At 65.2% G+C, this 57671-nt stretch carries 35 protein-coding genes and 1 pseudogene (2 of these 36 cut by a window edge); 23 read left to right on the forward strand and 13 right to left on the reverse strand.

The window, feature by feature from the left end:
- The 4 genes from EQ874_RS04610 to EQ874_RS04625 all read left to right on the forward strand — a co-directional run.
- Positions 1–765: the 3' portion of an alpha/beta fold hydrolase gene (locus tag EQ874_RS04610; protein WP_129975826.1), read on the forward strand. Its footprint begins 96 nt before the window's first position; 765 of the gene's 861 nt are visible here — the last part of the coding sequence; its start codon lies beyond the left edge, outside the window; the stop codon is at positions 763–765.
- On the forward strand, positions 762–2291 hold the full coding sequence (locus EQ874_RS04615) for an NAD(P)/FAD-dependent oxidoreductase (RefSeq protein ID WP_037222037.1): 1530 nt from the start codon (positions 762–764) through the stop codon (positions 2289–2291). Before EQ874_RS04610 ends, EQ874_RS04615 begins: the two co-directional genes overlap by 4 nt.
- A gap of 85 nt (positions 2292–2376) precedes the next feature.
- Positions 2377–3348, forward strand: coding sequence for a choloylglycine hydrolase (gene bsh / locus EQ874_RS04620; protein ID WP_064065201.1), 972 nt, complete (start codon positions 2377–2379; stop codon positions 3346–3348).
- Between the two features lie 79 nt (positions 3349–3427).
- Positions 3428–3865, forward strand: coding sequence for an SRPBCC family protein (locus EQ874_RS04625; protein ID WP_016932019.1), 438 nt, complete (start codon positions 3428–3430; stop codon positions 3863–3865).
- Here EQ874_RS04625 and EQ874_RS04630 read toward each other — a convergent pair.
- Together EQ874_RS04630 and EQ874_RS04635 are read right to left on the reverse strand one after the other, a co-directional pair.
- Positions 3856–4974 (reverse strand): HAMP domain-containing sensor histidine kinase, encoded by a 1119-nt coding sequence (locus tag EQ874_RS04630; RefSeq protein WP_129975828.1) that lies wholly within the window; start codon positions 4972–4974, stop codon positions 3856–3858. The genes EQ874_RS04625 and EQ874_RS04630 overlap by 10 nt on opposite strands.
- The gene (locus EQ874_RS04635; protein ID WP_232284661.1) at positions 4971–5666 is read right to left on the reverse strand and encodes a response regulator transcription factor; all 696 of its coding nucleotides are present in this window, start codon (positions 5664–5666) and stop codon (positions 4971–4973) included. The genes EQ874_RS04630 and EQ874_RS04635 overlap by 4 nt, the downstream gene beginning before the upstream one ends.
- Before the next feature lie 181 nt (positions 5667–5847).
- Here EQ874_RS04635 and EQ874_RS04640 point away from each other — a divergent pair, with 181 nt between their 5' ends.
- Positions 5848–6489 carry a DUF305 domain-containing protein gene (locus EQ874_RS04640; RefSeq protein WP_165369196.1) on the forward strand — a complete coding sequence of 214 codons (642 nt, stop codon included), beginning with the start codon at positions 5848–5850 and terminating at the stop codon, positions 6487–6489.
- Here EQ874_RS04640 and EQ874_RS22840 read toward each other — a convergent pair.
- Complete coding sequence (locus EQ874_RS22840; RefSeq protein ID WP_165369167.1) at positions 6468–6635, reverse strand: hypothetical protein; 168 nt, start codon at positions 6633–6635, stop codon at positions 6468–6470. The genes EQ874_RS04640 and EQ874_RS22840 overlap by 22 nt on opposite strands.
- A 337-nt stretch (positions 6636–6972) precedes the next feature.
- Between EQ874_RS22840 and EQ874_RS04650 the strand changes: the two genes are divergently transcribed.
- The 3 genes from EQ874_RS04650 to EQ874_RS04655 all read left to right on the forward strand — a co-directional run bounded on the left by EQ874_RS04650 (position 6973) and on the right by EQ874_RS04655 (position 9845).
- On the forward strand, positions 6973–8412 hold the full coding sequence (locus EQ874_RS04650) for a sugar transferase (protein ID WP_129975834.1): 1440 nt from the start codon (positions 6973–6975) through the stop codon (positions 8410–8412).
- A gap of 246 nt (positions 8413–8658) precedes the next feature.
- The gene (locus EQ874_RS22845; protein ID WP_165369197.1) at positions 8659–8817 is read left to right on the forward strand and encodes a hypothetical protein; all 159 of its coding nucleotides are present in this window, start codon (positions 8659–8661) and stop codon (positions 8815–8817) included.
- Between the two features lie 107 nt (positions 8818–8924).
- Positions 8925–9845: an SDR family oxidoreductase gene (locus EQ874_RS04655; RefSeq protein ID WP_016932013.1), complete on the forward strand. Its 921-nt coding sequence runs from the start codon at positions 8925–8927 to the stop codon at positions 9843–9845.
- Positions 9846–10535: 690 nt separating this feature from the next.
- Here EQ874_RS04655 and EQ874_RS23105 read toward each other — a convergent pair.
- The 4 genes from EQ874_RS23105 to EQ874_RS04680 all read right to left on the reverse strand — a co-directional run bounded on the left by EQ874_RS23105 (position 10536) and on the right by EQ874_RS04680 (position 14332).
- Positions 10536–10913 (reverse strand): hypothetical protein, encoded by a 378-nt coding sequence (locus EQ874_RS23105; RefSeq protein WP_242496640.1) that lies wholly within the window; start codon positions 10911–10913, stop codon positions 10536–10538.
- A gap of 270 nt (positions 10914–11183) precedes the next feature.
- Positions 11184–11990, reverse strand: coding sequence for an aspartate dehydrogenase domain-containing protein (locus EQ874_RS04670; protein WP_242496641.1), 807 nt, complete (start codon positions 11988–11990; stop codon positions 11184–11186).
- Positions 11991–12170: 180 nt separating this feature from the next.
- The gene (locus EQ874_RS23035) at positions 12171–13043 is read right to left on the reverse strand and encodes a helix-turn-helix domain-containing protein (protein WP_207213475.1); all 873 of its coding nucleotides are present in this window, start codon (positions 13041–13043) and stop codon (positions 12171–12173) included.
- Positions 13044–13408: 365 nt separating this feature from the next.
- Positions 13409–14332 (reverse strand): UTP--glucose-1-phosphate uridylyltransferase, encoded by a 924-nt coding sequence (locus EQ874_RS04680; RefSeq protein ID WP_129976016.1) that lies wholly within the window; start codon positions 14330–14332, stop codon positions 13409–13411.
- A 582-nt stretch (positions 14333–14914) separates the two neighbouring features.
- Here EQ874_RS04680 and EQ874_RS04685 point away from each other — a divergent pair.
- The 9 genes from EQ874_RS04685 (at position 14915) to EQ874_RS04725 (ending at position 25859) form a co-directional block, all read left to right on the forward strand.
- Entirely contained in the window at positions 14915–16381 is a 1467-nt protein-coding gene (locus EQ874_RS04685) for a sugar transferase (RefSeq protein WP_165369206.1), read from the forward strand.
- 146 nt (positions 16382–16527) lie between these two features.
- Positions 16528–17310, forward strand: coding sequence for a WecB/TagA/CpsF family glycosyltransferase (locus EQ874_RS04690; protein WP_129975838.1), 783 nt, complete (start codon positions 16528–16530; stop codon positions 17308–17310).
- A gap of 373 nt (positions 17311–17683) precedes the next feature.
- Positions 17684–18652, forward strand: a complete 969-nt coding sequence (locus EQ874_RS04695) for a glycosyltransferase family 4 protein (RefSeq protein ID WP_242496655.1) — start codon at positions 17684–17686, stop codon at positions 18650–18652.
- Positions 18649–19758 (forward strand): polysaccharide pyruvyl transferase family protein, encoded by a 1110-nt coding sequence (locus EQ874_RS04700; RefSeq protein ID WP_165369198.1) that lies wholly within the window; start codon positions 18649–18651, stop codon positions 19756–19758. The genes EQ874_RS04695 and EQ874_RS04700 overlap by 4 nt, the downstream gene beginning before the upstream one ends.
- Positions 19755–21014: a hypothetical protein gene (locus EQ874_RS04705; protein ID WP_129975844.1), complete on the forward strand. Its 1260-nt coding sequence runs from the start codon at positions 19755–19757 to the stop codon at positions 21012–21014. The genes EQ874_RS04700 and EQ874_RS04705 overlap by 4 nt, the downstream gene beginning before the upstream one ends.
- Positions 21011–22177, forward strand: coding sequence for a polysaccharide pyruvyl transferase family protein (locus EQ874_RS04710; RefSeq protein ID WP_129975846.1), 1167 nt, complete (start codon positions 21011–21013; stop codon positions 22175–22177). The genes EQ874_RS04705 and EQ874_RS04710 overlap by 4 nt, the downstream gene beginning before the upstream one ends.
- A complete protein-coding gene (locus tag EQ874_RS04715) occupies positions 22161–23693 on the forward strand; it encodes a lipopolysaccharide biosynthesis protein (protein ID WP_129975848.1) in 1533 nt (510 codons plus the stop codon). The genes EQ874_RS04710 and EQ874_RS04715 overlap by 17 nt, the downstream gene beginning before the upstream one ends.
- A complete protein-coding gene (locus tag EQ874_RS04720; protein WP_129975850.1) occupies positions 23662–24678 on the forward strand; it encodes a nitroreductase family protein in 1017 nt (338 codons plus the stop codon). The genes EQ874_RS04715 and EQ874_RS04720 overlap by 32 nt, the downstream gene beginning before the upstream one ends.
- Positions 24679–24695: 17 nt before the next feature.
- Positions 24696–25859, forward strand: coding sequence for an acyltransferase (locus tag EQ874_RS04725; RefSeq protein WP_129975852.1), 1164 nt, complete (start codon positions 24696–24698; stop codon positions 25857–25859).
- 444 nt (positions 25860–26303) lie between these two features.
- On the opposite strand, the gene EQ874_RS04730 is transcribed toward EQ874_RS04725, so the two are convergent.
- Together EQ874_RS04730 and EQ874_RS04735 are read right to left on the reverse strand one after the other, a co-directional pair.
- Positions 26304–27650, reverse strand: coding sequence for a UDP-glucose/GDP-mannose dehydrogenase family protein (locus tag EQ874_RS04730; RefSeq protein ID WP_129976020.1), 1347 nt, complete (start codon positions 27648–27650; stop codon positions 26304–26306).
- A gap of 208 nt (positions 27651–27858) precedes the next feature.
- Positions 27859–29691 carry a DUF4012 domain-containing protein gene (locus tag EQ874_RS04735; protein ID WP_129975853.1) on the reverse strand — a complete coding sequence of 611 codons (1833 nt, stop codon included), beginning with the start codon at positions 29689–29691 and terminating at the stop codon, positions 27859–27861.
- 281 nt (positions 29692–29972) lie between these two features.
- Here EQ874_RS04735 and EQ874_RS04740 point away from each other — a divergent pair, with 281 nt between their 5' ends.
- Both EQ874_RS04740 and EQ874_RS04745 read left to right on the forward strand, forming a co-directional pair.
- A complete protein-coding gene (locus EQ874_RS04740) occupies positions 29973–48671 on the forward strand; it encodes a non-ribosomal peptide synthetase (RefSeq protein WP_242496642.1) in 18699 nt (6232 codons plus the stop codon).
- Entirely contained in the window at positions 48671–50473 is a 1803-nt protein-coding gene (locus EQ874_RS04745; RefSeq protein ID WP_129975855.1) for a polysaccharide biosynthesis tyrosine autokinase, read from the forward strand. The genes EQ874_RS04740 and EQ874_RS04745 overlap by 1 nt, the downstream gene beginning before the upstream one ends.
- Here EQ874_RS04745 and EQ874_RS04750 read toward each other — a convergent pair.
- A complete protein-coding gene (locus tag EQ874_RS04750) occupies positions 50444–50959 on the reverse strand; it encodes a protein tyrosine phosphatase (RefSeq protein WP_064064738.1) in 516 nt (171 codons plus the stop codon). The two genes, EQ874_RS04745 and EQ874_RS04750, sit on opposite strands and share 30 nt — an antisense overlap.
- 255 nt (positions 50960–51214) lie before the next feature.
- On the opposite strand from EQ874_RS04750, the gene EQ874_RS04755 reads away from it, so the two are divergent.
- Positions 51215–52528, forward strand: coding sequence for an Hsp70 family protein (locus EQ874_RS04755; protein ID WP_129976024.1), 1314 nt, complete (start codon positions 51215–51217; stop codon positions 52526–52528).
- Positions 52529–52546: 18 nt separating this feature from the next.
- On the opposite strand, the gene EQ874_RS04760 is transcribed toward EQ874_RS04755, so the two are convergent.
- Both EQ874_RS04760 and EQ874_RS04765 read right to left on the reverse strand, forming a co-directional pair.
- Complete coding sequence (locus tag EQ874_RS04760; RefSeq protein WP_129975857.1) at positions 52547–53836, reverse strand: YibE/F family protein; 1290 nt, start codon at positions 53834–53836, stop codon at positions 52547–52549.
- A 330-nt stretch (positions 53837–54166) separates the two neighbouring features.
- A complete protein-coding gene (locus EQ874_RS04765) occupies positions 54167–55423 on the reverse strand; it encodes a pyridoxal phosphate-dependent aminotransferase (RefSeq protein ID WP_016932457.1) in 1257 nt (418 codons plus the stop codon).
- 166 nt (positions 55424–55589) lie between these two features.
- On the opposite strand from EQ874_RS04765, the gene EQ874_RS04770 reads away from it, so the two are divergent.
- The 3 genes from EQ874_RS04770 to EQ874_RS04780 all read left to right on the forward strand — a co-directional run bounded on the left by EQ874_RS04770 (position 55590) and on the right by EQ874_RS04780 (position 57583).
- Positions 55590–55793 carry a cold-shock protein gene (locus EQ874_RS04770; RefSeq protein WP_006553044.1) on the forward strand — a complete coding sequence of 68 codons (204 nt, stop codon included), beginning with the start codon at positions 55590–55592 and terminating at the stop codon, positions 55791–55793.
- Between the two features lie 212 nt (positions 55794–56005).
- Positions 56006–57190 (forward strand): alkane 1-monooxygenase, encoded by a 1185-nt coding sequence (locus tag EQ874_RS04775; protein WP_064064732.1) that lies wholly within the window; start codon positions 56006–56008, stop codon positions 57188–57190.
- An 87-nt stretch (positions 57191–57277) separates the two neighbouring features.
- Entirely contained in the window at positions 57278–57583 is a 306-nt protein-coding gene (locus tag EQ874_RS04780; protein WP_129975859.1) for a type IV toxin-antitoxin system AbiEi family antitoxin domain-containing protein, read from the forward strand.
- Positions 57584–57620: 37 nt separating this feature from the next.
- On the opposite strand, the pseudogene EQ874_RS23110 reads toward EQ874_RS04780, so the two are convergent.
- Positions 57621–57671 (reverse strand): annotated as a pseudogene (locus EQ874_RS23110) (IS256 family transposase) (its annotated part continues 144 nt past the right edge of the window); the annotation flags it as partial.

Consider the following 57671-nt stretch of genomic DNA (forward strand, 5'->3'; position numbering starts at 1 on the left):
GTGCTGCTCCTCCACGGTTCCGGCGCCGGCGTTTCGGCATGGGCCAACTGGCGGGGACTGATCCCCGCCCTCGCAGAGCAGCATCGAGTAATCGCTCCCGACCTTGTCGGCTTCGGATACACCACCCTTCCCGATCCGGTCCGGTTCGAGATCTTCGATACCTGGATCGATCAGATCCTCGCTCTCCTCGACGGACTCGAGATCCCGAAGGTGCACGTGGTCGGCAACTCGTTCGGTGGTGGCCTCGCGTTGCACCTCGCAGTTCGGCACCCGCAACGTCTCGGCCGAATCGTACTGATGGGAGCCGGTGGCGTGCAGTTCGACTTCACGCCCGAACTCGATGCGCTCTGGGGGTACACACCCTCGGTCGAGAACATGAAGAAGATCATGGACATCATGGCCTACGACCGGTCTCTGGTCACCGACGAACTGGCCGAACTGCGGTACCGGGCGACCATCCGGCCGGGCGCACAGGAAGCCTTCGAACAGGTCTTCCCCGCACCTCGGCAGCGGTGGCTGGACGCGCAGATCGTTCCCGACGAGGACCTGGCTGCCATCGAGCACGAGGTACTCATCCTGCACGGACGAGAGGACCGCGTGGTGCCGGTCGCCGCGTCGCAGAAGATGTTCGGCCTGATTCCCAACTCGCAGTTGCACGTCTTCGGTAAGTGCGGTCACTGGACTCAGATCGAGCACGCCGCGCGCTTCCGGCAATTGGTGAGTGCGTTCTTCGCCGAGGACGCCGCGGAGGCGAACAAGGCATGACCGCACGGGGACGAAGCGTTGCAGTGGTGGGTGCGGGTATAGCCGGCCTGTGTTCGGCGAAATTGCTGTCGGAGTTCGGTTTCGACGTCCACATCTATGATCGGACACCCGACGTCGGTGGGGTGTGGAGTGTGACGCGCCGGTATCCCGGTGTCACTACGCAGAACAACAAGGGCACGTATGCGTTCTCGGACTTCCCGATGCCGGACGAGTACCCCGAGTGGCCTACCGGTGAGCAGGTCCAGCGATACCTCGAAGGCTATGTCGAACATTTCGGACTTCGGCGTCTGTTGCGGTTGAACACCGAAGTGGTCTCGGCGGATCAGGATCCGGTGTCCGAGCGGTGGAGGGTCACCGGTCGGCACCTCGACTCGCATGAGCTCACAGTGGGGGAGTACGACTTCCTCGTGGTGGCCAACGGTATCTTCTGTGATCCGTTCGTCCCGCCCTACGAAGGCAAGGGCGAGTACGAGGCAGCGGGCGGCCGGCTCTGTGCAGCATCGGATTTCCATGATCTCGCCGATGCGGAGAATCGTGACGTGCTGGTGGTCGGGTACGGCAAATCATCCTGCGACGTAGCCGAGGCGCTGAGCGAGGTCGCGGCGTCCACTACGGTCGTGGCTCGCGAGGTCACATGGAAAATGCCGCGCAAGCTGGCAAACGTGCTCAACTACAAGTACATCCTGCTCACTCGTCTCAGCGAGGGGCTGTTCGAGCACATCGAGCAGCGAGGATTCGGGCGGTTTCTGGTCGGGCGGGGCAAGTTCGTCCGGAACGGTCTGCTCGGCGCTGTCGAAAAGGTCGCCCGTCGGCAACTACGGCTCGATCGGACCGGATTGGTGCCGGAGGGATCGTTCGAGCGGATCGTGCGTCACGCGGTCAGCCTCGCTACCGAGGGTTTCTACGAGAAGGTCGAGGCCGGCACGATCTCGGTGCGACGGGGCCGATCCATCGTGGTTCTGAGAGAGAAGGACGGTCGGCCGGTCGCCGAACTCGACGATGGAACGGTGCTGCCGGCGGACGTGGTCGTCTGCGCCACCGGGTTCGTACAGCGAGTGCCGTTCCTCTCGGCAGAGGTGCAGGCACGCCTGTTCGATGATGACGGCAACTTCCTGCTCTACCGTCAGATCCTGCCCGACGACGTGGCCAACCTGTACTTCGTCGGCTATGGGTCGTCGCTGTTCAGTCCGCTCAGCGCCGAGGCCGCGGCGTTGTGGAGTGTCAATCACATGCTGGGCGGGGATATTCCGCCCGTGGAGGAGCGCCGCGAGTTCGTCCGCTCACGACTGGACTGGATGATCGAGCGCACCGAGGGTAAGCAGGCTCGTGGCACGAATATCATTCCCTTCTCGCTCCGGCACGTGGACGAGGTTCTCGACGAGATCGACCTGAATGTCGGCCCCGGTACCCGCCTGCTGCAATGGCTACTGCCTGCCCGCCCGTCCTCGTACCGGCATGCCGCCCAGGAATTGAAGCGGCGGCACTCGGTGAGCGGCAAGAATGAGGTAGTCTCGGCGGAGCGTTGATCGTTCTCGTATGAGTACCGGCCGAAGCGCCATGAGTCCACGGATATGCCGATATCGTGGGACGAAACAGTTCGGAGGTAGCCGCATGTGCACAGCCGCCAACTACACCGCCAAGGACCACTACTTCGGCCGGAATCTCGACCTCGAGTACTCCTACCGGGAAGCGGTGACGGTCACGCCACGAAACTTCCCGTTCGAGTTCCGCAGGGTGCCGTCGCTGAAGTCGCATCACGCCATGATCGGCATGGCGACCGTCGCCGACGGTTATCCGCTCTACTACGACGCGACCAACGACGAAGGTCTGAGCATGGCGGGCCTGAATTTCCCCGACAATGCCGATTACAAGCCGCCGTCCGAGGACGGCACCAACGTCGCGTCGTTCGAGTTCATTCCGTGGGTCCTCGGGCAGTTCGAGACCGTCGCGCAGGTACGGGACGCACTTGCGGATGTGCGGATCGTCGACACCGCCTTCAGCGAGGAATTCCCGCCGTCGCCGCTGCACTGGATCATCTCCGACAGGAACGAGTCCGTCACGGTCGAAGCTGTCGCGGAGGGCCTGAAAGTCCACGAGAATCCGATCCAGGTCCTCACCAACAACCCGACCTTCGATATCCAGCTGTTCAACATCAACAATTTCATGAACTTGTCGGTCGATCCGCCCGAGCCGCACTTCTCGAAGGAAATACCGTTCGACGTGTACAGCCGCGGCCTCGGCGCCGTCGGGCTGCCGGGCGACCTGTCCTCGATGTCACGCTTCGTCAAAGCCGCCTTCACCAAGGTGAACTCGATCTCGGGCGATTCCGAATCCGAAGCGATCAGCCAGTTCTTCCACATTCTCGGATCCGTCGAGCAGCAGCGAGGATGTGTCCGGCTCGGCGACAAGTACGAGATCACCATCTACTCGTCGTGCTGCAATACGGACAAGGGCATCTACTACTACCGCACATACGAGAACAGCCAGATCACCGGTGTGGACATGCACAAGGAGGATCTCGACGGAAGCGAACTCGCGTCCTATCCGCTGTTGAAGGAACAGAAGATCCTCATGCAGAACTGATCGCCGCACGTTTGACGGCGGCACACAGGGTCAATTCCTCGGTGTATTGCGTCATCCACGCCTATGAGGAGGACCCGACATGGCGGCCACCGTCTCCGACCGATTCGACATCGACGCCGCGCCCGAACAGGTGATGCGCGCGCTCGAAGATGTCGAGCGCATCCCGGAATGGTCCTCGGCCCACAAGAGTGTCGAGGTGCTCACCCGGGATGCCGACGGCCGCCCACATCGGGTTCGCATGACCTTGTCGCTGTTCGGTTTCTCCGACACCCAGACCATCGAGCACGACTGGACCGAACGGTCGACGTCGTGGACTCTCCTCGACAGCGCGATGCAGCGCAGCCAGGACGGTGAGTACGCCCTCGAACAGATTGCGCGTGGAACCCGGGTGCACGTCACCATGTCGCTCGAACCGAAGGTTCCGGTTCCCGGTTTCGTGCTGAAGCGAGGGCAGAAGCATGCGGTCGACGCGGTCCGGAAGGGTCTGACCGAGTTCGTGCTGGCCAACTACGTCTGATCTGCCGTCGGCAATTCGAGGGTGAACCGCGCTCCTCGGCCCGGTCCTTCGCTGTGCACGCGGATGCGACCGTCATGGGCTTCGACGAGCGCCCGCGCGATCGTCAGCCCGATGCCGGTGCCCCCGTGGTTCCGGTCGCGTGCGGTGTCGGCACGATAGAACCTGTCGAAGAGATGGTCGAGGTGATCGGACGAGATTCCGCTGCCCGTGTCCGTCACGGTGATCTCTGTCCGCGCGCGATCGAGCATGCGCGTGGCGACGGTGACGGTGCCACCTTCCGGGGTGTGCCGCAGAGCGTTGTCCAGCAGGTTCGCCAGTACCTGCCCGAGGCGTTCCGGATCGACCGTCACCGGCGCGGATTCTGCGATGTCGACGTGCAGCGCCACCTGTTTGCCGTCGTACTGTTCGCGCACCGCGTCGACTGCCGTGGTGACGAGGGCGCCGGTGGTGGTGGGTACCGGCGTGATGCGCGTGAGGTGTTCCTCGGCGCGGGACACAGCGGTGATGTCCTGCGCCAGCCGGTCCAATCGGAGGGTCGCCGCACGCAGGATCTGCCGCGTGTCGTCGTCGAAGGTTCGGACGCCGTCCTCGAGTGCCTCGAAATACGAGTCGAGTGTGGCGATAGGGGTCCGCATCTCGTGACCGAGATCGGCCAGCATCCTGCGCCGGGTGGTTTCGGTCGCTTCCAGTCGCCGTGCGAGTTCGTTGAAACTCGCCGCCACTTGGTCGAATTCGCTGCCGAGTCCCGGAGCGGCGACACGGGTGTCGTACCGGCCTCCGGCGATCTGCGCAGTGGAGGTGGTCACCGACGTGAGCGAACGCTGGATGCGGCGTGCGATGTACCAGCTCACTGCTGACGCCAGGAGCACTGCGAGGGCGACTGCCAGACCCCACGCCAGAACGATCGACCAGGTGAATGCCTCTTCGACGTGCGCCGCCTGACTCGAATTGTGGTCGATGCCGGCCTGGCCGAGATGGTCGTGGAAGATTCCGGGGGCGAGGGCGGAGGCCACGAGCCACGCACTGACGGCGCATCCGACGACGACAGCGATGAAAGCGACGAACAGGCGGGTGCCGAAGCTCATGCCGGTGGGGGAGGATGCCGTCATCGCCCTGTGCCCATCCGGTAGCCGACGCCCCGCACGGTGCGCACGAAGCGTCCCTGGGTCGCGTCGTCGCCGAGTTTGCGGCGCAGATGGCCGATGTGCACGTCCACGAGGTGTTCGTCGCCGACCCAGTTCTGCCCCCATACGGCCGCGATGAGCTGTGCCCGGGTGAACACGACACCGGGGTCCTGGGACAGGGCGGCGAGGATGTCGAACTCGGTGCGGGTGAGCGCTACCGGTGTGTCGCCCACGGCGACCTCCCGTCCGTCGACGTCGATGGACAGAGCGCCGAACGTCCGGGGCGGTCGGCCCGCGGAGTCCGTCACCGGCCCTGCCGTCCGGGGACGGCGCAGCATCGCCTGGATGCGGGCCATGAGTTCGCGCGGGCTGAACGGTTTCGTGAGGTAGTCGTCGGCTCCGACGGACAGTCCGATCAAGGTGTCGATCTCGTCGGTGCGGGCGGTGAGCATCACGACATAGGCGTCGGAGAAGGTGCGCAATTGCCGGCACACCTCGATGCCGTCGAGCCCGGGGAGGCCGAGGTCGAGCACGAGGATGTCGGGATCGATCCGGCGGGCGAGCGTCACTGCCTCGGATCCGTCGCCGGTGATCGTCACGTCGAAACCGTCGCGTTCGAGATACGAACCGACGAGGTTCGCCAACGACTCCTCGTCTTCGACGACCATGGCCCGCATCCGGGCGGTCGAGCCGGGGGCGGGTGCGGATCCGCCGGAGGTTCCCGTCGGGCGAACAGAGGAAGGCATGGGATCCATCATCGTCACCCGCCGTGGTGCTGACGACATGCCCGAACTTCTTGAGCAAATCTTCATACGATCTCCACCCGAACCCGGGATCGCACACGCGAGGGTGGATGCCATGAACAAGCAGGCTCTGGCCGCCGGTGCGATCGCGCTGGCGGTGGCATTCACGACGTCGGCGTGCAGTGGTTCCGGTAGTGACGAGGGAACGACCAGCGCTTCGCCTGCCGCGACGTCCGGTGAGAACACCGCGCCGTTCGATCAGGAAGACGTGATGTTCTCGCGGATGATGATCCCGCACCACGCGCAGGCCGTCGAGATGAGTGACATGCTGCTCGCCAAGGATGGGATCCCGGAGCCGGTGAGGGCACTGGCCGAGCAGATCAAGGCCGAGCAGCAACCCGAGATCGAGCAGTTCGAGGCGTGGCTCGACGAGTGGGGCATGACGCCCATGCACCGGGAGGACACTCCCCGGATGGACAGAGGCGACATGCTCGGCATGCCGCACATGGACGAGATGCCGCACATGGACGGGATGATGAGCGAGCAGGACATGCAGGCACTGTCCGATGCTCAGGGCGTGGCCGCCGCCCGTATGTACCTGGAGCAGATGATCGTCCACCACGAGGGTGCGATCGAGATGGCGCAGGACGAGATCGAGGACGGGCGGTATTCCGGCACGGTCGAGCTGGCTCGCACCATCGCCGACACCCAGCAGAAGGAAATCGATACGATGCGTCAGCTGTTGACCACTCTGTAGCCGATCTGCGCTTGCGGTTCGTCCCGCCGGCGAGTGAGGAGCCGTCGATGTCCCAGCAGGTGCACGAACACACCCACGAACACGCCGGCCGCGATCGACATGCGGGCACGGCGCGCACGGGGAAATGTTCCGGCGACGGCGTCCACGATGCTCCTGCCCTGGTGCGCGCCGATGTCGGCATCGCGATCGGGGCGGGTACGGATGTGGCGATAAAACTTCCCCTTTGTTGTCGCGCGTAAGAAACAAATCTGTGCGATGATCTCAATCGCATAACGTATCGGCGCCGCTACGGAGGATGCGGTTTCGATATACGGGGTTGTCGACCTTCGAGTGCAGGGAGGTACTCGGGTGTCGACGCGTCTCGGGGAGGAGACACACAATGAGGGTTCTTCCGTCATGACCACGGTTCGTCAGGCGAATGGCGATGCTGTACAAGATATTTCGGCTACCCACGCCGGTGCCGCCGCGCCGGCCGGCAGTCGGATGTCCACGCGATGGGACTGGCAGAAGTCCTACGTCGACACGCTGTTCGTCACCGACAGTCTGGTTATCGCGCTGGCAGTCGCCCTCGCGCACGTGATGCGGTTCGGGCAGGATTCGATGGTCACCATGGACGGCGTCGGAACGCTGAGTTACACCCTCATTTCCGTCGCGTTCGGCGTCGCGTGGATCGCTTTCCTGGCTCTTTTCCGCACGCGGTCGAGGCGGGTGATCGGCGCCGGCTTCGAGGAATATCAGCGCGTCGTCTCGGCGACGCTCTATCTCTTCGGTCTGGTCGCCATCGTCGCGCTCATCTTCCGGATGGAGCTCGCGCGTGGCTATCTCGCCATCGCTCTGCCCGCCGGTCTCGCGGGCCTGCTGTTCTGCCGGTGGGTCTGGCGACGGGTGGTCGCACGTCGGCGGCGGAAGGGTGAATTCACGACGTCGGTGCTCGTGGTGGGTGGCGCTCGCGCAGTTCGTCACATGGCCAGCACATTTCAGCGTCGCAGCGGCGAGGGTTATCGCGTGGTGGGTGTGTGCGTGCCGCGTTATTCCGGTGTGCCGGGCGAGAGCATCGATGTGGACGGACGGCAGATCCCGATCCACGGCGACGAGAGCACCGTCGTCGAAGCGTTGCGCGCCTCGGGTGCCGACACCGTCGCGGTGACCGCCACCGAGACGCTCGGCCACGAAGGCATCCGCGACCTGCTGTGGCAGCTCGAACCCGAGCGCGCCGATCTGGTGGTGGCGACCGGTGTCGTCGACGTGGCCGGCCCGCGCATCGAGATGCGTCCGGTTGCCGGGTTGCCGCTGATCCATGTGGAGAAGCCGAGCTATCACGGTGCCAAGCGCAGCGGGAAGCGTCTGTTCGACCTCGCGTTCTCGCTCGCCGCTCTGCTGTGCCTGGCTCCGGTGTTCGCGATCGTGGCGCTGCTGATCAAGCTCGAGGACGGCGGCCCGATCTTCTACAAGTCCGAGCGCATCGGGCTCGACGGAACCCCGTTCGGAATGATCAAGTTCCGGTCCATGGTGCAGAACGCCGACAAGATGGTCGACGCCTTGCTCGATCAGAACGAGGGCGCCGGACTGCTGTTCAAGATGAGGGAGGACCCGCGCGTCACTCGCATGGGCCGGGTCCTGCGTCGGTTCAGCCTCGACGAGTTGCCGCAGTTCCTCAACGTCGTGCGCGGGGAGATGAGCGTGGTGGGTCCGCGTCCGCCGCTGCGTCGCGAGGTGGAGAGCTACGACGGCCGGGTCAAGCGTCGCCTGCTGGTGCGTCCGGGCGTGACGGGTCTCTGGCAGGTCAGCGGCCGATCGGATCTGTCGTGGGACGAGTCGGTGCGTCTGGATCTGTCGTACGTGGAGAACTGGTCGATGGTCTCCGACGTGCTGATCATCGCGAAGACCGTGAAGGCTGTCGTCGCCAGCGAAGGTGCGTACTGACTCTCAGGGGACGTAACCCTGGAATCAAGATCAACAACACGCTAGTGTCACATACTGTCGTCGTCCCCTGCACGGCGACGTCGAGCCCCGCCGGAAGGTTATTCGCATGCCCTTCCGGCGGGGTCTCTGCTCTTCGCGGCCCCTTTCGAGGTCGAAGCACAGGAGTGACCCGCCCGACAGGGTGAAGTTCGGGGTGAAGTCTGCCCATCGATGTAACGCAACCACGAGTTGGACAGTTGTCCAAGTGTGCATTGGATCCTGTATGTACTGCTCGGCTGGGCCGGCGTGTCGGTTACCGCCGCGATGATCTTCGGCCGGATCATCCGCGTGCGCGACGAACGTGAGGCCCCTACCGACGCAGACGCATCTTCACCACGCGTCCCTGTCGGGGTGGACAAGCGCTGATCGCCCTCGGTGAGTGCCGGGGCGTTTGCGGTCGGGTCGCCTCGGGAAGCCACTGTGCAACGAGCTCTCGAGCACTTCGATCCATCATCGATTCACAGGCGGTACTCATGGCCGAGCAAGACGTGCACACCACCAAGACCGATCAACTGAAGTTTCAGGATCCGACTACTCGCTACCCGTCCATCTCACCTCCGAAGCAGGATCAGCCCGAGCCGGGACTCGACGCCGACATGGTGCCCAAGGCCGACATCGGCGAATTCTCGTACCGGGGCACGGGCCGCCTCGAAGGTCGCAAGGCGCTGATCACCGGGGGCGACTCCGGCATCGGCGCTGCCACTGCCATCGCGTTCGCGCGCGAGGGCGCCGACGTCGCGATCTCGTACCTGCCGGACGAAGAACCCGACGCCAAGAATGTCGCACGCATCATCACCGAGAGCGGTCGCAAGGCGGTCACTCTTCCCGGGGATCTGACGGATGCCTCGTTCTGCTCCGACGTCGTGAACCAGGCGGTCGAGCAGCTCGGCGGACTGGACATCCTCGTCAACAACGCGGGCAAGCAGATCGCGGTAGAGGGGCTCGACGACCTGCCCGACGATCAGCTCGAGCAGACCTTCCAGGTCAACATCCTCGCGATGTTCCGCACCACCCGTGCGGCGTTGAAGCATCTGCAGCCGGGCTCGACGATCATCAACACCACCTCGATCGTGGCGTACCAGCCGTCGCCGGCGTTGATCGACTACTCGTCGACGAAGGCCGCGATCAACAACTTCACGAAGAACATGGCGACCCAGCTGGCGGAGAAGGGTATCCGTGTGAACGCGGTTGCGCCCGGGCCGATCTGGACGCCGTTGCAGCCGTCGGACGGCCAGCCGAAGGAAGAACTGCCCGAGTTCGGGCAGAACACCCCGCTCGGACGTGCGGGACAGCCGACCGAACTGGCACCGGCCTATGTGTTCCTGGCGTCACCGGAATCGAGCTACGTGGTGGGTTCGACGATCCACGTCAACGGTGGGATGCCGTCGCCGTAAACGAGCACTTCACTTGCAACACGCTGGTCGTAGTCTCCGACCCTGCGGTCATCGCGAACGTCGTCGAGGACGACATCGTCACGATGTACGTGGAGGTGCAGGGAAGTTACTCCTATGACACCCAGAGCGGCGGGAACACCACTGTGGCGAAGGTTGCCGTTCGCATGGTTGAGCTCGTCGGCTAGGACCGTCCGCCAGAAGACGGACCGGGCCGGCTGGATCCTTCGAATGAATGACGCGAGCCCCGTGTAATCCGAACAGTGTCATGCGAACGGGTGAATCTGCAGGTGACTTCCTTACCCGGCAGTAACAAACCGGGGACTTCATACGTTGTTCGATATGTGAACTGGGTTTTCTGGCTGATCGTCGGGTGGCTAGCCGTATCGGTGGCCGTCGCGATCGTCTTCGGCCGTGTCATCCGCGCCCGCGACAAACGCGAGATCCCGCCGTCGCTCCACCAGGACGACGAGCAGTGGCGGGACGCCGGCTGAGCCTGCCCCGCCCAGAGCGGGCAGCAGCAACTCTGACGGGGCCCGGATCGCCTGTGGTACGAGCAGTCGATGGAATCGGGCTACGTGAAGGCTCGACGGCCCACCTCAACGGCGGACGCCGTCGCCCAGGGTTGAGCCGCAACAAACGAATCGTGCGCGTCGGTGATGACTACCGACGCGCACGACTCGTTCTGGAACGTCAGACCGCGCTGCGTACAGCCCCTCCGTAAGTGCGTCCCCTGGCTGCCGAGATCGGCACGACCGAAGCAACGTCGGAGGAGGCTTCCGCCAGCGCTGCAAGGATCTGCTCGGGGCCGGCGCATGTGCTTGCGCACGTGACCCCTCGAGCCCGGAGCTTCTGAAGGGTGAGTGCTTCGGCGGTAGTGCAGTAGCCGTCGAGGATGTCCTCGGTGAGGATCGCGTAATCCACTTCGCCTTCGAAGGCAGTGATGGTCTCGATGCCTGCGAGATCGAGGCTCTCCTGCAGTTCTCTCCACCGGTCGAGTGCGACGGCATCGGAGGGAGTGCCGAGGAAAAGTACCCGCGCCGGTCGGTCGGAAGGCGATGATGTCGTCACAGGCTGCTCCAGGGTGCGAGTAGGTCAGGTGAAACCGAATAGCCACTCCCGGTAGGGAGTTACACCTTCACCTGCGAAATGTGTTGTTTCACACTGTGTACAGCACTGGTTCATCTGCCGCTACCTGGAGAACCATCAGGAAACACGAATGTGACAGAAGCCGTTACGGTTCGGACCACCCGGTGAGGACTTTGGTCCCGAAATTCTTCGTCAAACACGCGAAAGCGACAATGTCCTTCAGGTGAAGGCATCGGGCCACTTCGGAGCGCGCTACTTTCTCCGAGGAGTCCCCAGCACGACCGCACCTGACCCGATTCCCCGCGACAGGGCCGCAAGAACCTCGACCACCGACCAGGCAGTGATCGCGGAGGTGCGCCCGTCCGACGCCGGGTCGATCGAGTTCTCGAACATCAACTCGTATCGGCCGAGCGGTGACTCCCACTTCACTATGTGACGTGTGCTGGTGGCATCCGGGTCGGCAATGACCACCACCTCGACCCGATCGAGCCCGAGCGTCGCGAACGCGAGAGCCACCGACGAGTTCGAAGTTCGAGGGAAGGTCAGTGCTGCTTCTCTGGCGGATCCTCGGAACACCTCACGTTCCGCGTCCAGACCTTCTTCGATGCCGAGAGCACTGGGTCGTTTGATCGTGGTGTGAGTCAGGCGGGCGTCGCGTGTGCCTGCTCGTGCCGCCGAGGCCAGAATGTCGAAGCCACCGATCGCGCCCGTCGGGAGCAGCACACGTCCTGGCCCCGCCCCGAACGATTCCACATCGAAGCCGCGCTCGGCGAAGACACCGCATGAGCAGACGACGATGTCCTTACCGCGTTGCACCGCGTCGGGCAGCAGGGTGCGGGCTGCGTCGACGGTGGCTGCTTCCACCACGATGTCGGCGGTGTCGAACGCAGCGTCGGTTTCCTCTGTACTGCTTCGTGAGGTGAGCACGGCCGCGAGGCTCACACCCGGCACCGTGTCGTCGCGCAGAGCGTCGATCACGGTCTGTCCGATCGTGCCGGCTCCGACGACGCACACTGCGATCGGTCGACGCTCGATTCCTTCGGGTGCCAGTTGCCTCACATCCTCTGCGGTATACCGCCGCTCGTATTCGTGACTACGGGCTCATGGTACCGAGGGAAGAGGTCCACGATGTCCGACTCACGACGTCACCGTGTCTCGCGGGACACCGTCCGATGATCGGAATATGTTGCTATCACGTCGAATAGGGAGGCAGCGCGTTGTCGACGGCGGCGAGTGCGTTCACGCAGCCAACGGCATCGCTTCTCGGAACGGAGCGGGCATCCTGTGCGATGTCACCTGACGGCACGGGCACCGTACCGCGCGCCCGAGCTCGTCGTCGGGTAGCCAGCCGTACTCATCGCACCCACCGCACCGCGGTGGGAGTTTCGGTCGGGGTGGTTGCAGTGACTGCCAGACCGGGATCCACGCCGCCGCGGAACGAGCTGGATCCCATGGTCGATGACGTTCGAGCGCGGCACGGACAAGAGCCTCTACTCCATGGGTGTCGATGGATTGTTCGACGAGTGCGCGCTTCGCGGCTGACAGAAAATCGAACCGGGCAGTGAGGCCGGCCCGGCGGCACGCCGTGGCCAGTTGATCGAGGGAAGGGGGCTGCTGCTCTTCGGGTTCGACGGCGCCGGTGCGTTTCGACGCGTGGGGGAGTGCGGCAGGTTCATCTTTTGGTTCAAGGACGGTTCGGGTGACCGGGATGTCGCCCCGCTCGGTCGTTCCTGTCACCCCGTGGCGCTTCGTCTTGTCACCTCGTTCGGAGCTGCGGGGTGACGACGTGTCACCCCGCTTCATCGACAAGTTGTAGAGGACGGGCCGGCGGTCTTCGCGAGAAATTGTCGCTGCAATCCGTTCTTGATCACCCCGGGAAATGAGGCCGAGGGTTGCGAGCGCCTTCAAACAACGCTGCACTTGGCGTTCGCTGATGCGGGCGTACCCGGCGAGCGTCCGCACGGATGGATATGTGTCCGCGCCGTGACGGGACGCGTGATTGGCCAAGCCGAGCAGGACCACCGTCAGTGCTGGTGCCGAGGGCATCCCGGGCGGAGTTGGGGACGGAATTTCGGCGCGTTCGAGCGCCCAGGTGATCGCTTCGATGCTCACGATGTCACCTGCGCATAGGTATGCTGACGCATGTTCGACTCCTTCATAGTCGGACATCCGGCCCGTCGCGATGCCAGTCGCGGCGGGCCATCTGTTTTCAGTTTTCGCACACGCATTCGAGCGCGTGGTTGATCATCTTGGCACCCACGCGGAGGGTCGTCAACGCCTATAGGGGTTCCCAAGTAGCACGAGCCCCGCTGGTAGGGGGGAGGAGCCAGCGGGGCTCAGGTGCTGCCAATTCCCGGGGAGGGGAAGGGGCATGTTGCAGGGAGGCAACACACTTGAGAATTTAACCAGAATCGGTGCCATACGGCACAGCGAAACAAGGACCTAAGTCCCATCGATGTGATTCGATCGCACTTCGCTCAGTCGGCGTTAGAGGCGCCAAGATCAAGCCGCTCGTGGAGCCACTTGCGGAGCCCGTCGCCGTATTCGTCACTGTCGAGTGCCGCGTCGACGGCTGCACGGAGATATCCACCAGGGTTGCCCAGGTCATGGCGGGTCCCGCGATGCACGACGACGTGGACCGGGTGACCTTCTTCGATCAGCAGCGCAATCGCGTCGGTCAATTGAAGTTCTCCGCCGGCGCCCGGCTTGATCCGGCGAAGGGCGTCGAAGATCTCACGATCGAGGAGGTAACGACCGGCGGCAGCAAGCGTGGAGGGAGCGTCGGCAAGAGCGGGCTTCTCCACCATGCCGCGAACTCGCAGAACATCCGGATTTGCGACGTCGGGTACTTCCTCGACCTCGAATACGCCGTACGAGCTCACCTGGCTCTTCGGAACGTCGATGGCGCACAGCACGCTTCCTCCACGCTTGGCGCGGACACGAGCCATCGTTTCCAGGATGCCGCTCGGTCGCACGAGGTCGTCCGGGAGAAGAACGGCGATCGCATCTTCGTCAGGCTCCAGAGCGGCTTCGGCGCAGCCGACAGCGTGCCCCAGACCGAGCGGCTTCTCCTGGACAACCGATCCGACCGTGAGCAGATTCGGTGCGCGGCGTACCTTCTCGAGCAGCTCGAGCTTGCCCTTCGCCTCGAGGTGCTTCTCGAGGTCGAAGTCGTCGACGAAATGCGCGACCACTCCGTCCTTTCCGGGAGCCGTCACGATGAGAAGTCGTTGAGCTCCCGACTGGGCGGCTTCCGTCGCGACGAGTTCGATGCCCGGGGTGTCGACCACCGGCAACAGCTCCTTCGGCACAGTCTTTGTGGCCGGCAGGAATCTGGTGCCCATCCCTGCCGCCGGTACCACTGCTGTGCGGAAAGCTTTGCGCACTCCTACTTCTTGCATGGTTCTACCCTCGCCTCCCCTGTCGAGCGCATGACCGCGCCGGAATACCCGCGAATGCACGATCAAAACGTTGAACAATGGTGAGATACATCTCACCTTCAATATTCCGACCGTCAATCCCGCATCACGTGGGGGTCGGTAAGCGCAGTCTAGGGGCCGCCCTGCGGGTTCGCGAATCGGAGAGTGCACCGAAAGTGCAAGATAGCAGGGAGGATTGCCTTCGCCGGGACCTGTAAACGCGGATCGCATCGCCAAATGTAACCGTGCGGCACATTCAAAGAGAAGGTTCCATCTGGACGACTGTTCAAGCTGCCAGATCTCGTAAGTAACGTTACAGTCTCAACGAGCGTTTTCGCATAGGAGCGACACGCATACAACTGGAAGAACTGCGCCCGGCTGGGCACGCAACGGGCAGGTCACGCGACCGGGGAGGGTACGCGGATCGGGTCCGGCGTTGCTTGTTCGTGCGAGCAGTAGGTGTCTCGGGGAGGAGACAACGATGTGGGTGGTTGGGCTATGACCGCCGTCGGGGAGGCGAGTCACGGCGTACCCGATGCCCTCGTGGGGGACTACGCCAATTCCATTCGTGGACAGCGTCAACCGCCGGGTTCGGCGAACCGTAGAAACTGGCAGCAGTCCTACATCAGCCGATTGATCTGGTCCGACGTGATTGTCGTTGTGCTGGCCGTCGTTGTGGCACACACCCTCCGATTCGGGCAGGGCGACCTATCGACAACAGAGCCGGTCTCCGAACTCAGTTACGCGCTGATCTCGGCGGGTCTCGTTGGTCTCTGGCTGATCACTCTCTCCTTGTTCCGTACTCGGTCACGGCGTGTCATCGGCGCAGGTCATAGCGAGTATCAACGTGTCGTATCGAGTACCGCTCGACTATTCGGGTTCATCGCGATCATCGCACTCGTGTTCCGCCTGGAACTGGCACGTGGATATTTGGCCATTGCCCTGCCGGTGGGTCTCGTCGGTTTGTTGCTCACGCGGTGGTTGTGGCGGAAGGTGATCGCGCGCAAGCGGGCTCGGGGTGAGTTCCAGACGTCGGTGCTGGTGGTCGGTGGTGCGCGGGCGGTGCGGCATATGACGCGCACCTTCTCCCGTAAGGACGGGGAGGGTTACCGCGTGGTCGGGGTGTGCGTGCCGCGGTATTCGGGGGCGCCGGGTGAGGTGATCGATGTCGACGGCCGGGAGATCACCGTCTACGGCGACGAGCATTCGGTGGTCGACGCATTGAAGTTGTCGGGGGCGGACACGGTGGTGGTCACCGCGACGGAGACTCTGGGCAGCGAGGGTCTGCACGATCTGGTCTGGCAGCTCGAACCGCTCGAGACGGATCTGGTGGTCGCGACGGGCGTGGTCGATGTGGCGGGTCCGCGGATCGAGATGCGTCCGGTGGCCGGTCTGCCGCTGATCCATGTGGAGAAGCCGAGTTATCACGGGGCGAAGCGGTCGGGGAAGCGGATTTTCGATCTCGCGTTCGCGAGTGCGGCGTTGGTGGTGTTGGCGCCGGTGTTCGCGGTGGTCGCGTTGTTGATCAAGCTCGAGGATCGGGGTCCGGTCTTCTACCGGGCCGAGCGGATCGGTCTCGATGGTGAGCCGTTCGGGATGGTGAAGTTCCGGTCGATGGTCACCGACGCCGACAGGTTGGTCGACACTCTGCTGGCGCAGAACGAGGGTGCCGGACCGCTGTTCAAGATGAAGGACGATCCGCGGGTCACGCGTGTGGGGAAGGTGATGCGGCGGTTCAGTATCGACGAGTTGCCGCAGTTCCTCAACGTCATTCGTGGGGAGATGAGTGTGGTGGGTCCGCGTCCGCCGTTGCGGCGTGAGGTGGAGGCCTACGACGGCCGGGTCCAGCGGCGGCTACTTGTGCGTCCGGGGGTGACGGGTCTGTGGCAGGTGTCGGGTCGGTCGGATCTGTCGTGGGACGAGTCGGTGCGGCTGGATCTGTCGTATGTGGAGAACTGGTCGATGGTCTCGGATGTGTTGATCATCGGTAAGACCGTCAAGGCGGTGCTCGCCAGCGACGGCGCCTACTGACAACCACGTGTTAGTTGCCGGGATGGCGTTCGGCGAATCCTTGCTGAGAGATTCGCGGAGAGCAAGCTGCGTACTAGCCAACTCGGAAATCGAGCACAAGCCGGACCCAACGTCCGCGCGCCATCGATTCGTTCAAGGCATAGATCGTGAAAGGGCAGGAAATGCTGCGGAGTGTAACCGATTCAGTCTTCATACGCATTCGAGGCGAGCAGATGTCGTTTGCGCGCAAGACACTGCAGGAAGTTGTCGAGGAGATCACTCAGAGCGACTCCGATAGATGGCGAATTGTCATCACCCCGAACCTGCATCACATCTACTTGATGCGGCAGGACAAGTCCCTTGTCGATCTCTATACGTCGGCTGACCTGCTTCTTCCTGATGGCTGGCCAGTGGCTTGGATGCTTTCCCGAGCGTCGGGAACGGATGTCGGCCGCATCGCCGGATCGGATCTGTTGGAGCTCGTTCTTGACACTCACGGAGCGGGCAGGCCGCTTGTACTGGTCGGCGGAGAGGATCGCGATGCCCTGACAGCTGTGGCGGAGAGGGCGCGCCGCTCGTCCTGGAAGGTTTACGAGGAACCGGCACCGCGATCTGAAGTTGATGACCCCGACTCGAGAAAGGCATTAGTTGCGCGCGTGGCTTCGAACGGCACCGGTGGACTCGTTGTCCTCGGCTTGGGCGCACCGAAGCAGGAGCGTATCGCACATGAGATTCGCGAAGAAGACGGTTCCGGGCAGATCCTTTGCCTCGGAATGGCAATCAACTTCAGCGCCGGCAGATACCGGCGGTCTCCGCTATGGATGCAGCGGGCCGGCCTGGAATGGGTCCACCGAATCGCTACTGAACCGCGTCGACTGCTGCCTCGATACGCGCGCGATGCCATGGCATTCGTCCCAACCTTCGTTGAGAATGGAGGGTTGAAAAGGTGAAATGCTCTGCTCCAGGTTCTATCACTCATCAGCGACATTTCGTCCCATCGCTTCTACCGAACGGTGTTGACATTCCTGGACTTGTTGCCCACTGGACGTCTGAAAGCGTCGCTGAGTGGCAGAGTGCTGCGTAATGACCGATCACGAAGGTTCTCTCACTGCAATGGATTCACTGGATTCGCCGGAGGTGGGACGCAATCGCAAGATCGTTCTGCAGGTCGGTCCCGCCCCAGGTACCTCCGGGGGTATCGCAGCAGTAATAGAAGAAACGCTGAAGTTCGAGTCGCCTTTTTTTGAACAACAGGCCTGCCCGTCCTGGGATCCGAACAGCAGGTTCGCGTCCTTCTCGACTGCGGCTCGGGCCGCCATCAAGATGTGCGGAAGTGTTAATAGGTGGACAATCGCTCACGTTCATCTGAGTGAGTACGGCAGCTTCATACGAGAGGGCTTTCTGCTCCTTCTCGCCAAGGCTTTGCGGAAACCCACGGTTGTAACACTCCACGGTGCGGACCTCACAAAGCACGTCGCTAAGTATCCGTCACTTACAACGTTTGTCCTGAATCGGGCCGATCTTGTTCTATGCCTGGGTAAGAACCACGCGGAGGTAGTAAGCGCGGTTGCCCGAACGTCGACGCAAGTCATTGCCAACCCGCTTAGTTCTGACGCGTTCCACTGCTGTGCCGGCACAACGCCTCAGCGAGAGGCGTCCCCGACGTTCTTGTTCGCGGGGGAGGTCGGGACGAGAAAAGGACACGATCGGTTGATCGACGCTTGGCCTGCTGTCCATGCCCGGTTTCCGGATGCAAACCTGCTTATTGCTGGCCCGTTGGCAGCCGGATATTCGGTAACTCCCCAATCGGGTGTCTCTTATCTCGGCAATCTGACCAGAGCGAGATTACGGGAGAAGATTGCGACGGCTACAGCCGTTGTACTCCCAAGTCGCGCCGAGGTCCTTCCTATGGCGCTGATCGAATCTCATGCTCAAGGGACTCCTACCGTCTATACCAAGGTCGGTGAATGGCAGGTCTTTGACGGTGCGCCGGCGATGCGGCTGGTTGATACCGATGCAAAGACCGAAGAGGAGATCGCGGCCTCGTTGGCCGAGGCGATGATCGACTGTGCGTCCGATCGCCACGATTACAGCACTGAGTTGACCGCTTGGGCGAGAAGAACATTTTCCACCGAAGTGGTGACTGCACAGTTGGACGAAGCGTACGACCGTGTTGTGAATAAGCGAGCCGGTGGAGTCCGCAGTTCAACTCTTTGGCGGAGAGCCAAAACTACAGAAGTTCCGGTAACTCCTTTGCGGAACGGGACCACCCAGGCAACGGAGGGCCAGTGAAAAAAGTCGGTATCTTGACGCGTCACGTCTATCCAAACTACGGATCGTTACTCCAGTCTCGGGCGCTCGAAACTGCCCTGGTGTCTCTGGGTGCTGCACCCCGCATCATCGACTATTTTCCTACAACCGATCGTCCGCTCAGGCTGGCAGGATCACGCCTCAAAGATTCACGAGTAAGGGACTCCGTCGTAAAAAGCGCTGCTTACTTGGTGATCCAGACCCCGAACATGGCAACGATGAGCTTGCGATTCCGTAAGTTCCAGCGCCAGTACTTGACGCTCACGCGTACCTGTGCAGATGGCGAGAGCGTTCTGGATGTTGCCGACGATCTAGATCTTGTGATTACGGGGAGTGATCAGGTTTGGAACTCGATCCATGGGCGACTGGATCCTGTTTATTTCTTGGACGGGCAGAAGCCTGACAAGAAGCACAGCTATGCAGCGAGTTTCGGATCAAGTGCGCCGTCCGCAGCGGACGTTGAGCGCGTGGCTGCATGGCTTGAGGACTTCGAGTCTGTATCCGTTCGTGAACCCACCGCGCAAAGCGCCCTTGAAGAGATGGGAATCTCTTCCCGCGTTGATGTAGATCCGGTGCTCCTACATGGGAGAGAATACTGGACTGAATTCTCGCGTTCGTACCCTTCTGCAAGCGATCGATACATCCTTGTGTATCAGCTCCACAATACTCCGGGATTTACGGAGAGGCTGGCCGCGGTTCAACGCCGACACAATCTCCCAGTGCGTCGGGTTACGCCCGATGCCAAGATGCTAGTAGAGCATCGCGCATCAGAGTATCTGGTGGATCCGGCGAAGTTCGTCGCTCTTTTTCGAGACGCTTCATATGTCGTAACAGACTCTTTTCACGGGACGGCATTCTCGTTAGCGTTTGGAAGGCCGGTCTATGCACTTCTTCCGCAGAGTAACTCGACGCGAAATGAAGATCTTCTCGCATCCGTTGGCTTAACTCGGTTGGCGTCGTCGCTGGACGAACCGCCGGTGGAAGACCCGCACTACGACGCCGATGAGGTGGCGGAGAAGTTGCATACGCGAGCCGCCGCTTCGTGGTCACATCTTCGATCACTACTGGGGACGGAGGAGCGTCCGTGAGTCAGGTACTCAAGTTGCATACGTTCCAGCCTCCGCGCTCCAGCTCTATGCAATTCGTCGACTACGCTCAGTTGACATTCTTTATCGCATACGCATTTAGTTATACCTTCTATATGGCGGAGATTATTCCGAGAGCCGCGTACTATGCATGCCTCGCGGCGCTCGTTGCATTTGCGGCATTGAGGAACATCGGGCTGATCCTGAAGTTACGCCCGGGCAGTAGGCTCATCTTCGGCAGATCAGCTGTTGCGCTCGCGATCGCATCTGGTGTTCTTGTCCTGCTGTCGATTATCAATGAAGTGGTCGTACATGGCGACTTTACATACACCAGTTTCGGTGCTGTAGGATTCATCCTGGTGCCAGCAGTAATTGCACTGTGCATTGCTAATACAGTTTCGCTCCGTATGGCCGACGTGTACGTGACGATTCTCCTGGCACGGTACGTAATCTATATTCTCACCTCGGGCGATTTCAGTTTGGCTGCGCTGAGCGCAATTAGTTGGTCGAGTTCTACGTCGCCGTTTGAATCGTCGTTCTCGCACGATATGCTGGTACTTGTAATGTACTTCGTTGTCAGGCAACAGTCGGTGCGTAGCGGAGTTGCGACATTTTTCACTATGATTTCGTTGAAACGTGCCGCTTTTGTGTCCGCCCCGTTGTTCCTGATATTTCGCCGATGGATTCGAAAGCCTATACTTCCGAAGCGCAGCTCTCTAATCGTGCTGCTACTTGCCGGCGTCGTAAGTCCCTTCGTCGTGCAGGCCACCTATTCCTCCGGGTTTTCGCGGCTTTTTTACAATTACTTCGGTGTGAGCTTCGATGACTTCGCCAGCGGGCGCGTCTCTATCTACCGTTTGGCCGTTCACTGTGCTGATACGTCCCAGGCCTTTGGATCACTGAATGAATGTTTAGGCAACGTCGCCTATCGAGTTGGCGGGACAACCTGGAATTCGCTCCTACATAATGACACTTTACGCGTGTACATGGAGGTTGGAATTATTGGGGTTGCAGTGTATCTCGGTGCTCTCGTTTTTGTGGGGAGGACGAGTCGACCTGCTTTTATTCTAATAACCTACACCTTCTTCGTGCTGATCACGTCGAGGCTGATCACACATATGAGCTACTGGATTGTGCTTTTCATCGTAATCGCTTTACTGGATCTGCATTACTCCACCACACGTTCGCATGGTTCGGATGAGGGTGGTTCAAAAATTGGTGCCGTGCAAAGCCGAAGAATTGATAAGGACTCGAAGTGAGTATTAATTCTCAGAGAATCGGAATTCTGACTCTCACGCAATCGGAGAACTACGGCACTGTTCTACAGGCCTATGCGACCCATCAACTATTCAATACGGCAGGTGGGGAGGGCGAGTACTCCCTAGTTCCGACAGACGTCGCGCATGTCAGGAGACGGCGCTTCGCTTCGGTGCTCAATCCCAAGAACCCCAGCTTTGGCCTCACCCGAGTTCAGAACTTCGCAGCCATGCGCCGATTTGTGTCGCCATATACCCACAGTACTGCCGGAAAGCGGTGGATTGACATAAACGACCGGAATGATGCTGTCGATTATCTCAACGCCCATTTCGATGGCTTTATAACAGGATCAGATGAGGTCTGGAATCTCGCATTCGTTGGCGACAAGAGTATCTATTACGCGCCTGAATTCCTCGGTCGTGTTCGAGCAAGTTTCGCGACGTCGGCTAACCGCCTCGATATCTCGAAATTATCGAAGGATACCCGGGAGATTCTTCGACGTTCACTTTCCTCGTACGCCTACATCTCCGTGCGTGATGCAAACACATCTTCCTTCGTTCGCGAGTTGCTCGAGGATTCTGCAGATATCGACGAGATCGTGGATCCTACGTTGATCCATGGTTTACCGGAGTTCGTCGTGCCCTACTCTGCGAGCGCTCAATTCGGACGAAAGAAAGTCTTGCTGATGGTGCGTGATCGCAAAATCGGTGAAGTCTTGATTTCGCATCTGCGCGATTCGGCGAATATAGACACAGTGTTTATCCGATATCCCGGCGCCCGATTCCTACAATTGGATCCCATTCAATTTGCGGGCGTCTTCGGTCAGTACGATTGCGTGGTTACGGACTTCTTCCATGGAACGTGTATGAGCACACTGAGCCAGGTGCCATTCGTCAGTTTTGACAGCGAGCCCCTCTATTCGAAGTACGAGAGCAAGATCAAGAATCTCCTAACCAAGCTTGGTCTGGAGGAGCGCTATGTCAACTTGGCAGAGTCGGGCGATCCCGGTAAATACCGCACGTTGCTCGCAAAAGTAGAACGGGCGATCGCAGAGCCGCCAGCGTGGACTGCGCAGTCTGCTGTAGAACGCGAACGACAACATGCCCTGACGGTCTTGGACCGAATCAAGCAAGCAGTCGGAGAAGGTCTTGCGGAAGTCGGGTAACTCTGCGGGAGTAGCTGGGCGCTCCCTCGTATATGCCGTCGCTTCCATCCTGCAAAAACTCTCCTCGCTAATCCTACTTCCGGTTTACACAAGGCTGCTGACACCGGAGGAGTACGGATACTTCAATCTGATCGTCACTCTCCTGCTGCTCGGCGGTGCAATTGCATCGCTGGGTATGGAATACGCGGTGGTGCGATTCTGCCACCCATCTTTCGAGGGCAGAGATGGAAACGGAAACGTAAGTGCGGGTGATCCTCCAAGTCAGGCCAAGTTCTATACTGCGGCCTATACAACGGTGTTATCCGCTGCGGTGATTCTTACTGCTGTTCTAATCCTGACTGGACCGTTGTATTCCCCCTTGATATTTCCCGATTTTGATTTCTATCCGGTTATCTTGGTGGCGTTGGTATCGTTGTTTTTCCAGCCGTTGACTTCGGTTTTTCTAGCGCTGCTTCAAGCGCGATCAATGGCCAAGTTCTACGGTGTTTACTCGCTTGCCCTCTTCGTGTGTAACGGTGGGTTGACCGTACTATTCCTTGGACCGCTGGATCTCGGACTTCTTGGTGTAGCGCTCGCATTGGTCATGGCCAACGGGTTGTTTGCGTTGATCGGAACAACGCGAGCTATGAAGATGGGGATGCTGTGGGTACGCTTCGAGCGGAAAGAGGCTCGTCGTCTGCTTGCATACGCCGTGCCTATGCTCCCCCACACGCTTACCTTGCAGGCGACTTCGCTGGCGACTCGGGTCATCATTTCGCACGTAATTAGCGTCGCGGCCGCCGGTTTATTCAATATCGCTATGTACGCGGTCAATTTCATCGACGCAATCCAGACGGCTTTTCATCGCGCATTTTTGTCGTGGTACTTCACGCAGGTTGATGAGCGCCCATCCGGCTGGCGGGATCGCGTACGCGGTGTGATTGCGACGTTCGTGGGCGCCTCGGTCATCATCTCATCCTCGGTCGCACTGTTCGCGTCCGAGCTTTTGATGTTGATGACGCCGGAGAGTTTCCATGCAGCTGCCGGAATCGTTCCTCTACTTGCGCTCAGCATGATGGTGAAGGCGATTTACTACCCCTCATTGTCAGCTCTGCTCTATCACGAGAAGGGCACCCGTGCGGTGTTGTTGATATCCGGAACGTCGAGCGTCATTTCAATACCCTTGGCCGTATTAGGGGCAGCTCAATTCGGCTTGATGGGTGTGGCCGCGGCTCAGTTGGTGCAACGCATCATCATGAGTGGAATGGCAGTCCGCTCGTCCCGACGCCTAGACATACCCGGCATCCCCTGGGTACGCGTGGTAAGGCTGCAAGCCGGCGGTCTCGCTGCGGTGTGCTTTGTGTTGGTGGGCGACCATCAATCCTGGTGGGGCCTGGACTTCTGGCCCGTACTGTCCGCCAAATTGTTCGTTTGGATAGTTCTTGTCGCATACCTACTCGTTTGCGATCCCAATCTCGTCAAGGCAGCAAGGAGTGTGATTCGTCGTGAGTCTCAAGAAAAAACTAAAGTCCGTTGACTCGCTACGGCAGTTCGTAAAGCGGATAAAGATCCACCGGGAATACTTCTACGATGCGCGGTTCATGTCGAGTCATCTCTTGGACGGTGGCCGCGAATCGAGCCACGAGCAGTACCGGATCATGTTGCGGGTCCATTCACTTGAGAAGGGGATGGCGTATCGCTCGCCTAGGTCTTTTGGTGCCGCGAAGGCAGTTGCGCTGGCCCAGATGCTTGAGAACGCAAGCATCGAGACCCGAATGTCGACCGCTCATCAGATGGGAAAGTCAGTTCTGCGAGCATGGCTAGAGTTTCATGCCGACCGGGATGACAAAAATCAGGATGCATACGAAACGATAAGACGGTTCCTGGCCAGAGCAGAGGAACCAGACGTCGAGGCGTGCGAAGCCGGCGTGCGAACTATTTCGGAACGAGACCCGAAAGCTTGGGCGAAGCTCCCATTCGATGAGTTCGTTGCGTCGCGTCATTCGACACGGCGCTATTCCAGCGAGAAAGTTGCGGACGAAGTTCTCGACGAGGCGGTGCAACTCGCAATGTTGTCCCCTTCGGCCTGTAACCGACAGATGGTCCGACTGCACGTCATCGACGACCCGGAGGGCAAGCGCTTGCTTTATGACACTCTGCATGGCACAGGCGGGGTGGACTACGATACGTGCCAAATGGGTTTAATTACGTATGATTCTCGTAGTCTGGAATTCTATGGCGAAAGAAACCAGGGTTATCTCAACGCTGGTTTGTTTGCAATGACTCTCGTATACGCGCTGCATTGGAAGGGTGTAGGTGCATGCTTATTGCAATTTGGCAATACGGCAGCGGAAGAGCGTGTCCTAATTCGAGGATTGGGAATACCGGAGTACGAACGAGCGGCCGTAGGAATTTCATTCGGTCATCTTGAGGCGAGCGATGTGGTTCCAGCCAGTGTGCGGAGGGGCATTGTAGAGGTGCTGCGGCGCAACGCATCTTCTCAGATAGGAAACGTCTTGTGACCCCCAACGGAGATGTTGTGAACGCTGTCTTGCCCGCAACCTCGTCAGCGATTAGATACGCGCATATCGATGCGATGCGAGCAGTCGCAGTCATGCTCGTTGTCGTCGGTCACGCCGGAATCGGTCATATAGTGCCGGGTGGCGCAGGTGTAACGATATTCTTCGCAATATCGGGCTTTATTATCACTACTCTTCTACTGAAAGAATGGGACCGGACAGGAGGATTCGACGTAGGAGGGTTCTATACTCGCCGTCTCGTCAAACTGGCCCCTCCGCTCGTTGTTGTGTTGGTAATTCCAACAGTTGTTTATGCTGCAGTGGGCGGGTTGATTAACTGGAGTGCATTCGCAGGTCAGGTTCTATTTTACTTTAACTGGATAAAACTTGACCACCCAGACGTGCTTCCGGGTTCGGCGGTCGTATGGAGCTTGTCCATCGAGGAGCAGTTCTATATAGTCTTCGCGCTGTTGTGGTTGTGGCTAGTGAAAAGTCCGCACGCTATCCGGTGGCTAGGACTCGCCTCGATTTTCGCTATAGCTGCGAGTACGGTCCTGCGCGTGTTGCTGGCCACTCCTGGAAATGAGCATATCGCCGATCGAATTTACTATGGATCGGACACGCGCGCAGACAGTCTTGCCTGGGGGATTCTCGCTGCTCTGCTCCTGCGTCGGTGGCAGAAACCTAAGCCGACTCGCGGGCTGATTGAGCGCTGGAGTGGGAGTGGGTGGGTATTAGTCGCTGCGGTCGCCGTTTTTCTCATCAGTCTGTTGATTCGTGATGATTGGTTTCGGCAAACAATTCGATACACGTTGCAAAGTATCACTACCTGCACCGTAATAATTTATGGTTTCAATGCAAATGTCGGTTTTGTGTCGGCAATTTTTACGCGATTGTCGAGAATCAAGTCGGTCCAGCTCATCGGACTATCCAGCTACAGCATATACTTGGTTCATCTAAGTCTTATTATGGTTTTCAAGGATTATTTAGATGCTTGGCCGCTGGCTGCGCGCGTCGTGGCCCTTACGGTTTTGTCAACTGTAGTCGGCATCTTGATCTACAAACTCGTAGAGGTCCCTGCTCGGAAGATGTACGACGAGTCCCGCGAAAGACGCACGGTGCGAAAAAAGCGGAGCAGTGCCCCCGGGCGGCACGATGGTGTCGAGGCGCGGGAAGTAGCGTGACAGGTTTGGTGTCGCGCTGTGCCGCTTGGATAGCGCAGACCGCAATAGCGCGATTCCGTGGTCAGATCGGGTCTGGGAGAGGTGAGGTGGGTCGTCGAGTGGTGCTCGCAGAGCTGCATTAGTTCAATCGGCGTAGTTTTGTCCCGAAGTGGCGAACCTGTACATTCATTTACCCATATTGGGGTAGCTTTCGGCCAGATTTTGAAGCGTCACGATCTCCTTTGTTGTTCGGGACTACCCTCCCTTGGTGCATACGCAGAACAGGGTTTTATTGCACGGGAAGTGCACAATAACGGTCCCGCCCGAAAGGACGCGTCCGGTTACCTCTGAGTTCGCGGGTCCGCGTCTGAGGTGACGTCAACTGTACTGCGGGAAGACGCTGCTGAGGGGCGCTAGTTTCCTGCACTGGGTAGATCCGTTATTTTGAAATGGCGTATCGGGGAATTAGGGGGAGCGCTCTGTTGAGGCCGCCCCGGAGCCGAGCTTCCAGTAATGCCATCCCTGGGACCGCCATAGAGGCCCGTCGAGGCAGTTTCGACCGTCAAGGACGTTATGAGACCGGACGAGGTGTGCGACGGTCGCGGGGTCGAGCCGACAAAATTCAGACCACTCGGTGAGAACGAGAACTGCATCTGCCCCTCGGCAGGCTTCATGAGCGCTCGTGGCGTAGTTGAGGGTCGGGAAGACTTTCCTCGCGTTGTCCATGGCCTGCGGATCGAAGACAGTGACTTCCGCCCCGCCTAGCTGAAGCTGCCCCGCAACATTCAGCGCGGGAGAGTCTCGGACGTCATCCGATTCGGGCTTGAACGCGGCACCTAGCACGGTAATGCGTGCTCCAAGAACGGATCCTCCGCATGCCTTTCGTGTCATTTCGACCATTCGTGAACGGCAACGCATATTGATACTGTCGACTTCGCGGAGGAAATGTAGTGCCTGGTTCGCCCCGAGTTCTCCCGCCCTGGCCATCAGAGCCCTTATGTCCTTGGGTAGACAGCCACCGCCGAATCCGAGGCCGCCATTGAGAAAGCGGCGACCAATTCTGGGGTCATATCCGAGAATGTCAGCGAGCTCGGAGGAGTCTGCTCCCGCGACCTCACATACCTCTGAGATAGCGTTAATGAAGGAGAGCTTGGTAGCTAGGAAAGCGTTGGCTGCGGACTTCGCGAGTTCAGCGGTTGCAAGGTCAGTCACGACCAGGGGAACGCCTGCACTGATCAGGGATCGGTAGACTTCTCGTAGCACGCTCTCTGCGTGTCCTGCGCGGTCATGTTCGATCCCGAAGACAAGTCTGTCGGGCGTCAGAGTGTCCTGGACAGCAAATCCTTCGCGAAGGAATTCGGGGTTCCATGCTACTTCGACGGCGTCCCTGGCCGGAGCGAGCGAGCGCACTCGTTCGCTCAACGCCGTTGCAGTTCCTACAGGAACGGTCGACTTGCCGACAACGACCGCCGCTTGGGTCAAATTGGGCGCTAGCCGGTCAATTACGGAGTGGAGCTGGGTAAGGTCAGCCGCATAGTCGCCGTGCCGCTGTGGGGTACCTACAGCAATGAAGTGTAGATCCGCAAACGATGCCGCCTCTTCGTACGACGTAGTGAATGACAGACGTCCTGATTCGATATTCCGACGGAGAACGTCGAGCAGTCCAGGTTCGAAGAATGGAACCTCTCCCGCTTCGAGTTTCGCGATCTTGTCTGCATCGATATCGACGCCGAGAACCTGATGTCCAAGTTCAGCCATGCAGGCCGCATGAGTAGCGCCGAGGTATCCGGTTCCGAAAACAGTACAACGCATGGGCATTTCATACTGTTCCCGAGTGAGCATTCCGCGTACCTGTCCATCGTCAAAGGAGAACTTTCGGTGTACATCTCCAACTACCCGGGACTGCGACGACTCAAACGCGTATGAGCATGCCTATACCGAGACCGGGAATCGAGCGCTGGTGACGCCGATTGCTCGTCTCGGCAGAGTCTCTACCTAGAGGACGACAAGCTGAGCCGGGTCAGCCACATGCCGGTACGTCTGCCTTTATCGTCGGCGCGTCGATAAGTGGCTGGATCGGAACGCGTACGGTGCCTTCGGCGACGGGTTCTTCGAGTTCGTAGACAATCTCAACGGTTTCGCCCTGCGGTACCGGAGCCTGGATGTTGAACAGAGGGTGACCACGCTCCATTCCGGTGAAGCCGAATGCGGTGGTGCCGTTTACGGTCACCTTCTTCAACTTGGCGCCCTGTGTCGCAAGGAGCCCGACGTCGGTGAGATTTGTACCTATAGGAGCGCCTACCGGGTTATCGAACATTCCGGCGACGTAGTCGGTGTAATCGCCCGGAGGAAGGCCGTTGGTCAGCCGCACAGTTACCTTCGATTCGCGAGTGTCTCCGTCACACGATCCCGCTGTGTACTCGATCTCGCGCTCCAAGTAGTAGTCCAGCTTGTTTCCACCGAGGTTGTTGATCACCACGTGGGCATAAGGCGCGGGGTCATCGGGCACGACATGACCAAGAGGTGTAGTGGCGAGGACGTCTTGCTCCTCCGGGACGGAACTCCACACCGCAAGGCGGCCTTCGCCTGCCGCGCGTCCCAGAGCCTCGAGGAGTGCTTGCGGCCTGGAAATGCTGCCGGTCAGCTTCTTCACCACCGTTTGCGCAACCGTTTCCAGGTATGTCTTACGCGCTTTCTGGTCGTCGCCGAAACGTGCGTAGGCCGTGGATTCGGTCAGCTCCACCACGTTCTCCGCGGTGATCTTCTCACCGCCGGGGAGGGTTACATCCCCAACCACGTCGAGGACGTAACTCAGTGCGACGGGATCGGTCGCGATCGCACCGTCCACACGCTGGCCTGTCTCCTGCTGCCACATCGACTGCCAGATCTGGCCCGCATATGGGAAGTGCGGGCTTACATTGCTGTTACGAAAATCCTGTGTAGGGCGGCTGTGGCCATATGCACGCTGATAGTCGGGGCCGAGGTCGATCGGGTCGTAGTCGAACCGGAATTCCCGATTGCTCGTGACGTCATCGACGGAGATTGCACCATCGTTTGCGCGGATAACAGCGAAACCGCCGAGCAGTCCACCTGTGCCACGTGCTTCTGCGTTCGTCTGGAAACCGACGAAGTAACTACGCGGACCGTCCGCTCCGAGCATTGCGGGCGCGATCTGCGCCGCGAGCGACGTGTTGTTCAGCAGACCGGACAACTCGGACACCTGCTCCTGCAGGTCTACTCGTGCATCGTCGATCACGCCGAACCACGTGCTGTCGACATTCTGAGCCTGCTGGTCGAGATTGCTGATGGCCGCGGAGGTCGTCTCGAGGACGGGTGCGGCGTCCCGGAGGGCGGCGAGATTGATGCGTGCGCCGTCCAAAATCAACTGATCGGGAGAGACTGCACTGCCTGCATCGACCGCCGGCAGGAGGACCTGCTCTGTGAGACCGCTCACAATGGTGGTCATCTGGCGAGTGGAGTCGAACGGGCTGCCGAGGAATGGGACGGCGCCTGCGATGCGCCACGGCACCGAATCGACCGAACCCTGGGCGTCCTGGGCGTAATGATCGGCGTCGGCTGCGGCGACGCGGGCCTTGTCGGTATCGCCTGCGAGCAGAGCATCTTTCGCCTGTGTGGCGAAGTTCTGCGCCTTCTCCAGATTCGACTTCGCCTGCAGGCCTTCGTAACCCAGCCAACCGGCGAATCCGACGACCACGAGTGCGCCTATACCGCAGCCGATCTGCACGCGACGGCGCTTCGCGCGCTGGGCTGCGATCTCCTCGTCGGACAGACGCCTCCGTACCTTGCGTCGACGCCGTTCGGGCGAATGTGACTCACCGGTAACATCGTTCACGCCGCTTGTGCCCCCTTCGTGGTTTCCGTTCGAGACGATAACCCGATTCCGAACTGGCCGACCGTTCAAGTGGTGGGTAACCGTGACTGTAAGTAAACTTCTGCACGGTGATCGTGACAGTGGAGTTGGGAGGCTCCGTCCACGATCGCACGATAGGGGAGGATTCTGCACGTCCCCTGTCCTGAATTGTGTCGGGCGAGGGCGAGGGGAGCGTGGTGCATCTACTTCCGCTGTCCCCTAGTCAGCGGGGGCTCTGGTACGCGCAAGCTCTCCATCCCGATGTGCCCTTCACGATTGCCCAGTACGTAGAACTTCGGGGCGAGCTCGATCACGACCTCGTTCGTCAGGCATGTGTGCAGGGTGCGCGCGATGTGGAGTCGGGTTTCCTGTTCCTCGTCGAGAAGGAAGGGCTTCCGGAGCAGGTTGTCGATGTCGAGTTCGACGACGACGTCCCGTACGTGGATTTCCGCACGTGCGAGGATCCGGAAGCTGCGGCCCATCGGTGGATGAGCGAGCGATTCTCGCGGCCCATCGATCCGCTGCGCGACCGATTGATCGCGACGGCGTTGCTCCATATCGCCGACGGTCGTTACTTCCTGTCCAGCTACGTCCACCACATCGCTCTGGACGGGCACGGCGCGATGATCATGCTCAGCCGCTCCGCCGAGCTGTACTCGGCGTGGATTGCGGGGGAGGAGACACCGCCCGTCACGTCGATGCCCGTCGAGAAGATCGTCGAGTTCGAGGCTGCATACACGGGGTCGAAACGTCAGACCGTCGATCGCGCCCATTGGCTCGAGCGGCTCTCCGGCCTGCCCGAGCCGATTTCGCTCGCCGAGGGCGTCGCTCCGCCGAAGGCGCCGGCACGCCATGCCGGTGCCGAGCTGCTGTCCGAGGTCGCCGACGCCGTGACGGCTCTGGCCCACCACGCGAACTCGACCGACGTCCCCATCGTCGTCGCCGCCTTCGCCGCATTTCTGTCGCGCGCATGCGGCACCGACGATGTGGTGCTCACGCTCCCGGTCTCGGCGCGCACCACCGCGCCGCTGCGTCGCTCCGCCGGAGCCATCTCCAACGTCGTTCCGCTGCGGGTGCGCGTCGATCAGGCGGCGCCGGCCACCGATCTGATCCGCGACGTGCAGGTCGAGCTCACCGGCGCCCTGCGCCACCAGCGCTACCGCTACGAAGACATGCTGGCCGACCTGCGCGAGATGGGTCGCGAGCACAGCGAGACGCGCAACGCGTTCGGTCCCGTCGTCAACCTGATGATGTTCCACCCGCAGATCGCGTTCGGCGATGTCATCGGTGATTACCACGTGCAGTCCACCGGACCGGTCGACGACCTGTCGGTCAACGTCTACCCGGGCGTCGCCGGCCGCACGATGCGCGTCGATTTCGAGGCCAACCCCACTCTCTACAGCGGCGAACACCTCTCGTCGCTACACAGCCGTTTCCTCGGATTCCTGAAGCAGTTCGTGCAGAACGCGGGCGTCGCGGTGGGCGATCTCGCCCTCGCCGGCCCGGCCGAACTCGACGGCCTGGCGCCCGCCCGTGGCCGTACCGCGCCCGAGCCGGAACTGCTGCCCGACGTCCTCACCCGCCATGCCGCGAGCGACGCCGTCGCCGTCGTGGACGGGAGCGAGAGCATCACCTACCGCGAACTCGACGCTCACTCCCACACGCTCGCTCATGCGCTGGTCGCGGCGGGTGCCGCCCCCGAAGAACGCGTCGCCGTGCTGCTGCCGCGCTCGATCGACTCGGTGGTCGCACTGTGGGCCGTCGCCAAGACCGGCGCCGCCTACACCCCGCTCGACCCCGAACTTCCCGCCCGCCGCCTCGACCAGGTGCTGCGCGACGTGCGGATCGCCGTCGCCCACGACCGCCCGCCGCTGCCCGAGCACGTCACCCGCATCGCGCCGCCCGCCGACGTATCCGGCGAGACCTTCACGGCCGAGCATCGCCTGCTTCCGCTGCACATCGACAATGCGGCGTGGATCATCCACACCTCCGGCTCCACCGGCACCCCGAAGGCCGTCGCGGTGGGTCATCGCGGTGTATCGGCACTCGTGTCGACGCTGCGCGATCGCTACCGCGCCGACGAGGCGTCGCGCGTGCTGCACCTCGCCGCACCGTCCTTCGACGCGTCGTTGCAGGAACTGCTCCTCGCGTTCGATGCGGGCGCCACCGTGGTGATCTGCCCGCGCGACGCCGTCGGCGGACCGGCCCTTGCCACTCTGCTGCGCAGCGAAGCCGTCACCCACGCGATCACCGCACCGGCGATCCTCGCCGTCACTCCCGATGTCGGCCTGCCCGACCTGCAGGTTCTCGACGCCGGTGGCGAGGCATTGCCGCAGGCCGTGGTCGATCGCTGGTCCACCGGCCGCACCATGCTCAATGCCTACGGGCCCACCGAGACCACGATCCTCGCGACCCTCAGCGACCCCCTGCAGCCCGGCGCGGGCGTGCCCATCGGCCGGCCGATCGACGGCACCACCGCCGTGGTCCTCGACGCCCGCCTGCATCCCGTGCCCGCCGGCGTGATCGGCGAACTGTATCTCGGGGGACCGGGCGTGACGCGCGGCTACCTCGGCGCACCGGCCCTCACCGCCGAACGCTTCGTCGCCTCGCCGTTCGGCGGTCGCATGTACCGCACCGGCGACCGCGTCCGCTGGACCACCGACGGGCACCTCGAATTCCTGGGCCGTGCCGACCAGCAGGTGAAGATCCGGGGCTACCGCATCGAACTCGGTGAGATCGAATCCGCCCTCGTCACCGTCGACGAGGTGCAGGCCGCGACCGTCACCGTCCACGGCGACCACATCGCGGCCTACGTCGTGGGCGACGTCGCGCCCGCCGACCTCACCGTCCGCCTCGCCGACGAACTGCCCACCTATCTGCGGCCGTCGTCGATCACCGTGATCGACGCGCTGCCGCTCACGCCGGGCGGCAAGGTCGACCGGCGCGCGCTGCCCGCACCCGAACGTGCCGTGGCCGCCGGGTCGCGGCCGCCCAGCGGCCCGGCCGAGAAGATCGTCGCCGAGCTGTTCGCCGAGCTCACCGGCGTCGACGACATCGGGGCCGACGACGACTTCTTCGCGCTCGGCGGTCATTCGCTCGGCGCCGCCCAGCTCGCCGCACGCCTCGGTACCGCACTGGGCCGCGACGTGCAGTTGCGCGACGTGTTCGCCCACCCCACCGTCGCTCGTCTGGCAGCAGCCGCAGCGACGCGACCCGAATCGGAATCGCGACCCGTCGCCACTCCCGATGCCGGGCCGTCGCCGCTGGCCCCAGCGCAGCGCCGACTGTTCCTGCTCGCCCGGGCGCACGGCGACCCGGCTGCCTACCACCTGCCGTTCGCATTGCACCTCGACGGCGTCCTCGATCTGCCGGCGCTGCAGGCCGCGGTGGTGGACGTCCTCGACCGGCACGAAACCCTCCGCACGCTGTTCCGCCTCGACGCCGACGGCCCGGTACAGGACGTGCTGCCGCTCGATCGTGCCGTCGCCGGACTCGCCCTCGAACCCGAAGCCGCCGAGGGCGATGTCGAAGCGCTCATCACCGAGTGGGCCGCCGAACCGTTCGATCTCACCGCGCAGATCCCGTTCCGCATCCGTCTGCTGCGACTCGCCGACGACAAGCACGTGCTCGCCGTCGTCGCCCACCACATCGCGCTCGACGGTGCGTCGTTCGTGCCGCTCACCCTCGACGTCGCCACCGCCTATCTCGCCCGCACGGCGGGGGAGGCGCCCGCGTGGACGCCGCTGCCGCTGCACTACCGGCACTACGCGCGGTGGCATCTCGATCGCCTCGGCGATCCGGCGGCATCCGACACCCGTGCCGGTCGCGAGATCGGCTACTGGACACGCACACTCGACGGGCTCGCCGACGCGGCGCCGCTGCCCACCGACCGTCCCCGCAACGGCGGCTTCGGTCCCGCTGCGGCCGTGGACTTCACGGTGCCGGCCGAACAGGTCGCGGCACTGCGGGCCGTCGCCGCCGCACACGACGCCACCACCTTCATGGCCGTGCACGCCGCCGTCGCCGTGTGGCTCGCCGCCTGGACCTCCGGGCACGACATCGCCATCGGCACCGGAACGGCAGGTCGCGACCACCCCGACCTCGACGCGCTCGTCGGCATGTTCGTCGGCACCGTCACCCTGCGGACGAATGTCGACCCGGCCGAGCCGTTCACGTCGCTGCTCGCGCAGGCCCGCGACACCGACCTCGACGCCTTCGCACACGCCACCGTGCCGTTCGACTACGTCGTCGATGCCCTGGGCTTCTCGCCCTTCCACGTGATGCTCGCCTACGACAACGTGGACGTGCCCGACCTCGAACTGCCCGGGCTCACGGTACGGCCGCAGGAGATCGCCTCGGCGCAGGCACGATTCGACGTCGAGATCTCGCTGCGCGAACTGCGCGACGGATCGCTCACCGGCCGCCTCGTCTACGACACGAAGCTGTTCGACGACGACACCATCGCCCGCTGGGTGACCCGCCTCAGCGGAGTGCTCGCGCAGGTCGCGCAGCATCCGTCGCTGCCCGTGGGCGACCTCGACCTCGGCGCCCCGGCTGTCGAGGCTGCCGAACCCGGCCCGGAATCGACCTTCGCCGAGATCATCGACCGGTCCCCGGCCTGCGTGACCGAACCCGGGGGGCAGGCTGTCGAGATCCGCACGGCGGCACGACCGCTCGCGTGGACGCTCGTCGAGCGGGGTATCGGGACGGAAGATCGTGTGGCCGTCGTGCTCCCGCGGTCGACGCGTTCGGTGCTCGCCGCCGCGGCCGTCGCGCTGAGCGGCGCGGCCTTCGTGCCCGTCGATCCCGGCCAGCCCGCCGCGCGGATCGCCCAGTTGCTCGGCGCATCCGGCGCGCGGTACGCGATCGTCGACGGCGAGGTCGCGTTGCCCGACGGGGTCGAGCCGATCGCCTTCACCGTCGAGGGCGACATCCGCCCGATCACCGATGCCGATCGGGTGCGACCGCTGCGCCTCGACAACACCGCCTACGTCGTCTACACCTCGGGATCCACCGGCCGGCCCAAGGGCGTGGTGGTCTCGCACCGCGGACTCGGCCCGCTCGCGCAATCGTTCATCGAGCGCTTCGACCTGCCTGCTGCCTCCGGCACCGTCACCGACGCGCGGGTGCTGCACTTCGCGACCCCCGCCTTCGACGGCGCAGTGCTCGAATACGTCCTGGCGCTCACCGCCGGCGGCACGCTGGTGGCGGCGCCCGCCGACCTGTTCGGTGGCGACGAACTGGTGGAACTGCTTCGCGCCGAAGGCATCACCCACTGGTTCTCGACGCCCTCGGTGCCCACCCAGCTCGACCCCGCCGCACTCGACGCTCTCCGCACGATCGCGATCGGTGGCGAGGCGTGGCCGGTCGAGACCGCCGAACGCTGGGCACCCGGCCGCACCCTGCTCAACGTCTACGGACCCACCGAGACGACGGTGCTCGCCACCTCGAGCGAACCCTTCGCACCGGGCGACCGGCTCACCATCGGTACCGGCCTCGTCGGCGTCACCGCGGTGGTGCTCGGCGAACGCCTGCGGCCCGTGCCCGAAGGGGTGACGGGCGAGCTGTATCTCGGGGGGCAGGGCGTAGCCCGTGGGTATCTCGACGCACCGGCACTCACCGCCGACCGGTTCGTCGCGAACCCGTTCGGCGCCGGGCGCCTCTACCGCACAGGCGATCTCGTCCGCTGGACGGGACACGACGACGACCGCGCCCTCGAATTCGTCGGCCGCAGCGACCATCAGGTCAAGATCCGCGGTTTCCGCATCGAACTCGGCGAGATCGACGCGACCCTGCAGAACCACCCGGGCATCGGCACCGCCGTGACCGTGGTGCGCGGCGACACCCTCGCCACCTACGTGCACAGCCGCAACGACCGCCTCGACCCACACGAGATCCGCGAATGGGCCGCCGAGCGGCTGCCCCGGCACATGGTGCCCGCGACCGTCACCGTGCTCGACGCGCTGCCGCTCACCAGCACCGGCAAGATCGACCGCGCGGCCCTGCCCGAGCCGGTGCTCGCCGCGACCCGCACCGACGGATATCGCAGCGCCACCGAAGAACTCGTCGCCGGTGTCGTCGCCGACCTGCTCGATCTGCCGAACGTCGCCGGATCCGACGACTTCTTCGCTGTCGGCGGCAACTCGCTGCTCGCGACCCAGCTCGCGGCGCGTCTGCGGGGCGTCGCCGGTCGCCGGGTGGGTGTGCGCGACATCTTCGAGCACCCCACCGTCACCGAACTCGCGAACCTGCTCGCCGAGGAACCTGCGGGCGAGCACCTGCCGCTCGTGCACGTCGACGACGACAGCGACGCACCGCTCGCCCCCGCGCAGCAGCGCATGTGGCTGCTCAACCGGTTCGACCTGGCCGACCGCGCCGACGGCGGCGATCACATCGCCTTCGCGCTCGACCTCGACGCCGACACCGATCTCGACGCGGTGCGCGCGGCCGCCGCCACGGTGGTCGCACGCCACGACTCGCTGCGCACGGTCTTCCCCGACAGCCCGTCCGGCCCGCGCCGGCACGTGCTGCCGACGGTGACACTCGACCTCGAGCCCGTCGACCCCGGCACCGCCCTCGATGCGGAACTGGCCGAATTCGCCCGTGTGCTTTTCGATCTCACCGTCGACGCGCCGATCCGCACCCGCCTGTACCGGACGGACTCCGGTTACGTGCTCGCCGTGGTGATCGACCACATCGCCGCCGACGGCCTGTCGCTGCTGCCGCTCGGACGCGACGCCGTCACCGCCTATCGCGCCCACCGCGACGGGGAATCGCCGGACCTGCCGGCTCCGGCGGTCACCTACCGCGACTACGCGCGCTGGCACCGGGCCGTGCTCGGCGACGAGAACGACCCCGACAGTCTCGCGGCCCGGCAGCTCGCCTTCTGGAAACAGACCCTCGACGACGCGCCGCCGCTGCTCGCGCTGCCCACCGACCGTCCCCGCACCGCGGCGTCGACGGGCACCGCGGGTCGCGCGAGCTTCACGATCCCCGCCGAACTGCACGCCGCGATCGACAAGCTCGCCCGCGCCCACGACGTCACACCGTTCATGGTGCTGCACGCCGCGCTCGCGACGCTGCTCTCGGCGCTCGCCGCCACCGACGACGTCACCGTCGGCACCCCGGTCTCCGGACGCAGCGACGCCGCGGTCGACGACGTGGTGGGCATGTTCGTCGGCACCGTGCCGCTGCGGCTGCGGGTGCATCCGCGCCGCACCTTCGCCGACCTGCTCGCCGATACCCGCCGCGCCGACCTCGACGCCTTCGCCCACGCCGACGTGCCGTTCGACCGCATCGTCGACGCGGTGGGCGCCGGCACCGACGCCCACCACCCGTTGTTCCAGGTCATCCTGGCGTACGAGTCGTTCTCACTCGACGAGTTCACGCTGCCCGGCAGTTCCACGACGATCCGCGAGATCCCGGTGGGCACCGCCCGCGTCGACCTGGAGATGACCGTCCGGGAACGTCGTTCGGAGACCGGTGTACCGGCCGGCTTGGACACGATCCTGACGTACTCGGACGAACTTTTGGATTCGCACACGATTGTGCAGTGGCAGTCGTGGTTTGTGCGTATCCTCGACTCTGTTACCGCCGATCCGGCAGTGCCGGTCGGCGGTATCGAGTTGTGCGGCGCCGACTTCACCCCCGTCGGCGCCGCACAGCAACTTCCGGCCGAGTCGCTGCCCGAGCTGGTCGCGCAACGCGTGGCCGACGATCCCGAGGCCGTCGCCGTGGTGGGGGACGGGTACTCCCTCAGCTACGGCGCCCTGTGGTCGCGCTCGGGCGCGCTCGCCACACTCCTTCGTGAACACGGCGTCACCGCCGAGGACGTCGTCGCGGTCGCACTGCCGCGGACCCCCGAACTGGTCGTCGCGATCCTCGCCGTCTCCCGCGTCGGCGGCATCTACCTGCCCGTCGACGTCACGCATCCCGCCACGCGCCTGCAGGCCCTGCTCGACGACGCGCAACCCACCCTGGTGGTCACCGACAGCGACCTCACCGACATCCGTTTTCCCGCAGTGCGACTCGACGATCCGCAGGTGGCCGCCCGCCTCGACGACGGTGCCCTCTTCGATTTCCCGCTCGTCGCGGATCTCGGCGCCTACATCGTCTACACCTCAGGATCCACCGGCACCCCCAAGGGCGTGCAGGTGACGCACCGCAACGTGCTGTCGCTGCTCGCCGCGACCGTCGGCGAATTCGGGTTGCGCGCCGACGACGTGTGGACGCTGTTCCATTCGCCGGCCTTCGATTTCTCCGTGTGGGAGATGTGGGCGCCGCTGGGCACCGGTGCCCGCGTCGTCGTGGTCGACCACCTCACGGTGCGCGACCCGGCCGCCTTCGTCGACGTGCTCACCCGCCACCGCGTGACGGTGCTCAACCAGACCCCCACGGCGTTCTACCAGCTCGCCGCCACCGACCACGCGCCGCTCGACGACCTGCGGTTGCTGATCTTCGGCGGCGAAGCCCTCGACCCCGCGCGCGTACGCCCGTGGGTCGAGCGCCACCCGCACGTGCGGGCGGTCAACATGTTCGGCATCACCGAGACCACTGTGCACGTCACCTTCGGCGATGCCACCGCGACCGGCATCGGCGCGCCGCTGCCCGGTCTCGCCGTGGACGTGCTCGACTCGTCGCTGCGACCCGCACTTCCCGGCGCGATCGGCGAATTGTACGTGCGCGGAGACCAACTCGCGTGCGGCTACCGCGCACACCCCGGCCGGACCGCGACGCGGTTCGTCGCCGCCCCGGGTGGCGCCCGCCGCTACCGCACCGGCGACCTCGGACGCCGCGACAGCAGCGGTGCCCTGCACTATCTCGGGCGCGCCGACCAGCAGATCGAACTGCGTGGCTACCGCATCGAACCCGGCGAGATCGAAGCCGCCCTGCTGCGCAGCGAGGGTGTGCGCCAGGCGGTGGTGCTGCTGCGCGACGACCGGCTCGTCGCCTATCTCGTCGGCGGCGACGCTCCCGCCGTCCTGCGCGACCTGCGCCGCAGCCTGCCCGACTATCTCGTGCCGTCGGCCGCCGTGGTCCTCGACGCGCTGCCGCTCACCGCGAACGGCAAACTCGACCGCGCCGCGCTGCCCACCCCCGACATCACCGCCGGTGGGGGAGCGGCACCGCACGGGCCGGTCGAGGAGCTGGTCGCGGACCTGTGCGCCGAACTGCTCGGCATCGCCCCCGGCACCCTCGGCGCCGACGACGACTTCTTCCACCTCGGTGGCAACTCGCTGCTCGCCACGCGTCTCGCGGGCCGCCTGTCGGATGTGCTGGACACCGATGTCACCGTGAGAGACATCTTCGAGAACCGGACCATTGCGGCCTTGACCTCATATATAACCACTGGACGCGATACGCCCACTCGCCGTGTGCCTCTCGTCGCCGACCCGGACGCCCCGGCTCCGCTGTCGGCGGCGCAGCAACGCCTGTGGTTCATCAACCGCCTCGACCCGCAATCCCCGAGCTACAACCTGCCGTTCGCGGTGCGGCTCGAAGGGAACCTCGACATCGGTGCTCTCACCGCCGCCGTGGGCGACGTGCTCGAACGGCACCGCACGCTGCGCACCGTCTACCCCGCCGCCGACGAGTACACCGTGCTGCCCGCGGCACGCCCCGATCTCGAGCCGGTGGCCGTGCCCGAAGACGCCCTCGACGAGTTCGTCCGCGAATACGCCACCACCGGTTTCGATCTCACCGTCGAACCCCCGGCCCGCCTGCGGCTGTACCGGACGGCACCCGACCGGCACGTGCTGCTCGTCGTCCTGCACCACATCGCGGCCGACGGCTGGTCGCTCACACCGCTGCTGCGCGACATCGCCGTCGCCTACGAAGCCCGCCTCACCGGCGCGGCCCCCGAGCTGCCGGTGCTACCCGTGCAGTACACCGACTACGCGCGCCGGCAGCGCAGCATCGCCGACGAACAGATCCCGTACTGGCTGGACGAACTCGCCGGCCTGCCCGACGAGGTGACCCTGCCCGGCGACCGGCCGCGACCCGCACAACCCACCGGACACGGTGCCGCCCACACCGTCTCGCTCGACGCCGATCTCGTCCGCGGTCTGCACGCACTGGCCCGTGAGGGTCGCGCGACGGTGTTCATGGTGCTGCACGCCGCACTCGCGGCGCTGCTCGCGCGGCACGGTGCCGGTCGCGACATCCCCATCGGCACCGCCGTCTCCGGTCGCGGCGACCCGCAGCTCGACGACGTCGTCGGTATGTTTGCCGGCACCCTCGTGCTGCGCACCGACGTCGATCCCGGCGTCACCTTCGCCGACCTGCTCGCGCAGGTGCACCGCCGCGACCTCGCGGCCTACACGAACCCCGACGCGCCGTTCGAGACGCTCGTCGAGAAGCTGCAGCCCGCCCGCAGCGAAGCGCGGCACCCGCTGTTCCAGGTGGCGCTGTCGCAGGCGCGGCCCGTCGCCTCGACCTTCGCGCTGCCCGGCCTGACCGTCACGGCCGAGCCGGTCGACACCGAACACGTCAACGTCGACGTGCAGGTCACCGTCACCGAGCAGCAGAACGGTATCGACCTCGAATTCTTCTACAGCACAGACCTGTACGACGCCGACACCGTCGCCGCCTACGCCGATCGTCTGCGCGCGATCCTCAGCGCGGCCGTCGCGGATCCGGATGTGCGGGTCGGGGAGATCGACCTGCACGGCGACACTGCTCTGCCCGCCGTCGGTGCCACACCGGGTGCGCCGCGGTCGCTGCGGCAGTGGCTGGCGCAGGGTGCGGCCGCCGGTGGCGAGGAACTCGCGATCGTCGACGGCGACCGCGAACTGTCGTATCCCGAACTGCTCCACTACTCCGACGCTCTCGCTGCACGCCTGCAACTCTCCGGTGTGCGTCCGGGCGATCCGGTGGCGTGCGCCTACCCGCGCTCACTCGAATCGGTGCTCGCCGTGTGGGCCATCATCGGCGCCGGTGCCGCACCGATGCTCGTCGACCCCACCGCCCCCACCGCGCGCCTGGCCGAGATGCTCGCCGATGTGCGCGTGGGGGTCGGTGAAGCACCGGCACTTCCGGCGAACGTGCGGTGGCTCGAGGTGACCTCCGACGACGAGCATCCGCTCGCCGACGTCGTCGACCCCGCACCCGACGCCCCCGCCTACTTCGTCTTCACCTCCGGCACCACCGGAAATCCCAAGGCCGTCACCGTCACCCAGCGCGCCGCGAGCGTGTTCGCCGAGGACATCGGCGAATACATCGCGGCCGTCCCGGGCGATCGCGTACTGCACGTCGCGGCACCGTCGTTCGACGCCGCGATGCTCGAGATGCTCACCGCCGGCATCGCCGGCGCGACGCTCGTGGTGGCCGACCCCGACAGCTACGGCGGCGCCGCCCTCGGTGATCTGCTCGACAGCGCCGCCATCACCCACGCGATGATGACGCCCTCCACCCTCGCCACCGTGCCGGTGTGCGACCTGCCCGCCCTGCGCACCCTCGTGCTCGGCGGCGACCGCCTGACCCGCGAGATCGTCGACCGCTGGGGCGGCGGGCGCACTCTGATCAACAGCTACGGCCCGGCCGAGGCCACGATGTTCGTCACCAACTCGCAGCCCCTGCGCCCCGGCGACGACATCGTCATCGGCACCCCCGTCCGCGGCGTCACCGTCGAGGTGCTCGACGAGCGGCTGCGTCCCGTGCCCGCCGGTGTGGTCGGCGAACTGTACGTCTCGGGACCGCGACTCGCGTCGGGTTACCGCGACGCCGCCGCGCGCACGGCAGCGCGGTTCGTCGCCGGACCCGACGGCCGCCGCTACCGCACCGGCGACCTCGTGCGCTGGACCCGCGCCGGTGCGCTCGAGTTCGTGGGCCGCAGCGACAACCAGATCAAGCTGCGCGGCGTGCGCATCGAAACCGGCGAGATCGACACCGCCCTCGCCGCACTCGACGGCGTCGAACGGGCGGTGACCCGCGTGCGCGGAGGTCGCCTCGTCTCGTACGTCACCGGCGAGAACCTCGACGGCTCCGACCTGCAGGCGCAGCTGCGCAGCGTCCTGCCCGCACACCTCGTGCCCACCGCGATCGTGCCGCTCGCCGCGATCCCGCTCACCTCCCACGGCAAGGTCGACGCCGCCGCGCTGCCCGAACCCGTCGCCGGTGACGGCAGCGAACCGCGCACGGAGACCGAGGCACTCGTCGCCCGGATCATCGGCGACGTCCTCGGCGACGGTGCGACGGTGGGACGCACCGACGACTTCTTCGCCGTCGGCGGCAACTCGCTGCTCGCCACCGTCCTCGTCGGACGCCTGCGCGACGAGACCGGCACCGAGGTGCCGCTGCGCACCGTCTTCGCGAACCCCACCGTCGACGCACTCGCGGCCGCCCTCGACGCCGGTGGTTTCGACACCGGTGCCGGGCCCGTCGCGGTCTCGCCACGCCCGGCACGGATCCCACTCGGCCGCGCGCAGCGCCGCCTGTGGGGTCTGAGCTCCCTTGCCCCCGATGCATACCGGTTGCGCAGCGAGGTGAACCTGAGCGGACCGCTCGACCTCGGTGCCCTGCAGGCCGCGCTCGGCGACATCGCGCTGCGCCACGAGATCCTGCGCACCGACTACATCGTCGACGGCGACGGGGTGTACCAGCAGATCCACGAGGCGCCGCGCAGCGACCGGTGGCGCGTGCGACTCGAACGCACCGGCCCCGACCAGCACGTGCTGCACCTCGACGTCGACCATTCGATCGCCGACGGCACGTCGCTGCGACCGTTGCTGCGCGACCTCACCATCGCCTACCTCGCCCGCGTGAACGGCACGGCCCCGCAGTGGGAGCCGCTGCCGCTGCAGTACGCCGACTACGCCCTGTGGGAAGCCGAACGCGGCATCCCCGAACGCGACCTCGAGCACTGGCGCCGCGCCCTCGACGGACTGACCGTCACCGAACTGCCCGCCGACGCCCCCGGAACCGACACCGGGGCGCGCAGCGTCGACTTCACCGTGCCCGCCGAGGTGCGCGACGCGCTCGCCGAACTCGCCCGAGCGCACGGCGCCACCGAGTTCATGGTGCTGCACGCCGCGCTGTCCGTGCTGCTCGCGCGACTCGGCGGCAGCGACGACATCGCCGTCGCCGCCGTGGTGGGCGGACGCCGCTGGGCGCAGCTCGAAGAGCTCGTCGGACCGTTCCTCGACACGCTCGTGCTGCGCGCCCGCGTGGCCCCCGACATGTCGTTCACCGGGTTGCTCGGCCAGGTCCGCGATTTCGACGTCGCCGCCTTCGACCACGTGACCGTGCCCTACGAGCAGCTGCTGTCGGAGCGGCAGAGCGGAGCACCGCAGGTCGCGCTGGCGTTGCAGGACTTCGGTACCGGCCCGATCACCCTCGGGGAGCTCACCGTCGAGGCCCGCGAAATCCTCGACGACACACCGAAGTTCGACCTGCAGTTCACCCTCGCCCCGCGCCCCGGCGGCTACACCGGCACGCTCGTGTTCGACGCCGCCCGCTTCACCGGCTGCACCGCCGAACTGCTCGCCACCCGATTCGTCGCGCTCCTCGAGGCCGTGGCCGGCGCACCCGGCAGCACCATCGGTGAAGTGGCGGTCGACATCCCGGCGCCCGCCCTCGACGGCGGCGAACCCGCCCCGGCACGCACGCTCGCCGAGATGCTGCGTGCCACCGCCGCCGCACATCCCGATCGCGAGGCCCTGCGCGGCGACGGCGAATCGCTCACCTACCGCGAACTCGACGAGCAGTCCGACACCCTCGCCGCCCAGTTGCGGGCCGAGGGCGCGCGGGACGGCCGGATCGTGCGCATCGACGCCCCGCGCAGCGTCGACTACATCCGCACCCTGTGGGCCATCACCAAGACCGGTGCGGCCTTCACGCATTCGCGGCAGGCGGGGGAGACGTGCCTGCCCGGCACCGCCTACGTCGTGTCCACCTCCGGCTCCACCGGCACCCCGAAGCGGGTCGCGGTGACGCACCGCGGACTCGCCCCGCTCGCCGCCGAAGCGGCCGAGCGCTACCGGGTGGAGCCCGGCGACCGCGTGCTGCACGGCTATTCACCCGAGTTCGACGCGGCACTGCTAGAACTGCTGCTCGCCCACACCACCGGCGCGACCCTCGTCATCGCACCCCCGGACGTGTATGCGGGCCAGGACCTGCACCGCTACCTCGCCGAGCAGCGCATCACCCACTACCTGTCGACCCCCACCGTGCTCGGCACCCTCGACCCCGAGGGTCTGCCCGACCTGAAGGTCGTCGCCTCCGGAGGCGAATCGCTGTCGCCGTCGCTCGCGGCACGCTGGGCCGACGGCCGCGTGATGCTCGACGCGTACGGGCCGACCGAGGCCACGATCGTCGCGACCCTCGTCGACATCGAACCCGGCACCCGCCCGAGCATCGGTAAGCCCGTGCCCGGCACCGTCGCCCACGTGCTCGACGCGCGACTGCGTCCCGTCCCGGCCGGCGCCGTCGGCGAGCTGTACCTCGCCGGTGACGGCCTCGCCGCCGGTTACCTCGACGACCCGGCCCGCACCGCCGAACGCTTCGTCGCCGCCCCCGGCGGTGCACGCATGTACCGCACGGGCGACCGCGTCCACCGTCGCGTCGACGACACCCTCGGCTATCTCGGCCGCACCGACCGCCAGCTCAAGGTGCGCGGCGTGCGCATCGAACCCGGCGAACTCGAGGCGACGCTGCTCGCCCAGCCCGGCATCCGGCAGGCCGCGGTGGTCGCGGTGGCGGGCACGCTCGTCGCCTTTGCGGCCGGCCCGGACCTGTCGGCCGACGACATCACCGCGCGCGTCGCGCTCGTCGTGCCGCCGCACCGCATGCCCACCCGCGTGCACGTGCTCGACCAGCTGCCACTCACACCCAACGGCAAACTCGACGTCGCTGCCCTCGAACTGCACGACGCCGCCGCACTCGACGACGATGCCGCCCTCGACCGGCCCCTCACCGACGCCGAGGACCTCGTGGTCACCGTCGCCGAGGACGTGCTCGGTGCCCGTCCGGCCGCGCACCGCGGGTTCTTCACCGCCGGCGGCGACTCGCTCTCGGCCGTCGTCTTCGCCGCGCGGCTGAGCGAGGTGTTCGGCACCGACGTGCCGGTGCGCGAGGTGCTGGCCGCCCCCACCCTCGCTGCGCTCGCCGCCCGCATCGAATCCGGCGACGACCACCGCATCGCGCTGCGCCGCTACGACGACGACACCCCGCCGCCCATCGCCCCCGCGCAGCGCCGCCTCGGCATCGTCGCGCGCGCCGAGACCGGCACCGCCGGCTATCTCGTGCCGGTCGTGCTGTCGCTGACCGGCGACCTCGACGTCGACGCCCTCACCGCCGCGGTGAGCGACGTCGTCGACCGGCACCGCGTGCTGCGCACCGCCTTCATCGGCGACGTGCAGGTGCCCGTCGACCCGCCGGTGCTCGAACACTCCGCGCCGGACGATGTCGCCGCGGCCGTGACCGCCACGATCACGACCCCCTTCGACATCACCGCGCAGGCGCCGCTGCGGATCCGGTTGTTCGACGCCGAACCCGGCCGACGGGTGCTCGCCGCCGCCGTGCACCACATCGCGTTCGACGGCGCGTCCGTCGCACCGCTGCTCACCGATCTGGCCGTCGCCTACGCCGCGCGTCGCGGGGGAGCGGCACCGGTCTTCGAGCCGCTGCCCGTCACCTACGGCGACTACGCCCGCTGGCAGCACGAACTGCTCGGCGACGCCACCGATCCGGGCTCGCTCGCGGCCCGCCAACTCGGCTACTGGACAACCACACTCGCCGGCCTGCCCGACAGCCCGCTGCCACTGCCCGCCGACCGGCCGCGCCCCGCGCAGCCGAGCCACCGTGGCGCGCAGATCGTCTCGACCCTCGACGCCGAGACCCATCGTCGCCTGCGGGAGGTGGCGCGCAGCCACGACGTGACGGTGTTCATGCTCGTCCACGCCGTCTTCGCCGCGATGCTCGCGCGTCGCAGCGGACGTACCGACATCGCCGTCGGCACAGCGATCGCGGGTCGCACGGATGCGCGCCTCGACCGGCTCGTCGGCATGTTCGTCGGCACCGTGGTGCTGCGCACCGCCGTCGACCCGTCCCGGCCGTTCACCGAACTGCTGCGCGAGGTGCGGGCCACCGATCTCGGGGCACTCGCGCACGCCGACGTGCCGTTCGACGAGGTCGTCGCCCGGCTCGCGCCGCGCCGCGATCCGTCGTACAGCCCGCTCTTCCAGGTGCTGCTCACGCACCGCGTCGAGGTCGGGGAGACGCTGCCGCAGTTGCCGGAAGTGCAGGTCGCCGACACCGATGCCGGGGAACCGGCCGCGCAGTTCGATGTGGTCCTCGAACTCGTCGAACGCGAGGCCGGACTGGACCTGCGCTTCGTTTACGCGACGGATCTGTTCGACGCCACCACCGGCGACGCGATGCTCACCGACCTCGTCGCGATGCTCGCCGCCGCGCTCGCCGAACCCGAGCGTGCCGTCGGCGATCTCGCCGTGCCGGTGCCCGCGCCGCTGTCGGCGCCCGCCGTCGAGCCGCGCACCCTGCCCGAGATCCTCGCGACCAGCGTCGACCGGCATCGCGGACGCATCGCGGTGCGTTCCGGCACCGTCGCGTGGACCTACGGCGGACTCGACGCCCGCGCCGACGAGATCGCCTCCGTGCTCGCCTCGCACGGCGTGCGACGCGGAGACCTCGTGGCGATCGCGGTGCCGCGCAGCGAGTACTGGCCGCTCGCCGTCTGGGCGATCACGAAACTCGGTGCGGCCTGGGTGTCGGTCGACCTCACCCAGCCCCACGCGCGCAGCGCCGCGATCCTCGCCGGCTCCGGTGCCCGCATCGGCCTGACCGTCGGCGACCGCGAACTCGGCCACGTGACGTGGATCGACCTCACCGCCGACCGCAGCATCGACTTCGACGCCGTCGAACCACCGCGCCCCGCAGTGACATCCGGCGATCTCGCCTACACGATCTACACATCCGGCACCACGGGCACCCCCAAGGGCGTCGACGTCACCCATCGCGGACTCGCGGCGCTGCTCGACGTCCAGAGCACTCTGCTCGATCTCGGACCGGAATCGCGTGTACTGCAGGTCGCCTCGCACACCTTCGACGCCGCGATCTTCGAACTGCTCTCCGCCCACGCGCACGGCGGCGCCCTCGTCATCGCCCCCGATCACACCTTCGCCGGGGAACCCTTGCAGGAGTTGATCGTCGACGAGCGCGTCACACACCTCAACCTCACGCCCACCGTGCTCGGCACACTCGACCCCGAGGCGTTCGAGCCCACGACGATCGTCGCCGCAGGTGAATCGCTGCCCGGTGCGCTGGTGGGCCGCTGGTCGCGGCACCGGATCGTCAACGGTTACGGGCCCACCGAGTTCACCGTCGCCGTCTCGTATTCCGCTCCGCTGAGCGGCGACGAGAAGCCGGGCATCGGCACGCCCGTCGCCGGTGCCGGCGCCTACGTGCTCGACTCGCGCCTGCACCCCGTGCCGCGCGGCACCGTCGGCGAACTCTACGTGACCGGCGACAGCACCGCCCGCGGGTACCGCTACGAATCCGGTCTCACCGCAACGCGATTCGTCGCCGACCCGTTCGGCGGCGGCGGGTCGCGGCTGTACCGCACGGGCGACCTGGTTCGGATCCTGCCGAACGGGGTACTGGATCACGTGGCCCGCATCGACGATCAGGTGAAGATCCACGGGATCCGCATCGAACCCGCCGAGGTCGACGCCGCGCTGCTGACCCGCCCCGGCATCGCCGCGGCCGTCACCGTGCCGCATCCCGGACGGGCCGGAGACACCGTGCTCGTCTCCTACATTCAGCCCGAGACCGGCACCGCACCCGACCTCGCCGCACTGCGCCGCGCGCTCGTCGCCGAGCTGCCCCGGCACCTGCGGCCGGCGAGCATCACCGTCGTCGACGCGTTGCCGCTGTTGCCGTCCGGCAAGGTCGACCGTGCGTCGCTGCCCGAACCCGACGGCACGACCGACGAACCGCTCGTGGCGCCGCAGGGACGCATCGCGCAGACCGTCGCCGCAGTGTTCGCCGCCCACCTCGACCTGCCCGTCGACGAGATCTCCGCCGACCGCGGATTCTTCGACCTCGGAGGCAGTTCCATCGGCGCCGTCGGTGTGGCCGGTGAGCTGCGCGATGCCCTCGACACCGACGTCCCCGTCGAATGGCTGTTCACCAGTCCGGATCTCGCCGCTCTCGCCGACCGCATCGAATACGGCCGCAGTAACGACGAGCGCGACCCGCTCGGCAGCATCGTCGAGATCGCCGGTCGCGGCGACGAACGGCCCCCGCTGTTCTGCGTGCACCCCATCAGCGGACTCGCCTGGATGTACGCAGGATTGGCGCCTCATCTGGGCGGCCGCACCGTCTACGGTCTGCAGGCAACGGGCTTCGACGACATTCCGGACAGCATCGGCGAACTCGCCGCGCGGTATGTGGCCGAGATCCGTAAGGTGAGCGCCGATGGTCCCTACCACCTGCTGGGCTGGTCGGTGGGCGGCACCATCGCACACGAGATGGCTGTGCAAATACGCGAGCGCGGTGAGCAGGTCGGTGCGGTAGTGCTGCTCGACACCCTCACACCCGAGACCTTGCCTGCCGAGTCCCACCCCGCGGCAGAGAACGTGCCCGACATCGCCGGGCTGCCCGAAGAACTCGTCGCCGAAGTCCGCCGTCGCACCGACGCCGCCGCGCAGGCCGTCGAAACCGCGGTGCGCAGGCACACCCTCAGTGAATACGACGGCGATATCGACCTGGTGGTCGCCGCACCCGATCTCGACCGGCACCCAGATCTCGTTGCCACCTGGCAGCGATATGTGCGCGGTCTCGTCGTCGAACATCCGGTGCCGTTCACGCACTCGGAACTGGCCGATCCGGACGCGGTGCGTGCGATCGGCCCGGTGCTCGACAGCGTGCTCGAGCGCCACGACGACCCCCACACCGCGCCCACCGGGTGCGCACGCAGTGTTACCGCAACGAGGGAGACGCCCTGATGGAAGTACATGATTACCTGCGAATTCTGCAGGCGAGGTGGAAGATCGTCGCCGTCACGACGGTGGTGGCGGTTCTTGCCGCACTCGGCGCCTCCCTGCTGACCACGCCGCAATACGAAGCCAAGACACGGCTGTTCGTGTCGACCTCGTCGGGCGCGTCGGTGCAGGAGATCTACCAGGGCAACCTGTTCTCGCAGCAGCGCGTCACCTCCTACACCCAACTGCTCGAAGGCACCACCCTCGCGCAGCGCACCCTCGACACGCTCGGTCTGGGCGACCTGTCGGCCGTCGACCTCGCCGGCAAGGTCACCGCCTCGTCGACCCCCGACACGGTGCTCATCGACACCGCCGTCACCGACGAGTCGCCGGAGCGTGCCCGCGACCTCGCCAACGCACTGTCGGACGAATTCGTCGTCATGGCACGTGAACTGGAGACCCCCGAGGACGGCGGCCCGCCCACCGCCCGCGTGGTGGTCGAGCAGTACGCGGCCACTCCGTCGTCGCCGGTGACGCCGAAGACCACGCGGAACGTCGCTCTGGGCCTGGCCGTCGGTCTGCTGCTCGGTATCGCCCTCGCGGTGCTGCGCGACCGCCTCGACAACACCATCAAGGACCGCAGTGCCGTCGAGGAACTCGCCGGCACCGGTGTGGTGGGTGTGATCCCGCTCGACAAGGCCCGGCACGAGGACCCGGCGATCGTGTTCGCCGACGCCAACAGCGGCGACGCCGAGGCCTACCGCGAGATGCGGACCAACCTGCAGTTCCTCGAGGTAGACAACCCGCCGCGCGCGATCGTCATCACCAGCTCGCTGCCCGGTGAGGGCAAGACCACCACGGCCGTCAACACGGCTCTCGTGCTCGCCGAGGCCGGCCACTCCGTGGTGCTCGTCGAGGCCGACCTGCGCCGTCCGCGCGTGACGAAGTACCTCGGCACGCTCGGCGACGCCGGCCTGTCGACCGTGCTGGCGAACCAGGCCACCCTCGAGGACGTGCTCCAGCCGACCCGCTTCGACGGCATGTGGGTGCTCGCCGCCGGCGGACTGCCGCCCAACCCGTCCGAGCTTCTCGGGTCCGCGCACGCCCGCGAGGTCATCGAAGACCTGCGGTCGCGCTTCGACTACGTCATCATCGACGCGCCGCCGCTGCTGCCCGTCACCGACGCGGCGATCCTGACGAACATCGCCGACGGCGCGCTGCTCATCGCGCGCTACGGCAAGACCACCCGCGAGCAGTTCGCGCGGGCCGTCGGCAACCTGCGTGCGGTCAACGCCCCCGTGCTGGGCACGATCCTCGCGATGACCCCCACCAAGGGTCGCGGCACGGCCTACGAGTATCGGTACTACTACAGCTCCGACAAGGACGGAGCCGCTCCGGCCGCCCGGACGAGCACGCCGGCGGCGCAGCGCGTCGATCCGTCGGGGCAGACCGCACCGGCATCTCGGACGGCCCCGGCACCTCGGCCGGCCGAGCCGGCGCGAGAGGCACAGCCGGCACACTCGGCACAGCCGTCGCAGCCGACCCCGTCGGCGCCCGCCCAGGAAACGGCCCGGCCGCAGAACGGGCACCGTCACGTCGAGCCGCCGGCCACGCAGGCCTACCCGGCGCCGAGCAACGACGCCTACCACTACCGCGCCGCGGAGCAGTTCCCGCCCGCGCCGCAGCCCGCCTCGGAGCGCTACGGCAGCGAGCCCTACCAGGCGCCGCAGGCGTACTCCTCCGCCGAGCCGCTGTCGCGACCCGTGGTGCACGCACCGCGGCGCCCGGTGAACGATTCAGGAACGGAGACCGGCGAGGAGAGGTAGCAGCAGGTCGGCGATCTCGGATCCGACCGCGACGAACGTCTCCTCGTCGCGGCCGATCGGGTCGACGATGTCCTCCGGCCCGGGCGCAGACATCTGCGCCCGGGCCGTCGCCAATTCTGCGACGGTCTGTGCTCCGGTGGCCTCGTGCAGCCGGGCCGCCTCACGCAGAGTGAACGTCGCGCGCATCCTGCGCGGCGCGAGCTGGATCACCTTGGCCCGGTGCCGCTCGCTCATCGTGATGATCATGTCGGAGTCCTCCGCGATCTGCGGTGTGATCCGACGCGCGGCGAAACCGTCCGGATCGCCTCCGAGCTGCTGCAACACGAGTGCTGCGGTGGGTTCCATGCCGTAGCCGACCATGGCCCGGGTGCCGGCGCTGTGCGCCGAGAGATCGTCGCGGCCGACCTCGGACGCGTACGCGGTGGTCAGCCTCTCTGCGGTCGGTGAGCGGCAGATGTTTCCGGTACACACATAGAGAATCCGCATCCGGCGATCCTATGGGAGACGCCTTCGGGGTGCTCGGTCCCGGTGTACGTCACCCGAACGGCCCTGGTGACTCGCCGGTAACGTTCTGTACCATCGTCGGTGATTTCGGGCGCCGGGGGAAGCTGACGCAGCTGGCGCAACCAACGTCGAAGGCGGCTGATGAGTTCTATTCTCGGTGTAACCGTGGGGGAGAGCGCCGTTCGGGTGGTGCGGCCGGTGGATCGAACATCCCCGACCGCAGGATTCCAGTTCCAGGTGGTCGAGACGGGTAAGGACGATCCGGCGCGTCTGGCTGCGGGCACCCTCGGGGTGCTCTTCCAGACGGGTGTCGCGGGCGACCCGATCGAGCGTGTGGGGTTGGTCTACCGCGACCAGGCCCAGGCCGATCGGCTGCGCGCGGCGATGGCCGTCGAACACATCGACCGGTACCTGCTCGTCTCCGAACCCGAGGCCGCGGTCACCTATCTGCAGGCCACCGGAGAACTCGGGAGCAACACCGCAGTCTTCTACGACCTCGGCGACGCCGGACTCACCGTCACCGTCGTCGACCTCGTCTCCCGGGAAGTGCTCGCCGAACGCACCGACAGCATCGGCGGCCGGGTCTTCGACAACGTCATCCGCGACCACCAGCTCGACACCAACGGCGTGTGGCGACCCGACGACCCCGCCACCGACGACGAACTGTCGGCGCAGTGCCGCGAGGCCAAGGAGAAGCTCTCGCAGAGCGACACCGTGGCGGTGCCGGGCGCTGCCGGGGTCGTACTCATGTCGCGCGAAACGTTCGATCCGCTCATCGGTCAGTGCGTCGAGTCGTCGGCCCAGTTCGTGCACCAGGTGATCTCCCGTGCCGGTCGCAACCCGGAGGCAGTGGTCCTGATCGGCGGTGGTGCGCACATCCCGCTCGTACAGGAGGTGCTGCGCTCCTGGCTCGGCCTGCCCCTGGTGGTGCCGCACGAGCCCGAACTCGTCCTCGCCAAGGGCGGGGCCATGGCCGCCGCGCAACCGGCCACCTCGCAACCGGTGAGCACCCTCACGCGCATCGTGCCGGGCCGGCCCCCGTCGACGAGCGCCGACACCGAGCAGATCCCGGTCGTCGCCACCGCGGCCGCTGTGCCCACGGCTGCCGCCACCGGCGCGGAGTCCGCCGACGCGAAGAAGCCGTGGTGGTCGTCGCTGGCCGGTCGGGGTCCGTCGGTCAGCGGCAGGCAGATCTCCGGCGCCGGGATCGCGGGCACGGCCCTCGCGGTGGTCGCGGTCATCGGCGTGGCGCTGAGTACCGGATTCACCGGTGCCTCCGCCGACGAGACGAGCCCGACCCAGTCGTACGTCCCGCCCACCACCAGCGCGCCGCGTCCGAACCCGGCACCGGCTGTAGCTCCCACGGAGGTCACCACGACCACCTCGGCCACTCCGGAACCGGTCCCGACGACCTACACACCGCGCCCCGTCCCGCCGGCACCCGAGCCGGAACCCGCGCCGCCGCCGCCGACCATTCCGGGTCTCGGTGTGCCGTTGCCGCCGCTGCCGACGATCGAGCTGCCGCCGCTGCCGCAGATCCGCCTGCCCTGAGGTCGCCGAGTCCCCGGCTCACGCGCGTCGCGCGTGCCGGCCACTCGTCTGTCGTCCGGGTGCATCGGTGCGCGCGAGCACGGCGGCGATCGCCGTGGTGAGCGGCACCGACAAGGTGAGCGCGATGCCGCCCACGCATGCGCGGACCACCTCGATGGCCACGGCGTCACCGGTGATCACGTCGGTGATCGACCGCCCGGCCACCGAGAACAACAGCAGCAACGGCAACGCGCCGCCCGCATAGGCGAGGACGAGCGTGTAGACGGTGCTCGCGATGTGGTCGCGGCCCACGCGCATCGCCGCCGAGAAGATGTCCCGGCGCGACGAGTCGGGATCGAGCCCGGCGAGTTCGAACGCCGACGACGCCTGCGTGATGGTGACGTCGTTGAGCACACCGAGCGAGCCGATGATGAATCCGGCCAGCAGCAGGCCCGAGATCGACACGTGCCCGATGTACAGCTGCACGTCGGTGTTCTGTTCCTCCGACAGACCGGTCAGGTGCGTCAACCGGATCGCGGCATAGGACAGCACGGCCGCGACGACCATCGAGGCGAGGGTGCCGAGCAACGCCGAACTCGTCCGCAGATTCACGCCGTGCGCCAGATACAGCACCGCGTAGAGGATGAGCGCACCGCCGACGAGCGCGACCGGCACCGCGGGTTTGCCGTCCAGGAGCGCCGGAAGCATGAACACCACCAGCACGCCGAACGCGACACCGAGGCCGATCAGGGCGCGCAGACCGCGCCACCGGGCGATCGCGACGACGACGATCGCGAAGGCCGCGACCACCAACGCGAGCGGTAAGCCGCGGGCGTAGTCGTAGAAGGAGTACTGGGTGGTGCCCGACGGGTCGGTCTGGCGGACGAGGCGGATCTCGTCATCGGCCTGCAGTTCCGGTTGGCCCGGGCCCGGGATCACCTCGAGGAGCGTGCGGGCGCCGTCGTCGGGCCCGGATTCGATGGCGACGATGCTGCGTTCGCAGGCGAAGGTGTCGACCGCGGGCGGGGACGGTTCGCCGGTGAAGACGCGACCGAAGGACGGGCTTCCGCACGGCCCGGTGTTCTGTTCCACGACCGTCCCGGCCTCGGTGACGACTGCGTCGCCGGCGGTGGTGCGGAAGGGGGCGGGGATGTCCACGGAGCGGCTGCTCGGCCACAGCAGAGCGGTGCCGAAGAGCACCAGCAGGCCGATCCCGGTCAGCAGGCCGACGACGATCTTCGCGGCGATGGGGCCGAGGGGTGTAGGACTTTCGGCCTGTCCATGTCCGTGTCCGTGGCTGTGGCCGAAATGCCCATGTCCGTGACTCACTCGAACAGGCTAGCCAAGGGGGCGGGGAAAGATGGGCTGGTGGTGGCGGGGAGCAGGGGGGGTGTCCCCGCCACCGTCACCTGATCTCGCACAGGGGGGATGGCGATCGATCAGGGAGCCCGGCACCGTGCGTAGTACATAGTGCCGTAAGACAAATTACTGGTTTCGGCCCCGACTTGGGAGGGATTGGCGTGTGTCCATGGTCACGAAACCGGCAAACTGTCCGATCGGGCAGGTCGCGCATGCCGTCAAGCAGGGACTTTGGTCCCGAAAACGGCAAGGTCACCATTTGGCAACAATTCCCCGCCACGGCGAGCCGGAGGCCTCCTCCTACTGCTTGTAGGAGGACAGGAAGTTGCCGATCCGCTCGATCGCCACTGCGAGATCGCGGGCCCAGGGCAGCGTCACGATGCGCAGATGGTCGTGGTTCGGCCAGTTGAAGCCCGTGCCCTGCGTGACGAGGATGCGCTCCTGCAGCAGCAGATCCTGCACGAGCTTCTCGTCGTCGTGGATGTCGTAGACCTCCGGATCGAGCCGCGGGAAGGCGTACAGCGCACCGCGCGGCTTCACGCAGCTCACGCCCGGGATCGCATTGAGCCGCTCCCACGCCACGTCGCGCTGCTCGAGCAGGCGCCCACCGGGCAGTACGAGGTCCTCGATGCTCTGATAACCGCCCAGGGCCACCTGGATGGCGTGCTGGGCCGGCACGTTGGGGCACAACCGGGTCGACGCCAGCAGGTCGACGCCCTCGAGGAAGCCGGCCGCGTGCTCCTTCGGACCGGTGATGACCATCCACCCCGACCGGTAACCGGCGACACGGTAGGCCTTCGACAGCCCGTTGTAGGTCAGGCAGAGCAGATCGGGAGCCAGCGAGGCGAGGGAAGTGTGCTTCGAATCGTCGTACAGGATCTTGTCGTAGATCTCGTCGGCGAGCAGCAACAGCTGATGCTTACGGGCGAGATGCACGATCTGCTCGAGCACCTCGTGCGAGTACACGGCGCCCGTCGGGTTGTTCGGGTTGATCACCACGATCGCCTTGGTGCGTTCGGTGATCTTGGACTCGATGTCCTCGATGTCCGGGTTCCAGCCGTTGGTCTCGTCGCACAGGTAATGCACCGGGGTACCACCGGCCAGCGAGGTCATCGCCGTCCACAACGGGTAGTCGGGTGCCGGGATGAGCACCTCGTCGCCGTCGTCGAGCAGGGCCTGCATGGTGATGGTGATGAGCTCGGAGACGCCGTTGCCCAGATAGACGTCGTTGATGTCGAACTTGGGAAAACGTGGCACGAGCTCGTAGCGCGTGACGATCGCGCGCCGGGCGGAGGCGATGCCCTTGGACTCCGAGTAGCCCTGCGCGTGGGGCAGCGCCGCGATCATGTCCTGCACGATCGTGTCGGGCGCCTCGAACCCGAACGGCGCGGGGTTGCCGATGTTGAGCTTGAGGATGCGATGCCCCTCGGCCTCGAGCCGCGCGGCGTGGGCGTGCACCGGCCCGCGGATCTCGTAGAGCACGTTCTGGAGCTTCGACGACTGCTCGAGCCGACGGCTGATGTGATGGTGAAGTTGGCCTTGCTCCTCGGTAGTCACGGGTTACATCGTGCCACCGCGCCGCAACACGATTTCATCCGCGTTTTGCCGGTTGCGGTAACGAGTTGGGAAACAAGGCGCGACGAATGTCCGGATCAGTGCGATGATCGAGGTCCATCTAGGCTCCACGTCGGGGTGACGTGGGGGAATGCAAGGAGCAAGTGGTATGGCGCAGGGCACCGTCAAGTGGTTCAACGCGGAAAAGGGCTTCGGCTTCATCGAGCAGGATGGTGGGGGAGCAGACGTTTTCGTCCATTACTCCGAGATCCAGGGATCGGGCTTCAAGACCCTGGACGAGGGAGCACGAGTCGAGTTCGAGATCGGCCAGGGCCAGAAGGGCCCGCAGGCTCAGGGTGTGCGCGCCATCTAGGTCGCATCCCTTCGAGAATTCCGCGTACGACGGCGCCGCACTTTCGTGCGGCGCCGTCGTCGTGTGCTGTGCGCCACATACATCGCAGCTGGATCTACCGGCCGGTAAGTACGGCTTGTATTGTGTAGCCGGGTCGTGGGGTTGCAGTTTGTTTTCTCCGGTGCGGGGGGATTCGTACCGGACAGGTTTTTCTTCTTGGGGGACAAGTGTTTGTGGATTCGGCGACTCCTCGCGGTACGAAGCCCGATCGGTGGACCGACCCCAAGAAACGCCTCTGGTTGTACGGACTCGTCGTCCCCCTGAGCCCGTTCCTCGCCTACCTGCTCGTCGAACACCTGAAGTTCGGCGTCTTCTGGGCCACGGGTGCGTTGGTCATCGCCGTCCTGTGCCCGCTGGTGGACGCCTTCGTGAGACCGGACACGAGCAATCCACCCGACAGCATGATGCGGACGCTCGAGAACGACCGGTACTACCGCTACTGCACCTATCTCTACCTCCCGCTGCAATATGCGGGCCTGGCCTTCGGATGCTGGATGTGGGTGTCGCAACCCATGGGCGGCGCCGAACGATTCGCGATGGCCGCCACGCTCGGCATCGTCGGCGGCGTCGGCATCAACGCGGCGCACGAACTCGGGCACAAACGCACCACGATCGAGCGGCGCCTCGCGAAGATCGCCCTCGCCCAGTCGTTCTACGGCCACTTCTACGTCGAACACAATCGGGGGCACCACGCGCGCGTCGCGACTCCCGAGGACCCGGCCACCGCCCGCATGGGGGAGAGCTACTGGCGTTTCCTTCCCCGCTCGGTGTTCGGCAGCCTCCGCTCCGCGATCCGCTACGAGAAGGGCCGGCTCGAACGTCGCGGCACGTCGTTCTGGAATCTGCGGCACAACGACATCCTGAACGCGTGGGCGCTCAGCGTCGTCCTCTTTGCCGTGCTCATCGCAGTGTTCGGCTGGTCGATCGCCCCGTGGCTGGCCGTACAGGCCGTCATGGCGATCATGTTCCTCGAGGGCGCCAACTATCTCGAGCACTACGGGCTGCTGCGCGACAAGCGACCCGACGGTGGCTACGAACGCGTGCAGCCCCAGCACAGCTGGAACAGCAACCATGTGTGTTCCAACCTGTTCCTCTACAACCTGCAGCGGCACAGCGACCACCACGCCAACCCGCTGCGCCGCTACCAGACTCTGCGGTCGATGCCGCAGGCGCCGCAGCTACCCGCCGGTTACGCGGTGATGATCATCCTGGCCCTCTTTCCGCCGCTGTGGCGACGGGTGATGGACCCGCGACTGCTCGAGCACTACGGCCACGATTTCTCGCGGATCAACGTACACCCGTCCACACGCAAGTCCGTGCTCGCGCGTTATGCGCGCGCGCAGCGTGGATCGCAGTAGTCCACAGGCCGCCCGCTCATCCCCAGATCGGCGGCAGCGGGCCACGCGAGCCCGATTGCTCCGCTCGAGTGGGCGACGCTGTGCGGCATGGGGGAGATCATTCGCCGCAGCGAAGCGATCCGACGGGGCGTGACGCCCTCCGAGATTCGACGCTTCGTGCGCATCGGTACATGGACGCGCCTGTCACAAGGGATCTACGTGCCCACCGCCTCCTACGAGAGATCGGACGACCGAACCCGGCATGCCTACCGGGCGCGTGCCGCGTCGGCGAATGCTGTGAAGGAAAGCGCGCTCAGCCACGTCTCGGCAGCGGTCCTGCACGGCCTCCAGACATGGCAGTTGCCGCTCGATGCCGTGCATCTGACACGGAACCGGACCGGCGGGGCGAGATAGTGCCCCGTGGGATGGTGGGATTCGGATCGGCGTCTGGTTAGGCGCAGTGATCAACGAGTCGTGATTGAGCGTAGCCGCTACCGCTCTC

This window comes from Rhodococcus sp. Q1 (assembly GCF_004153645.1).
Lineage (GTDB): Bacteria > Actinomycetota > Actinomycetes > Mycobacteriales > Mycobacteriaceae > Rhodococcus > Rhodococcus gordoniae.

Excerpts from the sequence above, each read along its gene's own strand:
- EQ874_RS04635 (WP_232284661.1), bottom strand. The coding sequence starts at position 5,666 with ATGCGGGCCATGGTCGTCGAAGACGAGGAGTCGTTGGCGAACCTCGTC.
- EQ874_RS04750 (WP_064064738.1), bottom strand. The coding sequence starts at position 50,959 with ATGCGGATTCTCTATGTGTGTACCGGAAACATCTGCCGCTCACCGACC.
- EQ874_RS04695 (WP_242496655.1), top strand. The coding sequence starts at position 17,684 with ATGTGCGGAAGTGTTAATAGGTGGACAATCGCTCACGTTCATCTGAGT.
- EQ874_RS04780 (WP_129975859.1), top strand. The coding sequence starts at position 57,278 with ATGGGGGAGATCATTCGCCGCAGCGAAGCGATCCGACGGGGCGTGACG.
- bsh (WP_064065201.1), top strand. The coding sequence starts at position 2,377 with ATGTGCACAGCCGCCAACTACACCGCCAAGGACCACTACTTCGGCCGG.
- EQ874_RS04640 (WP_165369196.1), top strand. The coding sequence starts at position 5,848 with ATGAACAAGCAGGCTCTGGCCGCCGGTGCGATCGCGCTGGCGGTGGCA.
- EQ874_RS04630 (WP_129975828.1), bottom strand. The coding sequence starts at position 4,974 with ATGACGGCATCCTCCCCCACCGGCATGAGCTTCGGCACCCGCCTGTTC.
- EQ874_RS04770 (WP_006553044.1), top strand. The coding sequence starts at position 55,590 with ATGGCGCAGGGCACCGTCAAGTGGTTCAACGCGGAAAAGGGCTTCGGC.
- EQ874_RS04730 (WP_129976020.1), bottom strand. The coding sequence starts at position 27,650 with ATGCGTTGTACTGTTTTCGGAACCGGATACCTCGGCGCTACTCATGCG.
- EQ874_RS04680 (WP_129976016.1), bottom strand. The coding sequence starts at position 14,332 with ATGCAAGAAGTAGGAGTGCGCAAAGCTTTCCGCACAGCAGTGGTACCG.
- EQ874_RS04615 (WP_037222037.1), top strand. The coding sequence starts at position 762 with ATGACCGCACGGGGACGAAGCGTTGCAGTGGTGGGTGCGGGTATAGCC.
- EQ874_RS04650 (WP_129975834.1), top strand. The coding sequence starts at position 6,973 with ATGTCCACGCGATGGGACTGGCAGAAGTCCTACGTCGACACGCTGTTC.
- EQ874_RS04625 (WP_016932019.1), top strand. The coding sequence starts at position 3,428 with ATGGCGGCCACCGTCTCCGACCGATTCGACATCGACGCCGCGCCCGAA.
- EQ874_RS04655 (WP_016932013.1), top strand. The coding sequence starts at position 8,925 with ATGGCCGAGCAAGACGTGCACACCACCAAGACCGATCAACTGAAGTTT.
- EQ874_RS04745 (WP_129975855.1), top strand. The coding sequence starts at position 48,671 with ATGGAAGTACATGATTACCTGCGAATTCTGCAGGCGAGGTGGAAGATC.